Here is a 57,671-nt window from a genome sequence, read left to right as displayed (position 1 = left end):
GGCCGGCGCCGTCGCGGTCACCGTTCCGGTCGCCGGCTCGGCCGCCGTCGCCGCCCCGGCCACCGCCTGGTGTACGTCGTCCCGGGTGATCGAACCGAGCGGCCCGGTCCCGGTGACGGTACGCAGGTCCACGCCGAGATCCTTGGCGAGCTTGCGTACCGGCGGTTTCGCCAGCACCAGGGCGTCGCCGACCCCGGCCGGAGCCGGGGCGGTGGCCGCCGGCGTCGCCAGCGGGGCGGGCCGGGCCGGCGCCGACGGCTGGGCCGGCACCGGCGCGGGGGCCGGGGTGGCGGCGGCGGGCCGGCTGACCACCGGCGCGCCGTTCGCCACCGGGGCGCCCTTGCGCGGCCGGCGCTTGGCGGCGCCGGTCTTCGGGCCGTAGCCGACCAGCACCGCCGTCCGGCCGCCCGGCGCCGGGCCACCGATCAGGCCGGGCTCGACCGCGCCCTCCTCCGGCGCGATCTCGACCGCGGCCAGCGAGGCCGCCGACGGCTCCGGCAGGTCACCGGCGCCCGGGTCGGTGTCCACCGCGAAGATCGGGGTACCGACGTCGACCACCGTGCCCTCCTCGTGGAAGAGGGCGGTGATCCGGCCGGCCCACTTCGCCGGGATCTCCACCGCCGCCTTGGCGGTCTCCACCTCGACGACCGGCTGGTTCAGCTCGACGATGTCGCCGACCTGGACCAGCCACTTGATGATCTCGCCCTCGGTCAGCCCTTCGGCCAGGTCCGGCAGGGGGAACTCGCGTACCCGGGACATCGGCGTCACCACCCGAAACTGCGGTCGACGGCCTCGAGTACCCGGTCGAGGTTGGGCAGGTACTCCTCCTCCAGCCGGGCGGCCGGATAGGGGGTGTCGAAGCCGGTGACCCGCAGGACCGGCGACTCCAGGGAGTAGAAGCAGTCCTCGGTGATCCGGGCGGCGATCTCGGAACCGAGACCCAGGTTGCCGGGCGCCTCGTGGATCACCACGCACCGCCCGGTACGCCGCACCGACTCGTACGCCGAGCTCAGGTCCAGCGGGGAGAGGGTACGCAGGTCGATCACCTCGAGGTCGCGCCCGTCCTCCTCGGCGGCGGTGGCCGCCTCCAGGGCGACCCGCACCATCGGCCCGTACGCCAGCAGCGTGGCGTCCCGGCCGGGCCGGACCACCCGGGCGGAGTGCAGCGGGTACGCCTCGGACAGCGGTGCGTCGAGGTCGACCTGGCCCTTCTCGTGGTAGCGGCGCTTCGGCTCCAGGAAGACGATCGGGTCGTCGGAGGCGACCGCCTGCTGGATCATGGTGTACGCGTCCTGCGGCGACGAGCAGGCGACCACCTTCAGGCCGGCGGTGTGCGCGAAGTACGCCTCCGGCGACTCCGAGTGGTGCTCGACCGCGCCGATGCCGCCCCCGAACGGGATCCGGATGACCATCGGCACCTTGACCTTGCCCTGCGAGCGGAAGTGCATCTTCGCCACCTGGGACACGATCTGGTCGTACGCCGGGTAGACGAAGCCGTCGAACTGGATTTCGCAGATCGGCCGGTAACCACGGATGGAGAGGCCGACGGCGGTGCCGATGATGCCGGACTCGGCGAGCGGGGTGTCCATCACCCGGTTCTCGCCGAAGTCCTTCTGCAGGCCGTCGGTGATCCGGAAGACGCCGCCGAGCTTGCCGACGTCCTCGCCCATGATGATGACCTTGGAGTCGTGCTCCAGGGCGCGCCGCAGTCCGCGGTTGATCGCCTTGCCGATGGTGAGGGTCTCGGTGGCCATCAGTGCACGCTCCCCTCGAACGAGTCCAGGTACCGGCTCATGAACTCCCGCTGGGCGTCCACCTCGGGAGAGCCGTGCGGATAGACGTTGTCGAACAGGGTCAGCGGTTGCGGGTCGGGCATCTCCAGCACCCGCTCACGCAGTCGCAGCGCCTCCTGCTTCGCCTGCTCCTCGACCTCGGCGAGGAAGCTGTCGTCGGCGATGCCCTGCTTGCTGAGGAACGCCTTGACCCGGGCGATCGGGTCCTTGGCCTGCCACGCCTCCACCTCGCTGGCGATCCGGTAACGGGTCGGGTCGTCGGTGGTGGTGTGCGCGCCCATCCGGTAGGTGTACGCCTCGATCAGGGTGGGGCCCTGACCGTGCCGGGCGCTGTCCAGCGCGGCCCGGGTCACCGCGTACGTGGCGAGCACGTCGTTGCCGTCGACCCGTACGCCGGGGAAGCCGAAGCCGGCGGCCCGCTGGTAGAGCGGGATCCGGGTCTGCCGCTCCAGGGGTTCGGAGATGGCGTACTGGTTGTTCTGACAGAAGAAGACGATCGGGGAGTTGAAGACGGCGGACCAGATGAACGCCTCGTTCACGTCGCCCTGCGCGGAGGCGCCGTCGCCGAAGTACGCGATCACCGCCTCGCCGTCGTCGGTGCCGGTCTTGCCGTCCATGGTCACGCCCATCGCGTAGCCGGTGGCGTGCAGCGTCTGGGCGCCGATGACGATCGTGTACATGTTGAACTTGAACTCGTTGGGGTCCCAGCCGCCGAGGTCGACGCCACGGAACAGCCCCAGCGGCATGATCGGGTCGATGCCCCGGCAGTAGAGCACGCCATGCTCCCGGTACGTCGGGAAGGCCATGTCCTGCGGCCGCAGGGCCCGGCCGGAGCCGACCTGGGCCGCCTCCTGGCCGAGCAGACTCGCCCAGATGCCGAGTTCGCCCTGTCGCTGGAGTGCGGTCGCCTCGGCGTCGAGCCGTCGGACCAGGACCAGGTCCCGGTAGAGGTCGCGGTACTCGGCGTCGGTGAAGTCGACGCTGTACTCCGTACCGTCGATCCAGGTGACCTTGTCGATCCGGTCGCCGTCCGGGGTGAGCAGCTGCACGAGGTCCCCATTGGCTGGGGTTTTCCCGGCAGGCTTCGCAGCCCGGGATGTGGCCCGTCTGCCGCGGGCCGTGCCCGGAGGATCGCTCTTCGCCATCCCTATCTCCCTGTCGTTCGTGCGTCGGCACCGGGGGTGTCCCGACCGCGCAGCTCGTGCGCCCGTCCGGCTGTTGCCGGACCGGGGGTGGCTGCCGCGCCTGACCCCGGTAGGGGCTGCCACGCGGCGTGGACCAGATTCTGGCCGAGCCTGGTCCACCGAGCGTCGGCGCCGCGTCCTGCCGATCACAGGGTGCGCGAAGGTCGAGGCCGCGTTGCCGTCGGGTCCATATTCGCAGAGCAGGTCAGGATAGTTACAGGTCGGCCTCTGGCGGATCTTGAATGGCTGCCGGCTTCGCCGTACATGCGGTGATTTGCTCCGGTACGGCGATCGATTTTGTCGAAACCCAAGCCCTGACACGCTCCGTGACGCTGGCCAACGCTCCGTTACTGCGTTTAGCTGGGATCGGCGGACACCGCCGGAAGCAGGGCAAGTTTTCCCTGCTCAATGGTGGTTGGACGACCCGGCCTCGTACTGGCCGGACAGCGACGACGAGGAGTGCCCCGGTGCCCAAGCACGGCCACGACGATCCAACTCCGATGCTGCTGGCCCGGCATCGCCGGTCCGGTGGCGCGCACGTGGGCTACCGCCGGGTGACCGGCGTGCACCGGGCCGAGGGGCTCGCCGGCCCGACCCGGCGTTACCTGTTCACGGTCGCGTTGCTGGCCGGGACCTCGTCACTGCCGATTCTCGCGGCCATCGGCAGCGGTTCGGCGACGGTCAACGACGGCCTGCCGCCGTCCGGCAGCGTTCCGTTCATTCCGCCGCCTGCCGGTGGGCAGGTCGTACCGCTGCCGACTCCGCCCGGCCACGGCCCGGGATCGACCGGTACGGGCAACGGCGTCGGCCCGTCGGGCTGGCGACGGCTGCTCGATCCCACCGGATCGCCGGCCGGCCGCCCTGGTCCGGTCGCCGGAAATCCGCCCGGTCCGGTCCCCGGCCTTCCGTCGGTTCCCGGTGCTCCGCATCCCGCCCCACAGACCGGTGCCCCCTCGCCGGGAGGCCCGCCCCCGCCCACTCCGGCATCGCCGTCACCGACCCCCGGCCCGACCGACCCGTCGCAGGGGCCGGATCCGTCACCGTCGCCGGGTCCCTCGCCGTCGTCCGGGCCGCCGCCGACCACCTCGCCCCGGCCCAGCGGCCCGGTCGACCCCTCTCCCGACCCGACCACCGACCCGTCGTCGGAGCCGACCGCCGAGCCGTCCCCGAGCCTGTCGGCGACGCCGTCCCCGTCGGCCGATCCGGAGCCGTCCTCGTCGCCGGAGCCGGAGCCGGTCGGGTCGACCCACCGGCCGTCGCCGGGACCGGGCGCGTCCCGGCCCTGAGTCGGTCCGGGGACCGTCATCCGGTCACGGTCGCCGGCTCGGCCACCGGCCGTCGCCGGCGCTGGGCGGCAGCGCAACGGCCGGCCCTGAGTCGGTCCGGGAGAGCGTCGTTGGATCGTCGCCACCGGTTTCGTCGACCGCTGTCCGGTACGTCGACGTGGACGGTCAGCCGTCGGTGGTGGACGGGCGGAGCATCGGCGGGTGCAGCAGTTCCGCGGTGCCGCGTCGGTAGAGCTGGGCCGGTCGTCCCCGGTCGCCCTCGGTGACCCGGCCGACCGACTCCACGAAGCCCGGCGTGCTGGTGACCTTGCGGTGGAAGTTGCGGGGGTCCAGCCGGGTCCCCCAGACCGTCTCGTAGACGGCGCGCAGCCGGGCGATGGTGAACTCCGGCGGGCAGAAGGCGGTGGCCAACGGGGTGTACTCGAGTTTGGCGCGGGCCCGTTCCAGCCCGTCGTCAAGGATCACGCCGTGGTCGAAGGCGAGCCCGACGTCGGCGACCCGGGACACCGGGAACCAGTCCGCGGCCGCCGCGTCGGTCCCGGCCACCGGCACCGGCAGGTCGGGGAGCAGGGCCAGGTACGCCACCGCCACCACCCGGCCACGTGGGTCACGCTTCGGTTCGCCGTACGTGCCGAGCTGTTCGAGGTGGCCGACCGGCTCGGGAACGCCGGTCTCCTCGGTCAGTTCCCGGGCGGCGGCGTCCGGCAGATCCTCGTCGAAGCCGACGAACCCGCCCGGTAGCGCCCAGCGGTCCTGGTACGGCGGCACACCCCGGCGTACCAGCAGCACGGACAACTCGTCCTCCCGCACGGTGAGGACCACCAGGTCGACGGCGACCGCAAACGGCGGGTACTTGGTCATCGCATTTATCACCACCTTGACGAGAAGCTACCACGACGGTTATCGTCAAGGGGACGAGAAACGGACCGTATCGGCTCCGCCACTCGGATCGGGTCGTCGACCGGCAACGACGGCCTTCGGCGGCGCCGGCCGGTACGGTCGGCGCCGCCGCCATGACCGGCCCACCCGAGTCCGACCGCACCGGAAATCCCGTCCTACCGTCCAGTAAGCACACTCCTGCGGTCTATTCACCGTCCAGTGACGCGTGGCTATGCTGACCTCCCTCGATAGGACCGGGTACCCCGGCGATCTGGCAGGAGGCAGCGTGGGTCGAACCAGCGGTAGGTGGAGTCGGGGCCTGTTGGCCACCGGCCTCGTGACAGCACTCGTGGTGGTGGCGGCACCCGCGCCCGCCCAGGCCGGCGGCCTGGGAAGCCTCGGCTCCTGGGCGTTGCGCAAGGCGGTCACGGCCAAGGGCGTGATGAAACACGTCAAGGAGTTGCAGAAGATCGCGGACCGCAACGGGGGCAACCGCGCCTCGGGCGCGCCGGGTTACGACAGGTCGGTCGACTACGCGGAGAAGGTCTTCCGGAAGGCCGGCTACCGGGTGACCCGGCAGCAGTTCGACTTCCAGACCTTCCTGATCAACACCCCGTCCGAGTTGCAGCGCGTCTCGGCCCCGGCCGGCGACCTGCCACACCGGATCATGAGCTACACCGGCAGCGCGGACGTCACCGCACCGGCGAGCGTGCCGACCGGCGACGCCCAGGGCTGCGCCGCCAGTGACTTCGGCCCGGCGAATGCCGGCACGATCGTCCTGCTGAGCCGGGGCACCTGCCCCTTCGGACAGAAGGCGACCAACGCGGCGCAGGCCGGGGCGGCCGCCGCCGTCATCTACAACAACGTCAGCGGGGACCTCTCCGGGACACTGGGCAACACGTACACCCTGGACTTCGCGGCCGTGGGCGTCAGCCAGGCGCTGGGCCAGGAACTCGTCGGCCAGGTCGCCGGTGGCCTCACCCTGCGGGTCTTCACCGACACCTACCGGGGCATGGCCAGCACCGAGAACATCTTCGCCGAGTCGCGCTGGGGCAACCCGAACAACGTGGTGATGGCCGGTGCGCACCTCGACTCGGTGCCCGAGGGGCCGGGGATCAACGACAACGGCAGCGGCAGCGCCGCCCTGTTGGAGATCGCCGAGAAGATGAGCTGGATACCGACGAAGAACCGGGTCCGGTTCGCGCTCTGGGGCGCCGAGGAGGCGAACCTCGTCGGCTCGACGCACTACGTGGCCAACCTCTCCGAGGCGGAGCAGGACCGGATCGCGCTGTACCTGAACTTCGACATGGTCGGTTCGCCGAACTACGTACGCTTCGTCTACGACGGTGACAACTCGGCGTTCCCGCCCGGCACCGGCTCCGCGGCCGGACCGCCCGGCTCCGGTGCGATCGAGGAGTTGTTCCACGACTACTTCGCGTCGCAGCGGCTCGACTCGGCCGAGACGCCGTTCTCCGGCCGCAGCGACTACGGACCGTTCATCGCGGCCGGCGTCGACATCCCGTCGGGCGGGCTCTTCACCGGAGCGGAGCTGATCAAGACGGCCGAGGAGGCCGCCGTCTACGGCGGTACGGCGGGGCAGCCGTACGACCCCTGCTACCACCAGCGCTGCGACGACATCAACAACGTCAGCGTCAAGGCGATCGACGAGATGTCGGACGCGATCGCGCACGCCATCATCACGTACGCCTTCGACACCCGTGGCCTGACCGCCCCGACCACCGGGCCGGCCGAGGGCACCACCGCGCCGGCCGGCGGCGGTGGTGGCCTGCACGACGACCACGACGTGGCGATCTGACCCGGCGGAGATCCGACGGGGGCGGCGCGACTCTCGCGCCGCCCCCCGTTCCCGTTCAGGTGTCCCGTCGCTGCCGGACAGGGCCGACCCGCACCGCATGCTGCTCCTGCGGCGGGTCGCACCGCCAGCGGCAGTGCCGCCGTGGACTTCCCGCTACGCGGGGTTGTCGTCGTCGAGCCGCTGCCGGTTCGCCTCGATCCAGGCGTCCAGCGCCTCCGGGTCGTTCGGGTCCACCCCGTCGGCGATGAGCTGCGCCACCGCCGCCGTCGCCGGGCTCCGCCGCTCACCGGTGGTGTAGAGCCGGACGAACTCCGGCACCATCTCCTCGATCGCCTCGTCGGTCTGGCTGACCGCCTCCGCCGGCAGGCCCCGGAGTCGGGCCGCGTACCCGGCCCAGCCCCGGACCACCCGGGGCAGCAGCGCCGCGTCGTCCATGTCCAGCACGGCCCGGCGGTGCACCCAGTCGAGCAGGAAGAGACCGGCCACCGCCGGACTCCAGCGCATCGGATCCGGGTCCGGGAAGGACTCCGAATGGTCCAGCACCAGGCTGAGGCAGAAGTGCAGGGAGGCGAGGTCCGCCTCGGGCAGCCGGTCCAGTCCGAGCCGGACCGCCTCCGGGGAGTCGAGGAAGGCGCGGACCAGCCGGTCGCGGTCGGCGGCGGAGAGCGGGTCGGGTTCGATGGTCCCGTCGAACGGGGCGGGGGTCGGCAGCAGGGCCAGCCGGGCACTGACCAGTGCCCGGTCGGTGGCGAGCGAGCCCTCCTGGGGCAGGGCCTCCAACTCGTCGGTGATGTCCAGGTGCCGGGCGACCTCGCGGCGCAGCCGGGACGGGTCCTCCTCGCGGAACCAGGTCAGCGCGTCGTCGGCGCACATCTGCCGGACCTGCTCCAGGATCCGCTCGGCCGGCCCGCCGACAAAAACGTCCTTGGTGATCCCGATGTTGTGGTCGACCAGGGCCACCACCGCGTGCTCCGGCCCGCCCGAGGTGCTGTCGTCGTAGGCGAAGGTGGCGAGGTAGGAGGTCTGGTCGCCGTACACGTCGCCGTAGGCGTAGCTGCCGGTCAGTCGTACCTTGCCGAGCTGGCCGGACCAGGACGGCGCCTGGGTGCCGGGCTTGACCCCGGCGGCGCCGTCGGCGTCCGGCACCAGGGAGGCGAAGACGGTCCGGATGGTGGTCGCGGCGGCGGTACGGCGTCGGGCGGTCGCGGAGAGGAAATCGCCGACGAAGGTACGCACCACGCTGCTGCGGTCCTCGTCCGCGATGGCGTAGACACTGCCCAAAAGTGCCGCACCGAGCATCTCCGCGTCGAGGGCGCAGTCGAGCTTCGCCACGTCACGCGCGGCGTGCAGTACGGCGTCAAAGGGGTTCTGAGGCGAAGCCATGGTTCGACCCTACGCCCGACGACGGCCCGCCAGCACCAGCAGCGCGCCGGGAAGGAACACCCCGGGCAGCGGGGCGGCCGGTCGGTCAGCGGATCGGCGCTGGTCAGATCGCCGGGCCGGGTGGAAGGAGGCGTACCGGTCGGTCAGCGGGGGCCGGCGGCGACCGCCAGCGCGGACCGGGCCTCGGAGTACGCCCGGAGCACCGCGCGGACCGGCACGATGACGTACCCCTGGGCGGTCTCGGCCACCGCGTCGTGCATCCGCCCCTCCGCCCGCCACCGCGCCCGCCGGGCGGCCCAGCGGACCACGGGCCTGGTCAGCAGCGTCAGCGCCACTCCGAGCAGCAGTCCGCCGAGCAGCAGCAGACTCGGGAGCGGGGCCACGCCGACCGTCGGGTATTCCAGTGGCGGGAAGCCGAGGGCACGTACCGCGTAGCCGAGGAGCAGCCAACCGAGTCCGACCGCGGCGGTGACGGTGACCAGCCACTGGATCGCGTTGACCACCCGCCACCAGACGGGTTCGCGGGGCAGCCCGAGGTCGGTGGTGGCGACCGCCCGGTCCAGCGCGTCCGGCAGGTCCGCGAGCCGGGACCGGGCCGCCGCGGTCACCGCCGTCGACCAGGGGGTCGGCAGCGCCGCGCCGGCGCGTTCGGCGACCGTCCGGACGGCCAGCCCGACCGCCGCGAGCTGTGCCGCGGTCGGCTCCGGCACCGATGTCGCCGGCACCGGGGCCGGGTCGTCCCGGTCGCCGTCCGGCGACCGGTCGTCGCCGCCGACCCCGGCGAGGTGCAGCCGACGCAGCGGGTCCGGCCGCAGTCGGCGCCAGCCACGGGCCAGCGGCCAGCCGGTCGCCGCGACCGCCCGGTGCCGGTACGCCTGCTCGGTCGCCTCGGCCACCGCCGGCACCCCGGCCGCGCCGGCGAGCGCGTCGATCAGCCGGCGCATCGTCGGCCGGTCGACGTCCTCCTCGGCGGGCGCCGCGCCGATTAGTCCGGTGAGTCCCTCGACCACGGCGTCCACGTCGCCGGAGAGCCGGCGCAGCGCCGCTTGTCGTTCGGCGACCGTCTGCTCCAGGGTGCCGCGCAGCGGTGCCGTACCGGCGTCGGTGAGCGCCGAGGTGGCGAGTACCGGGACGCCGGCGAGATCATCGGCGTCGAGCAGTCGGCGCAGGTCGGCCACGACCCGGGGCACCTCGGCCGACGGCAGCCGGTCCGCCTGGTTGAGCGCCACCACGGTGACGTCCCGGTGCCGGTGGAACTCCCGCAGGTAGCTGCGGTGCAGCACCCGGTCGGCGTACTTCTGCGGGTCGACCACCCAGACGACCAGGTCGACCAGGCCGAGCAGCCGGTCGACCTCCGTCCGGTGGGAGCGGTCGACCGAGTCGAAGTCGGGCAGGTCGAGCAGGATCAGTCCGTGCAGGGCCGCCTCGTCGGCGCCGTCCAGCGCGCTTTCCCGGACGAACCGGTGCCGGGGCAGTACGCCGACCCAGTCGAGCAGTTGGGTCGCGCCCTCCAACTGACCCCACACGCAGGCGTGGGTGACCCCGGTCGTCGGGCGTCGGACGCCGACCGGCGACATCTCGAACCGGGCCAGCGAGTTGAACAGGCTGGACTTGCCGCTGCCGGTGGCACCGGCGAGCGCGACCACGGTGTGGTTCGGGGAGAGGGCGAGTCGGGCGCCGGCACGTTCGATCAGGGTGTGCGCCGGTACCAGTCGGTCGTCGGGAAGGTGGCCGTCGACGGCCCGGACGAACCGGTGCACCGCGTCCAGTCGTTCGAACAGCCGGTCCGGGTCGGCCCGCTGGTCGGGCCGGAGCGTGTCGCGGACCCTGCCGAGGATGTCGGTCATCGGTCCGCCTCCGCGCCGTGCCGGTCGGTCGGCGGGACGCCGTCGGTGGTCAACGCGGTCCGGGTACGGGCGGCGTCGACGGACGCGGCCGCCACGCGGAGCCGCTCACCCGGCCCGGCGTCGACCCCGACCGCCGCGGTCCGGGCGAGGTACCGTGCCGCCTCCTCCTGCAGGAGCTGGTCGACCAGGTCCAGCAGTCGGGCCCGGGCACGGGTGGCGAGGCTGCGGATCGCCTGGTCGCCGAAGATCGCCTCGAGGACCTTCTGGGCGGCCACGGTGGTGCCCCCGGCGGCCGCCACCTCCAGCCCGGTCGGGATGAACGCCGTGGAGGCGAACACCGCGATCATGACGGCGAGCCCGGTGGCATTGACCGCGTACGCCGCACTGCGGGCCACGAACCGCTTGTCGCCGCCCTGGGCGCGGACCAGTTCCAGTACGCCGCGCTGCCAGTCGCGGACCAGGCGTTCCGCCCGTTCGGGCAGGTCGGCACCGGGTCTGGCCAGGTCGGAGGTGAGCAGGGCGTCGCCGGCCGGATGCGCCTGCCAGGCGGTGTGGCTCTGTTCGGCGGCGGCGGCCGCCGCCTCCCGGAGCAGGGTGACGAGTTGGGATTCGATCGCGGTCTGCAGTTGGGCGTTCGGCGCGGGCCGCCCGGTCGCCGCCGCGACGAGCCGGTCCCGGAGTCGACCGATCCGCGCCTCCAGGCTGCGGAACAACTCGCCGGTGCCGACGAACTCCTGCCAGCGGGCCAGGACCTCGCCACGGAGCAGCCGGCCGTCCCGCAGGCTCTGTTCCACGGACCGCCGGGCGCTCCGGTACGCCGCCCGGACCCGTTCGTCCAGCGCCTCGGCGGCCTGGACCTGCTGGTCGGCGGCGGTCGCCAGGCCACCGACCGCGGGTGTGAGCGCGGCGATGGCGCCGTCGAGGGTCTGCCGGATCACCGCCGACCGGGCGTCCGCGTCGGCGGCGAGTCGGCTGAACCAGGCGCGCAGCGGCTCGGTGAGCCGGCCGGGGAGCAGCCCCTGCCCGTCGACCACGGCCTCCGGCAGGACGAACAGTGGTGCGTTGGACAGGTCGTTGGCGGCCAGCATCTCGGTCAGGTGTTCGCTCACCTCGGTGGTGGCCGCCGGCGGCACCCGGTCGAGGACCAGTGCGATCACCGTGCCACGCAACCGGGCCGTACGCAGCAGCTCCCAGGGGACGGCGTCGGCGTACCGGGCGGCGGTCGTGACGAAGAGCCACAGGTCGGCGGCGGCGAGCAGCTGCGTGGCGAGGGCGCGGTTGGCGTCGACGACCGAGTCGATGTCGGGCGCGTCGAGGAAGGCCAGCCCGGCCGGGAGGGCGGGCGCGGCGACCAGTTGCAGGGCGTCCGGCCGGTCGGTGGGTTCGCTGGTCCGGGTCAGCCCGGGCAGCAGTTCGCCCCGCCGGAACCAGGTCGAGTCGAGCGGGCTGCAGACCAGGACCGGTGACCGGGTGGTCGGCCGGAGCACGCCGACCGCGCTGACCCGGGCCTGGACCAGGCTGTTGACCAGTGTCGACTTGCCGGCACCGGTGGAGCCGCCGACCACGACCAGCAGCGGCGCGTCGAGCCGGGCGAGTCGGGGCAGGAGATAGTCGTCGAGTTGACCGACGAGCGCGGTGCCGACCCGTCGGGCCTCGTCCACCCCGGGCAGGGTCAACGGGTACGCGGTCGCGCTGATCGCGGCCCGCAGGTCGACCAGGGCCCGGCGCAGATCGGGTGCGTGCCCTGGACCGCTGCCGGCGGTGTCAGCGGTGGCGGCCGCTCGCGGCTCGGCGGCACCGGGCGGCGGTTGCCAGGGTGCCGGGGCGGCGTCGGCCGGTGGCGGTGCCGGGGCGGCGTCGGGCGGCGGCTGCCAGGGTGCCGGGACGGTGTCAGCCGCGGCTGGTGGGGTGTTTCCGACCGGGCCGGGGCCGCCGTCACGGTCGGATGGTTCTGTTCCGACCGTGGGCATGCCGAGGCCGGTGGCCGGATCGCCATGGGTCGTCACGGGTAAAGACTGCCCGATCCCTGCAACACAGACAACAGGCACGGTTGCTTACGGATCAGCGCCGAGGCCCCGGTCGCCGGGTACGACGTACCGGGCCCCTGCGGTGACCCCGGTCGATGCCCGGTCGGGCCGGGTCGTCCCGTCTCGTACGGTCCGACGGGCGGTTGCGTCGATGTGACTCAAGTCTGACTTTGATGTTGCCGACGATCGTGGCACTATTGAGTCCGGTCCACTCAACTTGTGGTGGGTGCGTCGCGGGCGGTGCCCGTCACCTGCCGAGTAACGAAGCGAGGAAGCGAAGATGGCACGTGCGGTCGGGATCGACCTCGGCACGACGAACTCCTGCGTCAGCGTTCTCGAGGGCGGTGAGCCCACCGTCATCGCCAACGCCGAGGGCTCGCGGACGACTCCTTCGATCGTCGCGTTCGCCCGAAACGGCGAGGTGCTCGTCGGCGAGGTCGCCAAGCGTCAGGCGGTGACCAACCCGGACCGGACCATCCGGTCGGTCAAGCGGGAGGTCGGCACCAACTGGTCCGTCGACATCGACGGCAAGAAGTACACCCCCCAGGAGATCTCCGCCCGGACCCTGATGAAGCTCAAGCGGGACGCCGAGGCGTACCTGGGTGAGCGGATCACCGACGCGGTGATCACGGTGCCGGCGTACTTCAACGACGCCCAGCGGCAGGCCACCAAGGAGGCCGGGGAGATCGCCGGCTTCAACGTGCTGCGGATCGTGAACGAGCCGACCGCGGCGGCGCTGGCGTACGGCCTGGACAAGGGCTCCAAGGAGCAGACCGTCCTGGTCTTCGACCTCGGTGGCGGCACCTTCGACGTGTCGCTGCTGGAGCTGGCCGAGGGCGTCATCGAGGTGAAGTCGACCAGCGGTGACAACCACCTCGGCGGTGACGACTGGGACCAGCGGATCATGGACCACCTGGTCAAGACCTTCCGCGGCCAGCACGGCGTCGACCTGGCGCAGGACAAGATGGCGATGCAGCGGCTCCGGGAGGCGGCCGAGAAGGCGAAGATCGAACTTTCCGCCGCCACCACCACGAGCATCAACCTGCCGTACATCACGGCCGGGCCGGCGGGCGCCGACGGCACCCCCTCCGCGCCGCTGCACCTCGACGTGACCCTGACCCGGGCCGAGTTCCAGCGGATGACCCAGGACCTGCTGGACCGCTGCAAGGGCCCGTTCGAGCAGGCGATCAAGGACGCCGGGATCAAGGTCTCCGACGTCGACCACGTGATCCTGGTCGGCGGCTCGACCCGGATGCCGGCCGTCTCCGACCTGGTCAAGCAGCTCACCGGCCGGGAGCCCAACAAGGGCGTGAACCCGGACGAGGTCGTCGCGGTCGGCGCCGCGCTGCAGGCCGGTGTGCTCAAGGGCGAGGTCAAGGACGTCCTGCTGCTCGACGTGACCCCGCTGAGCCTGGGCATCGAGACCAAGGGCGGCATCTTCACCAAGCTGATCGAGCGCAACACCACCATCCCGACGAAGCGCTCCGAGGTCTTCACCACGGCCGACGACAACCAGCCGTCGGTGCTGATCCAGGTCTTCCAGGGTGAGCGCGACATCGCCGCGTACAACAAGAAGCTCGGCACGTTCGAGCTGACCGGGCTGCCGCCGGCGCCGCGCGGGGTGCCGCAGATCGAGGTCACCTTCGACATCGACGCGAACGGCATCGTGCACGTCAACGCGAAGGACCTCGGCACCGGCAAGGAGCAGTCGATGACGATCACCGGCGGCTCGGCGCTGCCGAAGGACGACATCGAGCGGATGATGCGGGACGCCCAGGACCACGCCGACGAGGACAAGCGGCGGCGCGAGGAGGCGGAGACCCGCAACCAGGCCGAGCAGTTGCAGTGGCAGACCGAGAAGTTCCTCGCGGAGAGCGGCGACAAGCTGCCGGGCGAGTCCCGGGACCAGATCAACGAGGCCCTGGGTGAGCTGCGGGCGGCGCTCGGCGGCACCGACCTGGAGAAGGTCAAGTCGGCCCACGAGAAGCTGGCCCAGGTCTCGCAGCAGGCCGGTTCGCTGCTCTACGCGCAGCAGGCCGAGCAGGGGCAGCAGGCGCCGGGTGCGGGTGCCGGGGACACCGGGCCGACCGGGGCGACCGGTGGCCCGAAGGGCGGTGCCGACGACGTGGTGGACGCGGAGATCGTCGACGAGGACGACAAGAAGTGACCCGTCAGCTCCCCACCCGCGTTGGCCGTACGCAAGACGGATCGAGGTAGTCGCATGACGGAAAAGCCACGAGCCGCCGGTCCGGAGACCACCGGATCGGCGCCGGGTGGCTCCGCGCCCGCCGGTACCGCCGACGAGCGCATCGTCATCCGGGACAAGCGGAAGATCAGTGTCGCCGAGGGGGCCGGGACGGGCTCGACCGGCGCCGACCCGACCAACGGCGCCAAGCCGGCCGGGAAGGACCCGAATCCCGACCCGGAACCGTCGGCCGTGGACGCGGAACCGGTCATCGCCACTGGTGAGGTCGACGACACCGGTTCGACGGACGCCGCCGTGGCGGTGGACGACGCGACGGCACCGGACGGCGGCCCGGAGGTGCCGGACTCGGTGGACACCGGGACCCGGACGGGTTCCGGAGAGACCGACCGGGCCGAGGCGGCCACGGACCCGGCCGAGCCGGACACCGACGGCGAGCCGGTCACCGCGGTGGTCGACGACGCCGAGATCGCCGAGGTGCTGGAGGCGGAGCAGCCGTCCGGCACCGAGGGGCCGGTGGTGGACGCTCCGGCCGCGCCGGTCAGCGGTGCCACCGGGCCGGGCGACGGGCAGCCCGCTCCGCTCGGCGCCGAACTGGGGGCGCTCCGGGCCGAACTCGACGAGCGGACCCGGGACCTGCAGCGGGTGACGGCGGAGTACGCCAACTACCGCAAGCGGGTGGAACGGGACCGGGGTGCGGCGGCGAAGGAGACCACCGGCAAGGTGCTGACCGCGCTGTTGCCCGTACTCGACGACCTGGACCGGGCTCGCGAGCACGGGGACCTGGTCGGCCCGTTCGGCACGGTGGCCGAGCAGCTGATCGGCACGTTGACGAAACTCGGCCTCACCCCGTTCGGCGAGAAGGGCGATCCGTTCGACCCGAACCGGCACGAGGCGGTCGCGCACCTCACCTCGGCCGAGGTGACCGAGCCGACCTGCGTCGACGTGATGCGTCGCGGCTACGAGTTCGGCGACAAGGTGCTCCGGGCGGCACTGGTCGCGGTGGCCGACCCGGAGTAGCCGGCGCGCGCCCAGGTTGAATGACCGTGGTGGGGGGGGGGCCCCCCCGCCGGGGGGGGGGGCCCCGCCGGGGGGGGCCCCCCACCCCACTACGGCGCGGGGGGGGGCGGCCCCCCCGCGGCGGGGGCGGGGGGGCGGGGGGGGGGCCCCCCCTCGACCATGAGACGGACGAGGAGGGAGGGGGTGGACGACCGATGAGTTCGAAGGACTGGCTGGAGAAGGACTTCTACGCCGTACTGGGGGTGGACAAGTCCGCCTCCGCTGACGAGGTCAAGAAGTCCTACCGCAAACTGGCCCGGGAGTTGCACCCCGACCGGAATCCGGGTGACGCCCCGGCCGAGGAACGGTTCAAGGCCGTCTCCGAGGCGTACGACGTGCTCTCCGACCCGCGCAAGCGCAAGGAGTACGACGAGATGCGCTCGCTGTTCGGCTCGGGCGCGTTCCGGCGCAACGCCCGGGCGGGCGGGCAGCCGGGCGGTTATCCGTTCGACGTCTCGGACCTGTTCGGCGGCATGGGCCAGCCCGGGGCCGGCGACCGTCGGTTCGGTGGGGCCGGCTTCTCCGACCTGTTCAGTTCGATCTTCTCGGGTGGCGGCGGGCCGGCCCGGTCGCGTGGCCCGGCCCGGGGTCGGGACGTCGAGGCCGAGGTGGTGCTCGGCTTCGACGAGGCGATCCGGGGCGTGACCATGCCGCTGGCGGTGCGTTCACCCGGTGTCTGCGACACCTGTTCCGGCAACGGCGCCAAACCGGGCACCCTGCCCCGAGCCTGTCCGCAGTGTCACGGCTCCGGCCTGGTGACCCGCAACCAGGGCTCGTTCAGTTTCTCGGAGCCGTGCCGGGAGTGTCAGGGTGTCGGCACGATCGTGGACGAGAAGTGCCCGGAGTGCCGGGGTACCGGCGGGGTGACCAAGTCGCGCACCATCAACGTCCGGTTCCCGGCCGGCGTCTCGGACGGGCAGCGGATCCGGCTCTCCGGTCGCGGTGAGCCGGGCGAGCGGGGCGGTCCGGCAGGTGACCTGTTCGTGCTGGTCAAGGTCCGCGACGACGACCTGTTCGGCCGCAGCGGCGACGACCTGACGCTGACCGTGCCGATCACCATCGCCGAGGCGGTTCTCGGTACGGACCTGCGGGTGCCCACCATGGACGGTGCGGTGACGCTCCGGGTGCCACCGGGTACGCCGAGCGGCCGTACCCTGCGGGCCCGGGGTCGGGGTGTGGTCCGCCGGGACGGCCAGGCGGGTGACCTGCTGGTCACCGTCGAGATCGTGGTTCCGGAGAAGTTGTCGGCCGAGGCCCGCGAGGCGCTGGAGGCGTTCGCCGCCCAGACCCCGCAGGCGGGACGGGAACATCTCGACGCGCGGTTGCGTCGTTCTAACTGACCGGTTTTCCGGCGAGGAGCGCGGAGGTGGGCAGAGGTGGCTGAGGAGTTTGTCGTCTCCATCGAGCAGGCGTCCGATGCCAAGGTGCTGATGATCTCGGTGGCGGCGCGGATGGCCGGCATGCACCCGCAGACGCTCCGCCAGTACGACCGGCTGGGGCTGGTCCAGCCCGGCCGGGCGCCCGGTGGCGGGCGCCGCTACAGCGTCCGGGACGTGGTGCTGCTCCGCGAGGTGCAGCGGCTCAGCCAGGAGGACGGCGTCAACCTGGCCGGCATCAAACGGATCATCGCCTTGGAGCAGTTCGTCGACGAGCTGCAGCAGCGGATGGCCCAGATGCAGGCGGAGCTGGAGGCCGCGTACCGGCGGATGGCGGAGCTGGAGTCGCTCGGCTTCGCCCGGCGTGACCTGGTGCCGACCAACCGGACCTCCACCGCGCTGGTCGTCTGGCGCCCGCGCCGCAACGCCGACCCGTCGGCCTGACCGGCGCGGACGCCGGCCCGCCGGTGAACTGTGGCCGATCGACCCGTCGATGTTTCGAGGCCATTACGTCGACCAACGGCGAAACCATTACGTCGATCGTTTACGAACCATTACCCCGTAATCGTCGCGAGGGTGCATCGTATTAGGCGTCCCTGCCGGTCACGGTGGTCGGAGCCGACGCGCGCCCGTACCCGGAAGCGGCCGTCACGCCGCCTCCGGATGTCGGTCTTGCCGCCCGGCGGCGTCGATTGCGACGGATAGATCAAACGGACCGTCGTACGACTCGCCGGTAACAATCTTCCCGGCAAAGTGATTGATTGACGTCAATCAATGTGTTAGCTATGGTTGGCGGCGGACGCGACCGCATCGTGACGATCGGAAGGAACAAGCATGTTCAACGTGACGGCTGTCAGCGGCGTCCTCGCGGCACTGCTCGCCTCGACGGTGGCCACCGGGCCCTCGGCACTTCTCGACGAAAAGATCGCCATAAGTGTGGAGACCGTCAATGGATCGGGTTGTCCGGCGGGCACCGCCAATGTGAGCACTGCGGCCGACAACACGGCCTTCACCATCACCTACAGCGACTATCTCGCCCAGGCGGGCGGTGGGGCCAGGCCGACCGACGCCCGGAAGAACTGCCAGTTGAATCTGCGGGTGCAGGTTCCCCAGGGCCTCACCTACGCGATCTCGCAGGTGGATCTGCAGGGGTTCGCACACCTGCGGCGGGGCGCCACGGGCCTGCAGGTGTCGCACTACTACTTCACCGGGATGTCGGCCACCGCGCAGACGAGCCACGAGTTCACCGGTCCCTACAGCGATGACTGGCGTGCGACGGACCGGGCGGCGACGCTGGTGTACGCCCCCTGCGACCAGCAGCGTCTGTTGAACATCAACACGGAGTTGCGGGTCGACGCCGGCAGTGCCGACGCCGAGAGCACGAGTTTCATGACGATGGACTCGACCCGGGGCAGTGTGCGCAGCGTCTACCACCTCAGTTGGCGGCAGTGCTGACCGCCGTGACATGACCGGCGGATAAAGGCGCCGACGGGCCCCTCGGGCCGGCCGATGGAAATTCCATCATTCCATTCGGCCGATCCGGGGGGCCTTCTGTCTGAAAGGGCCACGCGGCACCAGGTGTCGCCGTCCCGGTGATTGTGGTCGGCCGGCCGTTCCCGAATGTGGGACGGTCGGTTCTGTCTATGAGTTTCCCGCGCGAAAACGATTACCTCGGCAAGGTGGAAACCTGAACGTAACACATTGACTTCTATCTATTTATAAACGTAGGGTGAGCCTGCGCGCGCAACTCTATCGGCACGATCGGGAGGAAACCCATGATCAGTGTGCTGGCCATCGGCAGTCTTGTCGCGTCGTTGTTCTCCGGCCCGATAATCATCGTCCCGACGGAACCACCGCCGGCCGAGAAGATCGTCATCGACGTCGTGACCGTCAACGGATCGGGCTGCCCCGCCGGTACCGCGGCCGTCGCCGTGGCACCGGACAACACGGCCTTCACGGTGACCTACAGCGACTATCTCGCCCAGGTCGGTGTCGGCGCGCGGCCGACGGACTTCCGGAAGAACTGTCAGCTGGCCCTGCAGGTGCACGTGCCCTCGGGCTTCACCTACGCCATTCTCCAGGCCGACTACCGCGGTTACGCCTACCTGGAGGACGGGGCGACGGCGACGCAGCGGGCCAACTACTACTTCCAGGGGACGTCGCCGACGACGTACAAGAGTCACCCGTTCAGCGGGCCGCACGACGACAACTGGCAGACGACCGACACGTCCGACGTCACGTCGCTGAGCTACGCGCCCTGTGGCGAACTGCGGTTCCTGAACATCAACACGGAGCTCCGGGTCAACGCCGGTACCTCCGACCCGAGGACCACGACCAGCTTCATGTCGATGGACTCCACGGACGCCAGCATCAACACCACCTACCACTTCGCCTGGAAGAAGTGCGAGCAGTAACCCGAATTTCCACTCCGGGCTGGGGTGCCGGACGACGCCCTTCCGACAGCCCAGCCCGGAGCACGGGTACCCGGGCCGGTCCGGACCCCTCCGAACCGGCCCACGTGGAGCAGAGACAGCGGCCGACGGCCGCGTGACGACGATCGGAAGGAGCACGTCATGATCAACGCGCTTGCCATCGGCGGCCTCATGGTGTCGCTGTTGGCAGCACCGGTGCCGACCGAGCCGGAGACTCCCCCGCCAGCGGAGCGGATCACCATCGAACTGAAGACGGTCAACGGCTCGGGTTGCCGGGCCGGCACCGCCGCCGTCGCCCCCTCACCCGACAACACGTCCTTCACGGTGACCTACAGCGACTATCTCGCCCAGACCGGCGACGGTGCACGGCCCACCGACTTTCGGAAGAACTGCCAGCTCGTGCTGCAGGTCAACGTCCCGGCCGGGTTCACCTACGCGATCGCCCAGGCGGACTACCGGGGGTTCGCCCACCTGCAGCGCGGGGCCAGCGGTCTGCAGCGGGCCAACTACTACTTCCAGGGAACGTCGCCGACGACGTCGCGGAGCCACACCTGGCCCGGGCCGTTCAGTGACAACTGGCAGGCGACCGACACCACCGACGTCGCCTCGCTGGTCTACGCGCCCTGCGGTGAGGTGCGCTACCTCAACGTCAACACCGAGTTGCGGGTGAGCGCCGGAAGCTCGGCTCCGTCGACAAGCAGCTTCATGGCGATGGACTCGACGGACGGCAGCGTGAACACGACGTACCACTTCTCCTGGATGCGATGCGAGTAGCCGCCGGTCCGTCGCCTCCCGGGTTCGGCCCCGGCGGTTCGGAGGGCTGGGTAATCTGCCTGGTAGTGCGGCTCGCCGCGCTACCAGGCCACCGCGCTGTCCGGTGGCCTGTCGGTCCCGGCGACCGGTGCGGCGGCACGACCGGCGGGCCGGGATCCACGGGGGGTCCCGGCCCACTGTGCTGCACCCGTCCGGTGCCGGCGTCGCGGTGAGTCCCACGGTCGGCGTGGTCGCCGCCGGAGCTGTCCGCGCGGAACCTTCCCCCTACAGGCGGCGGCCCTGCCGGACCAGGCCGCCCTCGCACCAGTCGGGGTAGTGGAACAGCTCCGGGCGCGCCTGCAACATCCGGGTGTTGTACGCCCAGATCGCCATCGGCTCGTCGCCCTGCTGTTCGGCCTGTTCGACGAGTTTGCGCAGCCGCCGGCGTGGATGGGCGCGGAACTTCGTCCGGATCCCGTCGGCCGCGTAGATGTAGAGGCAGTGCAGGGCGAACCGGCGGGCCGGACAAGACGGGTCCATGGCCAGGTCGAAGAGGGTCGTGATCAGGTGATCGCCGGAGACCAGCAGATCCCAGTCCTGGGGCATCGCGTGCAGGGGCACCGAGTCCGGCTCGTACGCCCAGGCGCGCAACTCGGCCGGGGAGGGATCCACGGGATTGGCGAAGCCCCGAAACGTCGAGTCGTGCACGCTCAACGGGCCGCCCTTCCGCTCGCGCAATCGCTGGCCACCCGGGCCGGCCGGCCGGGCCGAGCAGCTGTCGCGGCGACACGGTAACGCGCTGTGGCCGGACAGCAAAAGGGCAGCCACGAGCTATTTCATCAACCCGTTACCTGCCTGGTCACCCGGCCCGTCCGCCGTCCCGCCAGGTGGTCGGGGCACCGGCCCGTCCGGCGTCCCGGCCCGCGCCGGACCGCCGGGTCGGAACGCTGAGGGTCGGGTCGGGTTGCTGAGGGTCGGGTCGGGACCACCGGACCGTCGGCGGAAGACCGGAGCGTCTCCCGCCGACGACCGGCCCGATCACTCGGTGGCCGCTACCGGCGGCCGGGGACCGGCAGCCGCCGCCTGCTTGCGCAGCCAGCGCTTGAACCAGCCGAAGTCCGGCAATCGGGCCAACATCGGGCCGGTCACCACAGTGACCAGCACGTACGCCGTGGCGAGCGGGCCGAGTTGCGGATTGACCACGCTGGCGCTGACGGCCAGTCCGGCGATGACGATCGAGAACTCGCCGCGTGGCATCAGCGCCAGTCCGGTACGCCACCGACCGGGCAGTGCGATCCCGACCCGCTTCGCGGCGAAGTACCCGGTGATCACCTTGGTGGCCATGGTGACCACGGCCAACGCGATCGCCGGCAGCAGCACCGGCGGGATGTCCCGGGGGTCGGTGTTCAGCCCGAAGAAGACGAAGAAGACCGCGGCGAACAGGTCCCGCAGCGGCGAGAGCAGTTCCGTCGCGTTGTGCGCCACCGGCCCGGACAGCGCGATGCCCACCAGGAAGGCGCCGACCGCGGCGGACACCTGCAGGCCGGCGGCGAGGCCGGCGACCAGCAGGGTGAGCCCGAGGACGCCGAGCAGCAGCGCCTCGGGGTCCTGCGGGGAGAACATCCGGGAGATGCCGTTGCCGTACCGGATCGCCACCACCAGCACGATGACCACGGTGGCGACCGCGATGACGAGCGCGATACCGCCGCCGAGCAGGCCCTGGCCGCCGAGGATCGCGGTCACCAGCGGCAGGTAGAGGGCCATCGCGAGGTCCTCGATGACCAGGATCGACAGGATCACCGGCGTTTCCCGGTTACCGAGCCGGCCCAGGTCGGCCAGCACCTTGGCGATGACGCCGGACGACGAGACCCAGGTGACGCCGCCGAGGACGATCGCCCCCACCCAGCCCCAGCCGAGCAGGAAGCCGAAGGCGACGCCGGGCAGCGCGTTGAGCAGACCGTCGAGCAGGCCGGCCGGGGCGGCGGCGCGGAGGTTGCCGACCAGTTCGTTGGCCGAGTACTCGAGGCCGAGCATGACCAGCAGCAGGATCACGCCGATCTCGGCGCCGACCGCGAAGAACTCCTCGCTGGCGGACAGCGGGATCAGTCCGCCGTGCCCGAAGGCGAGCCCGGCGAGCAGGTAGAGCGGGATGGGCGAGAGCCCGATCCGTCGGCTGAGCCGACCGAGCATGCCGAGGGCGAGCAGCAGCGCGCCGACTTCGATGAGCAGAATCGTGGTGTGGTGCATACGCGTCAGCCGTCCGGGTCGGTCTCGGCGAGGATCGCGGTGACGCCGTCGAGGCCCTGACGGGTCCCGACCACGACCACCACGTCGCCGGTCTCGAACCGGAAGGTCGGTTCCGGGGAGGGGATCACCTCACGTTCCCGGAGTACCGCGACGATGGACGCCCCGGTACGGGTGCGGGTCTGTGTGTCGCCCAGCCGACGGCCGACGTACCGCGAGCCGGCCGGGATCGAGATCTGCTCGGTGAGCAGCCCGGCGGCCTGCTGGCGCAGCCCGGAGAGCTGACCCAGCATCAGCGACGCGCCGAGGATGTCGGCCAGCGCCTCCGCCTCGTCGTCGGTGAGCGGGATGTCGGCGGTGCACGAATCCGGGTCGTCCGGGTCGTAGAGCACCAGATCCCGCCGGCCGTTGCGGTGCGTGACCACGCCGAGCCGGCGGCCGGAGGCGGTCACCACGTCGTGGCGTACACCGATCCCGGGGAGCGCCGTCTGTTCCACACGTACTCGCACCCGGGCAACGGTACCGTGCGCGGTCGGGGCGTCGAACACGATGTCCGGCGGCCTGCCCGCCGACGGTGGGAACCTCGGGGCCGTCACCGGGCTCGATCCCGGTGGGAGGTGGGCTGATGCGGGTTCACCGCGTCCGACGGGACGCTGTTCGGGTCGCCGCCGTGACCGCCGTACTGGCGGTGGTGGTGGCTCCGGTCGCCGGATGTTCGATCGGGGACGTACGCCGGGATCCACCCGCCCCGACCCGGTCGACGGCCGCCGCCGACGGCCCGGTGCCGGTGCCGGAGCGGGCGGTGCGGTTGGCGCTGCCGGCGTCCGCCCGGTTGCAGCAGGTCGAGTTCGTGGACGCCGAACGTGGCTACGCCCTGTTCGTGGTCGGCGGCACCGACATCCCGGCCGCCCCGGTCTCCTCCGGCCTGCTGTTCGGCACCACCGACGGCGGGCGGTCCTGGCAGCCGGTACACCATCCCCGCCTCGACGGCCATCCGCAGCTCCACGCCGGGCACGGGCTGCTGGTGCTCGTCGTGGAGGGGACCGTCTGGTACGTCTCCGCCGACCAGGGCCGGACGTTCCGCCGCCTCGAGGGCGAACGCCCGCCGGACGCGTACCACCAGCTCGACGGCCGGTTCCAGCTCTGCTGCGACGGCGACGCCCGGCCGAAGGTGGTGGAGTGGGCCGGGGATCGGTTCCGCCCGCTGCCGGCACAGCCGTCGCTGTCCCGGCCGGAGTTGCTGGGGTACGGGGGCGGCCGGCTGGTCGTCGCCAGGCTGTCCGCCGGCCGTGCGTACGTCTCGGTCTCGGACGACGACGGACGGAGCTGGTTGCCGCCGGTGCCGCTCGGCGACGGGACCTGGTCGGGGCTGCGCGCGGCGGTGGCACCTGACGGCGACGCCTGGCTGATCGGGTACGCCGACGACCGCACGCTCTTCCCGACGCTGTGGCGGCGGGACGGACCCGGCGGAGGGTGGAGCCTGACCCGCCCGGTGGACCCGCCGGAGCGGTTCACCTCGGCCGTGCCGCTTGGCGGCGGACTGCTCGCGGTGACCGGCCCGGACGGTGCCGGTCTGGTCGGACGCGGCAGCTACCTGGCGCTGGGCTGGCCGGTCGGCGGGGCGCACCTGCGGATGCTGCCGGACGGCACGCTGTTCGCCGCGGATCCGTCGACCGGACAGGCCTGGCTGGGCCCGGGACACGGCACCGAGCGGCGCTGGGTGACGTTGCGGCTGGGACCGGCGTGATCGACATCACCGTCGAGAAGTTGAGTGGAATACACTCAACTCTGGTTGTGTCGTCACCAGTGGAGGTCGCCCCGCCGTCGGCGGCGGCGGTCGTCACGCTGTCGGTGCCGGTCCGTGCCCACGACCGGCGGGACCGTATGGGGAGCTCATGAACGCCGAACGTCTCACCACGAAGAGCCGCGAAGTCATCACCGGCGCGGTCGCGACGGCGAACCAGCGCGGCCACGCCACCGTCGAGCCGTGGCACCTGCTGCTGTCCCTGCTGGACACCGGCGGCTCGACCGCGGCCGGACTGCTGCGCGCCGTCGGCGCCAACCCGGCCGACATCCGACGGGCCGCCGCCCGGGCCGTGGAGACCCAACCGGCCGCCCGCGGATCCAGCGTCGCCGAGCCGAGCCTGTCCCGCGAGTTCGTCAACGCGATCGGGTCGGCCGAGCAGATCGCCCGCCCGCTCGGCGACGAGTACACCTCCACCGAGCACCTGCTGGCCGGGCTGGCCCGGGTCGGCGGCGCGGTGGCGAAACTGCTCCAGGAGGCCGGTGCCACCGAGGAGAACCTGGTCGCCGCCTTCCCGGCGGTACGCGGCGGGGACCGGCGGGTCACCACCGCCGACCCGGAGCAGACCTACCAGGCCCTGGAGAAGTACGGCGTCGACCTCACCGAACAGGCCCGGGAGGGCAGGATCGACCCGGTGATCGGCCGGGACGCCGAGATCCGCCGGGTGGTCCAGGTGCTGTCCCGGCGTACCAAGAACAACCCGGTGCTGATCGGCGAGCCCGGCGTCGGCAAGACCGCGATCGTCGAGGGACTGGCCCAGCGGATCGTCGCCGGGGACGTACCCGAGTCGCTGCGGGACAAGAAGCTGGTCTCGCTCGACCTCGGCGCGATGGTCGCCGGTGCGCAGTACCGGGGCCAGTTCGAGGAGCGGCTCAAGTCGGTGCTGGAGGAGATCAAGAACTCCGACGGCCAGGTGATCACGTTCCTCGACGAACTGCACACCGTGGTCGGCGCGGGCAAGGGCGAGGGCTCGATGGACGCCGGCAACATGCTCAAGCCGATGCTGGCCCGGGGTGAACTGCGGATGGTCGGCGCGACCACCCTCGACGAGTACCGCGAGCACATCGAGAAGGACCCGGCGTTGGAGCGCCGCTTCCAGCCGGTGCTGGTCGGCGAGCCGACCATCGAGGACACCATCGGCATCCTGCGTGGCCTCAAGGAGCGGTACGAGGTGCACCACGGCGTACGGATCACCGATGCCGCGCTGGTCGCCGCCGCCAGCCTCTCCGACCGGTACATCACCGACCGGTTCCTGCCGGACAAGGCGATCGACCTGGTCGACGAGTCGGCGTCCCGGCTCCGGATGGAGATCGACTCGCGGCCGGTCGAGGTCGACGAGATCGAGCGGGCGGTACGCCGGCTGGAGATCGAGGAGATGGCGCTGGCCAAGGAGCCCGACCCGGCCTCGGCCGAACGCCTCGAACGACTCCGCCGGGAGCTGGCGGACAAGCGCGAGCAGCTCACCGCGCTCAGCGACCGGTGGAAGCTGGAGAAGGACCACATCACCCGGATCTCCACCGCCAAGGAGGAGCTGGAACGGCTCGGCGGCGAGGCGGAACGGGCCGAACGGGACGGCGAGCTGGAACGCGCCGCCGAGCTGCGCTACGGCCGGATCCCGGAGTTGAAGGCCGAGCTGACCCGGGCCGAGCAGGAACTCGCCGGGCTGCAGGCGGACGGCGCGATGCTCAAGGAGGAGGTCGGCGCCGACGACATCGCGGCCGTCGTCGCCTCCTGGACCGGCATCCCGGCGGGTCGGCTGATGGAGGGCGAGACGGCGAAGCTGCTGCGGATGGAGGACTCGCTCGGCACCCGGGTGGTCGGCCAGGCCGAGGCGGTCGCCGCGGTCTCCGACGCGGTCCGGCGGGCCCGTGCCGGCGTCGCCGACCCGGACCGGCCCACCGGCAGCTTCCTCTTCCTCGGCCCGACCGGCGTCGGCAAGACCGAGTTGGCCAAGGCGCTCGCCGAGTTCCTCTTCGACGACGAGCGGGCCATGGTCCGGATCGACATGAGCGAGTACGGCGAGAAGCACTCGGTGGCCCGGCTCGTCGGTGCCCCGCCCGGCTACGTCGGGTACGAGGAGGGCGGCCAGCTCACCGAGTCGGTGCGTCGGCGACCGTACTCGGTGATCCTGCTGGACGAGGTGGAGAAGGCCCACCCGGACGTCTTCGACGTGCTGCTCCAGGTACTCGACGACGGACGGCTCACCGACGGGCAGGGTCGTACCGTCGACTTCCGCAACGCGATCCTGATCCTCACCTCGAACCTGGGTTCGGCGGTCGTCTCCGACCTGACGCTCGGGGACGAGGAGCGGCGCGAGGCGGTACTGGCGGTGGTCCGGTCGCACTTCAAGCCGGAGTTCCTGAACCGCCTGGACGACATCGTGGTCTTCGCCTCGCTCACCGGCCTGGAACTGCGCGGCATCGTGGACATCCAGCTCGACCGGCTGCGCCGCCGGCTCGCTGACCGCCGGCTCAGCCTGGAGGTCACCGACACGGCCCGGAACTGGCTGGCCGAGCACGGGTACGACCCGATCTACGGTGCCCGGCCGCTGCGCCGCCTGGTCCAGTCGGCGATCGGCGACCGGCTGGCCAAGGCGCTGCTCGCCGGTGAGGTGCGGGACGGCGACACGGTCCGGGTCGACCTGGCCGACGGCAAGGAGAGCCTGACCGTCGTCCGGGCCTGATCCGGCGCCACACCCCGAACCCGGGTACGGCCGGGTGTCCGTTCCGACGGGCACCCGGCCGTACCGGTTCCGGGTCGGCCGTGGTTCGGTTCGGCACCGTTCGTTCAGTACCGATACGGTGGTTCCCTGATCCATCCGTTCCTGACCATTGAAGCCCGGTCAGTGGACCGGATCAACGGAACCTGATCCACGAGCCTCGATCCCACACCGCGATCCACGGACCTCGACCCAGGAGAGGAGAGCCGTGTCGGTACCAGCGAATCCGACGACGCCGGCTCCGCAGGCGCGCCCGGTCACCGTGACCATCTCCACCTACCTCCTCTATCTGACCGCGCTCATGTTCGTCGTGATCGCGGTCGCCGGGCTGGCCACCATCGGCCCCACCACCGACATCCTCGACGAGTTGTACGCCGGCACCGAACTCGAGGGCGCGAGCGGACTCACCACCGGGATCCTCGTGGGGAGCGGGGTGGTGAACATCCTGGTCGGCATCGGTCTGGTGGTCCTGGCCGTGCTCAACAACGGTGGCCGGAACGTCTCCCGGATCATCACCTGGGTGATCGGCGGGCTCGGCATCCTGTGCTGCCTCGTGCCGGGGCTCGGCGGCGCCGCGCTGGGCGGCACGCTCAGCGGCATCGGGGGCAGCTCGGGAGACGTGAACGTGCCGGATCCGCAGGAGGTCCAGCGTCGGCTCGAGGACGCGGTGCCGGGCTGGACCACCCCGGTCAGCCTGGCCGCCACCGTCATCGGCCTGCTGGCACTGCTGGCGGCGGTGATCCTGCTCGCGCTGCCCGCGTCGAACGCGTACTTCCGGCGGCCGGCGGCGGCCGGCTGGGAGCCGCCGCTGCCGGGTACGCCGTACCCCGGTCAGCAGCCGCCGTACCCGGGCCAGCCGTACCCCGGACAGCCGTATCCGGGCCAGCAGCCGCCGTACCCGGGTCAGGAGCCGCCGTACCCGGGTCAGTCCCACCCCGGCCAGCAGCCGCCGCAGCCGGGTGGCCAACAGCCGGGGCAGCAGCCACCGAACAACCCGCCGTCCAGCTGACCGGTCGACACCACGGCCTCCGGGGAACGGATCCGTTCCCCGGAGGCCGTCGCGTCGGTGCCGGCCACCGCGCCGTCGGGCCCGCTGTGGGGTTCCGCTACCGGAGCCGTTCGGTTACCTTGGCTCAGCGGTACCGGCGGCGGGACGCGGAACCGTCGTCGCGCCGGACGCGCCGGCATGTGTCGAGCCCGCCGGCCCGGCTGCCGCTCCTGTCGTACGTCGGAGCAGCCGTCGATCGGGGGACCGTCCGTGGTGCCAGCCTTCACCCGACGTGGCCGGGTCCCCCGTCCCGCCACCGCCCCGGATGACCCGGCTCCGGGCCGGAGCCGTCGCCCCCGCGCCCTGGTCACCGGAGCCACCGCCGGCATCGGTGCCGCCTTCGCCCGCCGACTCGCCGCCGACGGCCACGACCTCGTCCTGGTGGCCCGGGACGGCCAGCGGCTCGCCGACCTCGCCGCCGAGCTGACCGGCCGACACGGCGGCACGGTCCGGGTACTGGCCGTCGACCTCTCCACCGACGAGGGATGCGGCGCCGTCGAGGACCGGCTCCGCGACCCGGCCGAGCCGGTCGACCTGCTGGTCAACAACGCCGGGATCAGTCTCAACCGGCCGTTCCTGCACTCGACCGCCGCCGAGGAGGTCCGACTGCTCCGGCTGAACGTGCACGCGGTACTGCGGTTGACCCTCGCCGCCCTGCCAGGGATGACCGAACGTGGACACGGGGCAGTGATAAATGTCTCTTCCGTTGCCGGATTTGGCCCGGTGATGCCGGGGTCGACGTACTCGGCGAGCAAGGCGTGGGTGACGAACTTCAGTGAGTCGATCGCCCAGTCGGTCCGCCGGTACGGCGTACGGGTCATGGTGCTCTGCCCCGGCTACACCCGTACCGAGTTCCACGACCGGGCCGGGATCGACATGTCGAAGACTCCGGAGTGGATGTGGCTGCGCGCCGACGACGTCGTCCGGGACGCCCTTCGTGACCTGCGACGGAACCGGATGGTCAGCGTGCCGGACTGGCGCTACAAGGCGGTGGTCTTCGGGCTGCGGCATGCGCCGGGTCGGCTGTGGCGGGCGGTGGCCCGGGACACCCGGGGGCGGATCGGCCGCGAGGAGAGCTGACCCGGCACCGGTCCGTACCGGTGCCGGCCGGGTTCGCGACGTCGACCGGAATCTGGTCGGTCCGACCGGATGCGAACCGGAAGCAGGCAAGATTCAGTGCGGAGAGTAGCCGATTTTGTGGCTGCTCGGCCACCGTCGAACCCGTCCGCACGGCCGCCGCGCCGGGTCGGCCGTTCGGCTTTCATCTCGGCGCAGTACCCTTACCGGCCATGGGGGACCACGACGACCTGCGTAAATTCATCACTGACCTCGCCGTCGTCCACGGACGGGTGGTGCTGTCCTCAGGCCGTGAGGCGGACTGGTACGTCGATCTGCGGCGCGTGACCCTGCATCACGCGGCGGCACCGTTGGTCGGTCGGATCATGCTCGATCTCATGGCCGACTGGGACTACGACGCGGTTGGCGGTCTGACGTTGGGTGCGGACCCGATTGCCGTCTCGATGCTGCACGCCGCTTCGGCGCGGCAGCGTCGGTTGGACGCTTTCGTGGTGCGCAAGACCGGGAAGACGCATGGTCTGCAGCGCCGGATCGAAGGTCCGGACGTGAGTGGTCGCCGGGTAGTGGCCGTAGAGGACACCTCCACGACGGGCGGCAGTGTGCTGACCGCAGTGGAGGCGTTGCAGGAGGCCGGGGCCGTGGTCGTGGGCGTGGCGGTTATTGTTGATCGAGGTGCGGGCGACGCCGTGCGAGCCGCCGGACTGCCATACCGGGCAGCCTATACGTTGGCTGACCTCGGCCTAGTGGCCTAAAAGTTTGCCGATTCGGATCTGCTGATATGCAGGCGGGTCGATGCTGCTGGTGGAAGGATGGAATACGTGGGAACTGCGTTGGCCGAAATGACTATGCCTCAGATCTCGCCGCTTGCCGGCGAGCCGATCGAGCGCGCCGATGCCGAGCGGCTTGCGGGGGTCCTCAAGGCCCTTGCTGACCCCGCCCGGCTGCGGCTGCTCAGCCTCATCCAGTCGGCGCCCGAGGGCGAAGCGTGCGTGTGTGACCTCACCGCGCCGCTCGGCCTCTCGCAGCCGACGGTGAGCCACCACCTCCGAATCCTCACCGAAGCCGGCTTGCTGGAGCGGGAGAAGCGGGGCGTGTGGGCTTACTACCGTCTGGTGCCGACGGCGATCGCGACGATCGCTGATCTGCTGACCCCGCCGCGGAAGCGGGCCACCAAAAAGGCTCGCTGAGTCAGTGTCCGGTCCGTCTGGTGTCCGCCCTCTCCGGGACGGCGCCAGGCGGCCCGACCGCTGACGAAGCGACGGGTCCGCCCCGACCGACGACGTGCACCGTCCCCCGCAAAGTGGCAGCGGGATCGGTTCGGGTACGTCGGGTGGGACGTGGTGCGCGTCGAACCGGTGCGTCCGGGCGGCCGTCCGGCGGTCTCCACCGACGGGCGACCGACGGTGACCTCCGGCTGGACGGTCCGACCACGTTCCTCGGACGGGTACGGAATCCGGACGGTGTGATGTGTTCTCGGACGGGGTGAACACCCCGCCCGATGTCCTGCTGCCCGTGGCACGTGTCGTGCCGCCCGGGACAGCGGGTCGGTCGCCGGTGTCGAGCCGCGACATCGGTGACCGTGCAAGACGTGATGACAGCGGTGACCGTGCAGGACGCGGTGACCGTGTGGGACGGGGACCGGCCGGTGGGCCGGCCGCCGCCCTGCTCGCGCTGACCGGTCCGGCGCCCGCTCCTTGGTGACCTCGGCGCCTCAGTGCTGGTGCCGGCGCTGCTGGGCCTCCTGAGCCGCGTGCTCCAGCTCGGCGGCCTGCTGCGGGGTCGTGCCCCGCTTGGCGGCGAGCCGGGCCCGGAGCAGCTCCACGGCGATCGGGATCACCGAGATCACCACGATCGCGATCAGGATCAGTTCGATGTTGGTCTTGACGAACGGGATCTGGCCGAGGAAGTAGCCGAGCACGGTGACCCCGGTTCCCCACAGGACGCCACCGATCACGTTGTAGACCACGAAGGTCCGGTAGCGCATCCCGCTGACCCCGGCGACGATCGGCGTGAAGGTACGCACGATCGGTACGAACCGGGCCAGGACCACCGAGCGCGGACCGTACTTGTCGAAGAACTCGTTGGCCTTGATCAGGTTTTCCTGTTTGAACAGCCGGGAGTTGGGCCGGCGGAACAGGGCCGGGCCGACCTTCTTGCCGAACGCGTACCCGACCTGGTCACCGACGATCGCCGCGATGGTGATGAGCAGGCAGACCAGCCACAGCGGGTAGGTGATGTACTCGCCGTTGGCGGTGAGCAGGCCGGCGGTGAACAGCAGCGAGTCGCCCGGCAGGAAGAACCCGATCAGCAGGCCCGATTCGGCGAAGACGATGGCGAGGATGCCGAGCAGCCCAAAGGCGGAGATCAACCGCTCCGGGTCCAGGAAATCCGGCCCCAGGGCCAGCGTGGTGGTGGGCGTCGGCACGGGTGGACCTCCGGGAACGGGGCGGCGGGCGTGACGAACGGACCGCCGGTCGGTGGCGGCCACCACAGCAGTCTAGGCGGCGTCCAGCTCCCGCCGCCCACGCGGTTTGCGGCGGGGCCGGGTGTACCCGCTCCGAACGGTCAGGCACGGCCGATGATCTTCTTCACGATCTCGGTGGTGCCGCCGCCGGTCCCGTCGCGGGTCACCCGGTCCCCACCGGCGCCGGTCGGGCCCGGCCCGACCGGCACCGGCGCCGGCTACAGCCGCGGGTCGACCGGCTCGGACTCGCTGGCCAGAATGGCGAAGACCAGTTCGTGCCGACGCCACAGCGGAGCCCGTTCGGCCAGCAGGTCGAGCGCGGCCAGGCCGAGCCCGTGCTCGCGTAGCGCCAGCCCGCGCTTGCGCCCCAGCGACCGGTGCCGGAGCTGGGCGAGCTGCTCCGGCTCGGCGTACTCCGGGCCGTAGATGATCCGCAGGTAGTCCCGGCCGCGACACTTGATACCCGGCTGCAGCAGCCGGCCCCGGTCGTCCCGGGCGGCCGGTCCGGCGTACGGCTTCACCACCATGCCCTCACCACCGGCGGCGGTCAGTTCCAGCCACCAGTCGGTCGCCTCCGCCACCGCCGCCTCGTCGCCGAGGTCCACCACCAGACGTCGGGTCGGGGTGAAGAACTCCGGGTCGGCGGCGTGCAGCCGGTCGGCAAGGGCCAGGTGCCAGCCGTGGTCCCGGCCGGCGTGCGACGCGCCCTCGCTGGCGAGGACCGCGAACGGCGCCAGGGTCACCCCGGTGAGACCGTCGGTCGGGCGTACGTATGCCCGGTAGGCGTCGGTGTAGCGGGCCAGGTCCGCCGAGCGACGGGTCATCCGGTCCCGGAGTTCGGCCACCGGCAGGCCACGTGCGCCCGCCCGGTCCAGGGTGTCCAGCACGGCCGGCAGGGCGGCCCGACCGGCCGCGCCGACCGCCGCGTACTGCTCCCGGATCAGGCCACCGGCCTTCGCCGACCAGGGCAGCAGCTCGCAGTCGAGCAGCAGCCAGTCGGTCTCCAGTTCCGCCCACAGTCCGGCCGAGGTGACGGCGGCGCGTACCCGGTCCAGCAGTGCCCGGTTCAACGTGGCGTCGAAGAAGGGCCGGCCGGTCCGGGTGTAGACCACGCCGTCACCCGGGCCGAACCCGGTGCCGCCGACCGGACCCGACCCGGTGTCCCGGCGGACCAGCACCACCGCGCGGGAGCCCATGTGCTTCTCCTCGCAGACGACCCGGTTGACGCCCGCGGACCGGTAGTCGGCGAACGCCTGTGCCGGATGCTCCAGGAAGTCGTCGAGGGTCGCGGTCGAGCAGGGCGCCATCGTCGGCGGCAGCCACGGCAGCCAGCGTGGGTCGACGGAGAACCGGCTCATCACCTCCAGCGCCGCCGCCGCGTTCTCGGCCGGCACGGTCACCGTGCCGTAGCCGTAGTCGATGTGCCGCCGGCCGGTGACGTCGCGCAGGTCGAGCCCGTGGTCGTCGCGGTCCGCGGCGGACCCGCCAACGTCGGCCGGTCCGGCGGGTACGGCGTGCAGCGGGCGGGCCGGCGCGTAGTACTCCTTGGCGGCCGGCACCGAGACGAGTTCCCGGGTCGGGTAGCGCAGCGCGGTCAGCGCCCCGCCGAAGACGCAGCCGGTGTCGATGCAGATGGTGTTGTTGACCCATTCGGGGGTCGGCGTCGGGGTGTGCCCGTAGACGACCATCGCCGAACCCCGGTAGTCGCGGGCCCACGGGTAGCGCACCGGCAGCCCGTACTCGTCGGTCTCGCCGGTGGTCTCGCCGAACAGGGCGAAGGCGCGGACCCGCCCGGAGGCGCGGCCGTGGTACTCCTCCTTCAGGCCGGCGTGCGCGACCACCAGCCGGCCGCCGTCGAGGACGTAGTGGCTGACCAGGCCGTCGATGAACGCCGACAGCTCGGTGACGAAGGCCGGGTCCTCGGTCTCCAGCTGGGCCAGCGTCTCGGCCAGGCCGTGCGAGACCGTCACCTTGCGTCCACGCAGCTTGCGGAGCAGCTTCTGCTCGTGGTTGCCCGGCACGCAGAGCGCGGTGCCGGCGGCGACCATCCCCATCACCAACCGGAGTACGCCGGGCGAGTCCGGCCCCCGGTCGACCAGGTCACCGACGAACAGGGCGGTACGGCCCTCCGGGTGGGTGGCGCCCGTCGCCCGGCCGTCGGCGTCCCGGTGCAGAATCCAGCCGAGCCGGTCCAACAGCAGTTCCAGCTCGGCCCGGCAGCCGTGTACGTCACCGATGATGTCGAACGGCCCGGTCAGCTCCTTCCGGTCGTTGAACAGCTTCTCGTAGCGGATCTCGGCGGCGTCGATCTCCTCGACGCCGCGCAGTACGTGCACCTTGCGGAAACCCTCGCGCTCCAGCCGTCCGATGCTGCGGCGCAGGTCACGCTGCATCCGGGTGAGCACCTGGCGGCCGAAGGTCCGGTCCGACCGGGCCTGCGTCCGCTCCCAGCAGAGCGACTCGGGCACGTCCAGTACCACCGCCACCGGCAGTACGTCGTGTTCCCGGGCCACCGCCACCAGGCCCGCCCGGGCGTGCTGCTGCAGGTTGGTGGCGTCCACCACGGTCAGCCGTCCCGCCCGCAGCCGCTTGCCGGCGACGTGGTGCAGCACCTCGAAGGCGTCCGAGGAGGCGGACTGGTCGTTCTCGTCGTCGGCGACCAGCGCCCGGAACGCGTCGGAGGAGAGGACCTGGGTCGGCGCGAAGTGCCGACGGGCGAAGGTCGACTTGCCGGACCCGGAGACGCCGACCAGGGCCACCAGGGCCAGCTCGGGAATGTCCAGGGTGGTCATCGGGTCTCCTCGGGGTGTGCCGGCAGGGGCTCGGCGGCGTTCGTGGGCGGGGTGGGGGTGGTGGGCGTCCGGGTGAAGACGGCGAGCTGGGTGGGCGCGCCCACCTCGGGGTCCTCGTCGCCGACGCCACTGATGGCGACCGTGTATCCGTAGGTCGTGCCGACGGTCTCCGCCCATCGGGCGAACTCCGCCCGGCTCCACTCGAACCGGTGGTCGGTGTGCCGCATCGTGCCGGCGGCCAGCCCCGGGTAACGCACGTTGTACTCGACGTTCGGGGTGGTGACGACAACCGTGCCGGGTCGGGCGTGCCCGAACACCGACGCCTCCAGCGCCGGCAGTCGCGGCGGGTCGAGATGCTCGACCACCTCCATCAGCACGGCCGCGTCGAAGCCGCGCAGCCGGTCGTCCCGGTAGGTCAGCGCCGACTGCCACAGCTTGATCCGGTGCTGCTGCCGGGCCGGCAGCCGGTCCAGACGCAGCCGTCGCTCCGCCATCGTCAGCGCCCGGGACGAGACGTCGGTGCCGACGATCTCGGTGTAGCGGCTGTTCCGGATCAGGTCGGTGAGCAGCGCGCCGCCGCCGCAGCCGAGGTCCAGCACCCGGGTCGCGCCGGACGCGTCCAACGCCGCCAGTACGGCCGCCCGGCGTCGGGCGGCGAGTGGCTGCCGGTTGACCGCGGCGGGCAGGCCGGCCTCCTCGTCGGTACCGACGTCAACGGTCTCGACCACGGTGTCCGGGTCGCCGGGGTCGTCGGCCAACCGCAGTTCGGCCAGCCGGGCCAGGGCGGTGCCGGCCAGTGCCCGCCGGTGCGCCAGGTAGCGCCGGGTGATCAGCCCCCGTTCCGGGTGCCCGGCCAGCCAGCCGGCACCGGCCCGGAGCAGCTTGTCGATCTCGTCCGGCGCCACCCAGTAGTGCTTGGCGTCGTCCAGCACCGGCAGCAGGACGTAGAGGTGGTTCAACGCGTCGGCGAGCCGGAGCGTGCCGGTGAGGGTGAGGTCGACGTACCGGCTGTCGCCCCAGTCGGGAAACCGCGGGTCGAGCGGCACCGGCGGCGCCGACACCGTCCAGCCGAGCGGAGTGAAGAGCCGGTCGGCCAGCTCCGTGCCGCCCCGGCAGCGCAGCGCCGGCACCCGCAACTCCAACGGGATCGGGGTCGCCGCCAGCTCCGGACGGTCCTTGGAGTCGCCGCGCAGCGCCGACCGGAACACCGTGGAGAGCGCGGAGGAGAGCAGGCTGGAGGCGGCGTACGGGCGGTCGTTGACGTACTGGCCGAGGGTGAAGCCCTCCGGCGTGCTGGTCGTACCCCGACCGGACCGCCCCCGACCCCGGCCGCCGGACAGCGCCAGCGGATCCGTGTCGAGCAGCAGCGCGGCAGTGCAACGCTCCACAGTGGCCTCCGGGAACAGCACGTGCGCCGTACCGGTGGGCACCCGGAACGAGTGCGTCCGGTCCGGATGCTTGACCAGGAGGTAGCCCAGGTCGGTGGCGGGCTGGTGGGTGGTGGTCATGGTGATCAGCACGGCGACCATGCTGACAGGAGGGCGGCCCCGGCGTCGCCTCGATTTGCCGTCGGCCGCGCCGGAACCGGGCCCGGGCGACCGGGGAAGCCGGAAACGGCGACACCCCGCCGACCCGGAGCGGGTCGGGCGGGGTGTCCCGGAACTACGGCTCGGCTCGACGTGTGGTCAGGCCACGAACCGGGTCCGACGGCGCCGGGCGAGGACGAAGCCGACCACGCCGGCCGCGAGCAGCGCGGCGCCACCGGCGGCGATCAGCCCGGTCGCGGTACCGGTGACCGGCAGGCCCTCGCCGGCACCACCGCCACCCTCGGTCGCGTTCACCAGGATCTTCGCGGTGTCGTTGGACTTGTCGGCGTCGCTGTCCCGACCCTCGCACTCGCACGGGTAGTTGATTTCGACCTTGCCGGTGGCGTTCGCGACGACCTCGTCGATCCGCAGGGTGAACTCGAACGTCTGCCGCTCACCGGACTTCAGCAACTCCACGGTGTCGCACCGGTACAGCGAGCCATGGGGCTTGCCGTGCTGGCCCCAGTCGTCGCCCTTCCGCCCCACGCAGTCGTTCGGTACGGCGACCGCGCTGGTGCCGGTCGGGAGTGTGAACCGCAGGTTGGTCACCCCGATCCCGCTGCGGGACGCGTCGGCCGTGGCCGGGCCGGGGTTGTCCACGCCGACCGTCACCTTCACCTCGTCGCCCTGCGCACCGGTGACGCTGTCGCCGATCGCGGCCAGGTCGACCGCGTTCTTGCCGGTGACCGTGATCTGCACGCCGTTGCTGTTGTTCAACGGGTTGGTGTCGATCTGGGGGGCGCGGGCGGTGGCCCGCGACATCTGGCGCAGCTCCAGTTCCTTGCCGCCGCCCGTCGCACCCTTCGTCCGGGCCTCGGCGCGGAACTCCTCGAACTCGTCCCTGGTCAGCCACGTCATGGAGCTGTACGCGTTGCCCGGCGCCTCGGTGTCGGCCCGCAGCATGAGCGGTACCTCCACGCCGTAGCTGAGACCCGCCTCGATCTCGTTGTCGAATACGCAGGCGAGCAGGGTGTCGTCGTCGTAGTAGCAGTTGGAGAACCTGTCCGCCGCGCTGACCGCGTAGTCGCTCTGGAAGACCAGGGCGGTTCCCTTGACCGTGTTCCCGCTCGCGTTGGTGACCAACGCCTGCGGGGCGAACCTGGCTCCGGGCTCCGCCATCACCGTCACGTCGTCGCCGGCGACCAGGTCGACGCCCTCGCCGACGGTGATGGTCGCCTCGTGGCTGACGGGCGTGCTCCCCTGCGCCTCGAAGGTGACCTTCAGCGTGCCTTCGTCACCGAGCGCGGCACCGTCGGCCGCGTGGAACAGCAGCTGGTGGCCGTAGTAGCTGCCCCACGGGTCGACCGTGATCGAGCCTGGCGGGGTGCAGACGAGCTTGGTCCCCTCGGCCTCGCACCAGTCGGCGACACCGGTTTCGGTGACGGTCACCTTGCCGGTCAGGTCGGAGAGGTCGTACGTGAGCCTGGCCCCGTACACCACGTCTTCCTCCGAGGCGAACAGGATCGGCGCCGCGACCGTACCCGGGGGGTGGTCGAGGGCGACGACGGTGTCCGGGAAGTAGACGTCGAGTTCCAGGTCGGCGGCCTGAGCCGGGGACGGAGCGGCGGCGACGAGAGCGCCGGCCACGCCGAGTCCGGCCAGTACCCGCCGGGTGTTAATGATTGGCATCGAAGAGGTGCCTCCCGTAAAGATCGGATGCGGCCCACGGAGCGTACAAACCGGTGTCCAGACGGGCTGTCCCGAAATCGAGGTCGGTCCGTTCGGTGGATGGGCGCTGATCTTTCAGCCTGATGTCTTTCGTGCGTCCCGCAATCTTTCGGCCCGTTCGACCCGTCGGGATAGCAGAAGACGCCCGGAGGTGTGCGTGACGTACGAGGAGTTCGCCGACTCCCGGCTCACCGCGTTGCTGCGCTACGCGGTGATGCTGACCGGTGACCCCCATCTCGCCCAGGATCTCGTGCAGGAGACCATGGTGCGGGTTCAGCTCAACTGGCGCCGGGTGGTCCGGGCCGACGTGCCCGAGCGGTACGTGCGCCGGATGCTGACCAACCAGTACGTCGACTGGCAGCGCGGCTCGTGGATGCGGCGGGTGTGGCTGCGCGCGGATCCCGACGAGGGGTTGCCCGCGCCGGCGGACCATGCCGAGGCGGCCGCCGACCGGGACCAGATCTGGAGCTGGCTGGCCCGGCTGCCGCGCCGACAGCGGGCCGCCCTGGTGCTGCGTTACTACGAGGATCTTCCCGACGCGGAGATCGCCGAGGTGCTCGGCTGTGCGGTCGGGACGGTGCGCTCGGCCATCTCCCGGGCCCTCGCCACCATTCGTGCCGAGTTCGTGGAGGCCTGACGATGAGCGACGACATGCGGCCGGTCGAGGATGAGCTGCGGGCGGCGTTCGCCCGGTACGAGGAGTTGACGCCGGAGGTCGGGCCGGTGCGCGAGGCGATCGCCGTCACGGCGACCCGACGTCGGCGCCGCCGCCGGGCGGTCCGGGCCACCGGGGCGGCGTTCGCCCTGTTCGCCGTCCTCGCGGTGCCGTTCCTGGGCCGGGGTGGTGGTCTGCCGCAGGTTCCGGAGGTCGCCGCGCCGCCGTTCGTGCTCGCCCCGACCGGGCCGGCGGAGCCGTTGGACTTCCTGCTCCTCGGGCTCGACGGCGGCGACGGCCGGAGCAACGGGCACCGGGCGGACACCGTGCTGCTGGTGCACGTACCGGCCGATCGGAGCCGGCTCTATCTGATCTCGATCCCCCGTGACCTCGGGGTCGAGATCCCCGACCACGGTTTCGGCAAGCTCGGTTCGGCCTTCTACCTCGGCAGCCACCGGCCGGGTGCCCGTCCCGACCTGGTCGCGGGCGCGGAGCTGACCGAGCGGGCGGTCGGCGAACTGACCGGGGTACGGTTCGACGCCACCGCCACCCTCACCTACCGGGGGTTGCGGGAGGTGACCGACGCGGTCGGCGGAGTACGGGTCTGCCTGCCGGAGCAGGTTTCGTCCCGGCACACCGACCGGGTCTTCCGAGCCGGCTGCCAGCAGTTGGACGGGGCGGCCGCGCAGGATCTGCTCCGCCAGCGGTTCGCGATGCCCGAGGGGGCGCACGACCGGGACCGCAACGGGCAGCGGTTCGTGGAGGCACTGCTGCACAAGGTGACCGACCCGGCGACCGCGCTGAATCCGGTCCGGGCCGCGCAGATCGTCGACGCGGCCGGCGGGAACCTTGTACTCGATCTCGGCGGGTTGACCGTGCCGGAGCTGTACGGCGCCCTGCGCGGGGTGGCGGCGGCGGACGCGGTGGGCATCGGCTGGACCGTCCACCCGCGACAGAGCGCCGACGGCCTGGTGGAGACGTTGGACGCGGCGGAGGCTCAGGGTCTGTTCGAGGCGCTGCGCCGGGACACGGTGGCCGAGTGGGCGGCGGGGCACCCGCAGCGGGTGACCAGGTGAGTCCGGGGCCGCGCCTGCGGGGTCCGCACCCCCGGCCGGCGTCGGCGTCGCCGGTCAGCCGGCGGTGACCGGGGTACGGCTGTCGCCGGTCGCGGCGGCGGCCGGGGTACGCGCGTCGGCCGTGCCGGTCGGCGTACCGGTGACCGCCGCGCGTCGACCGGTCCGGACCAGGTGCCGTACGCCGGAGGCGGTGTGGTGGGCCTGCCGCAGCAGCCGGTACGCCGGGTAGGCGTCCCGTCGGACCAGCCGGTGCTTGACCCCGGCCAATCCCTCGGGCTCCGGATATCCGCCGGCTGGCGCCCAGCGACGGTAGTCGGCGGCGATCCGCCGGAAGAAGTCCCGGCGCATCCGGGCCGGCAGCCGACGGTCGTTGCCGACGATCACCAGATAGTGGTTGATCATGAGCCGGAACAGCTCCGGCCGGAACACCTCGTACGCGCCGTCCGCCTGGTCGACCAGGGTGAAGAGGCGTTCGTACTGGTCGAAGACGTCGAAGTGCCGGGGGCTGACGGTCCGGGTGATGCCTCCGGAGGTGCGCTGCCGGTAGTGGTAGCAGACCTGGTCCAGCAGGTCGATGCTGCCGGCGGCCATCAGCAGCGGGTGGGTGTACGAGCAGTCCTCGTACCAGCCCGGCAGGAACCGGAGGTTGATCTCGTCGAGGAAGGCCCGACGGGTGACCTTGGTGCAGGCGGACTGGGCCAGCCGGAGCAGTGTCGGATGGTCGGCGAGTCGCAGCGGCGTCGGCAGTCCGGTCAGCGCGCCGGCCGAGGCCGGTGGCCGGGCGGACCCGCCCTCCGGCACCTCCGCGTGGTCCACGACCAGTACGTCGGGCCGGCTCACGGCCAGTCGGGCCCGAACCGCCGCCACCGCACCCGGCGGCAGCCAGTCGTCGCCGTCCACGAACCACACGTAGTCGCCGGTGGCCTGGGCGAGTCCGGCGTTACGGGCCCGGCCCAGCCCGACGTTGGCGGCCAGGTGCACGACCCGGACCCGGGGATCCCGCCGGGCGTACTCGTCGAGGATCGCGGCGCAGCCGTCCGGCGAGGCGTCGTCGACCGCGATGACCTCGAGGTCGGGTCGCCGGCCGGCCCCGGCCGGTACGGCGGACCCGTCCAGCGGGCGACCGGTGGTCCCGCCCTCGTCCGGCGTACCGGTGAGGATCGAGTCCAGGCACTGCCGGAGGTAGGCCTCGACCCCGTGGACCGGTACGACGACGGAGAGCGTGGGCGCCGCTGAGCTGGCCGGATCGATGTCCATGGAACGCGAGACTGCCGGACGGCCGGCAGCCCGGAGCCACGTTCAGTTGAACCCCCGGCGCACGGTCGGCGAACTTCTCGGAGCATCCGGACAGGTCAGCGGTGGTCGTCATCCGTGGGTGGTCCGGTGGCCGACGACCCGGGACTGTGCGGGTCAGCGGTGGTCGTCATCCGTGGGTGGTCCGGTGGCCGACGACCCGGGACTGTGCGGGTCAGCGGTGGTCGTCATCCGTGGGTGGTCCGGTGGCCGACGACCCGGGACTGTGCGGGTCAGCGGTAGTCGTCATCCTGGGGGCCGACGACCCGGGACTGTTCGAGGGCGTCGTACTCGTCGACCTCCAGGCCCCGCTGGACCTCCGGCTGGTCCTCGGTCGCCGGGTCCGCGACGGTTGCCTGCTCGACCGCGTCGGCGTCCGGCGCCTCCGGATCGCGTTCGTCGGGGGCGAGGTGGTCGCCGGGGGCGAAGTCCTCGTCGGGCTGGGCCATATCGCTCTCCTGCGGATTCGTCGCTTTCCTCACCGTACGGCGTGTTCCGTCGCTCGTCTGCCAAGCACCGTGCCCGGTGTGGAACCCGGGTAAACCGCCACCACCGGGCTCGGTCCGCCGAATGCCACCCGACGGGGCGTCCGGTCGGCGGAATCGCCTCCGGGCCGCGGGTCACGTGCCAGGATGGGGCCGTGGGCTTCCTGATCAGGTTGGTGATCAGCGCGGTGGCGCTGTGGATCACCAGCCTGGTGGTGCCCGGCATCGAGCTGACCGGCCGGTCCGGCTGGGAGAACGCGCTGACGGTGCTGGTGGTCGCGCTCATCTTCGGCGTCGTCAACGCGGTCCTGAAGCCGATCATCCACGTGGTCGGCTGCGTCTTCTACGTACTGACCCTCGGACTGTTCGCGTTGGTGGTCAACGCGCTGCTGTTCCTCCTCACCGACTGGATCGCCCACCTGTTCGACCTGCCGTTCGAGATCGACGGATTCTGGCCGGCCTTCTACGGGGCCATCGTGATGGCCGTGGTGGGCTGGCTGCTCGGCGTGGTCGTACCGGACCGGTCCGACCGCTGAGCCGCGGGAAGGGTGGGTTGCGGTGGCGAGAGCGGCCTGCGGGATACTTCCGGCGGAGGACAGCGCGGTCCGGCGCACCCAATCAGACAACGGCCGACGAGGCCGGGAACGTTTTCGAAGGAGCGGCTGACATGCCCATCGCTTCCCCCGAGGTCTACGCCGAGATGCTCGACCGGGCCAAGGCGGGCCGGTTCGCGTACCCCGCGATCAACGTCACGTCCTCACAGACCCTGAACGCCGCGCTGCGCGGCTTCGCCGACGCGGAGAGCGACGGGATCATCCAGGTCTCCACCGGTGGCGCCGAGTACCTCTCCGGGCCGACGGTGAAGGACATGGTGACCGGTGCGGTCGCCTTCGCCGCGTACGCCCGTGAGGTGGCCAAGAACTACCCGGTCAACGTCGCGCTGCACACCGACCACTGCCCCAAGGACAAGCTCGACAAGTTCGTCCGTCCGCTGCTGGCCGTCTCCAAGGAGCGGGTCGCCCGGGGCGAGGAGCCGCTCTTCCAGTCCCACATGTGGGACGGCTCGGCGGTCCCGGTGGCGGAGAACCTGGAGATCGCCGCCCAGCTGCTCGACGAGGCGGCGGCCGGTCACATCGTGCTGGAGATCGAGGTCGGGGTCGTCGGCGGCGAGGAGGACGGCGTCGAGAACGCGATCAACGACAAGCTCTACACGACCGTCGAGGACGGCATCGCCATGGTCGAGGCGCTCGGCCTCGGTGAGAAGGGCCGCTACATGGCGGCGTTGACCTTCGGCAACGTGCACGGCGTCTACAAGCCGGGCAACGTCAAGCTCCGTCCGGAGATCCTCAACGAGATCCAGCAGGCGGTCGGCGCCAAGTTCGGCAAGGGCGACAAGCCGCTCAGCCTGGTCTTCCACGGCGGCTCCGGATCGCTGCTCTCGGAGATCCGGGAGGCGCTCGACTACGGCGTGGTGAAGATGAACATCGACACCGACACCCAGTACGCCTTCACCCGCCCGGTCGCGGACCACATGTTCCGCAACTACGACGGGGTGCTGAAGGTCGACGGCGAGGTCGGCAACAAGAAGATGTACGACCCGCGGGTCTGGGGCAAGCAGGCCGAGGCGGGGCTGGCGCAGCGGGTCGTCGAGGCCTGCGAGCACCTCCGCTCCACCGGCACCACGCTCGCCAAGTAACCAGCGGCAGCGGTTCCACGGCGGCCGGTGCCCCGAACCCCGTGTTCGGGACACCGGCCGCCGGCGTGTCCGGGTTCAGCCGACGGCGGTGAGCAGTCGTACCGCCTCGTGCACGTCGTCGGTGACGTGGATCAGCGGGGACAGGTCACCGGCCGGGGAGAGCGTCAGCAGCGGGCGCAACAGCGCCTCCACCGGCAGGGTCTGGGTCCAGAACGCGCGGTCCAGGAAGACGTACGGGCCGCTGATCCCGTCGGTGCCGTAGAACGTCTTCGTCGCCGCCTGGAACACCTCCTGGACCGTGCCGGCCCGACCGGCGGCGAAGACGATTCCGCCCCGGGCCAGGCGCAGGATGGTGTCCTCGCGGATCGCGTTCGAGAAGTACTTCGCGATCCGGCCGGCGAACAGGTTCGCCGGCTCGTGCCCGTACAGCCAGGTGGGGATCGCCAGGCCGCCCCGCCGCGCCCAGTCGCCCGGCTCGGCCCCACCGGTGGCCGTACCGTCGCCGCCGCGAGGCCGGGGCAGTGGCGTACCGAACCGGGCCCGGACCTGCAACGCGGCCGCCGTGTACGGCTCGTGGTCGGCGAAGTCCGGCGCGGTCGCCAACACGTCGATCGCCGTGGTCAGCTCCTCCGCCGAGCGGTCGGCGAGGTAGGCGCCGAGGTTCGCCGCCTCCATCACCCCCGGCCCGCCGCCGGTCACCACCAGCCGGTCGGCCCGGGCCAGCTCCCAGCCCAGCGTGGCGGCGAGCCGGTACGCCGAGGTGCCTCGGGGCACCGCGTGCCCGCCCATCACCCCGACCACCGACCCGGGACCGTGGGTGGACAGCCAGGACCGGGTGGCGTCGGCCAGCGCGTTGTCGACGGCGTGGTCGTGCAGCCGCTGGGTCAGCGCCTCGCGTACCTCCGGCAGAGCGCCGCCGTGCGTCCGGAAGTGCTGGTAGACCACCGTGTCGTACATCCCGGCGAAGCCGTGGGTGTCGAATCCGGCGGCCAGGTCGTCCGGGGTGTAGAGCCGGGGCGGGTGGATCGGGTACGGCAGCGCCGGAAAGGCCGGTACGACGTCCGCGCCCCGGCGCACCACCTCGGCCTCGACCTCCCGCGAGGCGAAGCGGCAGCCGACGAAGAGGGTGTCGGTCAGGTCGACGGCGGTCAGGTCCGGAACCGGGTCGAGGTCGAGCCGGAGCCCCTGGACGGTCAGCCCGGCGAGGCTGCCGCCACGCAGGTGCGTTTCGAGTTCGGCGCGGGACTCGATCTCGTCGGCCGTGTTGTCGTGGGGTTCGAGCACGTCAGCGGGGGGTGGAGTGGGCACCCTGACCATCCTGCCCCCGGTCGGCAACCGACCCGGGCGCAGGGGCCGGTACGGCGAGAGCCCGACGACACCAGGGTCGCCGGGCTCTCTGTTACCGGGTCCTGGGGAGGCTCCGGACCTTCATTTGTAGTCCAGTCCGCCGCCACGCGCACCGTCCGCACGCGTGACAGATCCCTCAGCCGTTCAGCCAGCATGCGTGACAGGGGTCCCTGGTCAGCGCCGAACGCCGCCGGGTTGAATGGTCCGATGCAGAACCTCTTGCCCGAACCGCCGGCCACCCGGCTGCCCAGCGACGACGAGGCCGAGGCGGCGCTCGCCGCCGCGCGGCAGGCGGACACCGACGAGGCGTACGCGTCGGCCGCCGCGCACCATCCGACGTTCAGCGCGGCCTGGGCGACGCTGGCGGCGCGTGCCCTCGACGCCGACCAGGTGGTCACCGCGTACGCGTACGCCCGGACCGGCTACCACCGGGGGCTGGACCAGCTCCGCCGCAGCGGCTGGAAGGGGCACGGGCCGGTGCCCTGGTCCCACGAGCCGAACCGGGGCTTCCTGCGCTGCCTGTACGTGCTCTCCCGGGCCGCCGACGAGATCGGCGAGGCGGACGAGGCGGCCCGGTGCGCCCAGTTCCTCCGGGACTGCGACCCGGCGGCCGGAGACGCCCTGGCCAGCAGCTGATCCGCGCGGCGGGAGCCGCCCGGGGTGTGAGTGAGCCGTCGGTCCCGGCCCGGTGTGGGTCGGACCGGGACGGACGGCGGTTCAGGAACCTGTCGGCGGGGGGTCAGAGCCCTTCGGCGACGGCGGCGGCGATCTTCAGCCAGGCGTCCCGGGTCGCGGACGACAGCTGGGCGTACCGGATCGGTTCACCGGTGTCGATCAACCGCTCGTACGGGGCGGTCAGCACCGCCCGGGTCCGGGCCGCGAAGTGCCGCTGGATCGGCGGCAGGTCGATCTCCTTGCGGGACGGCGGCATGGAGACCACGGTCACCGCCTGCCGGACGAGCCGCTGCCGACCACTCTGCTCCAGGTGGTCGAGCATCCGGGCGGCCGTCTCCGCCGAGTCGTTACGGGCGGACATCGTCACCACCAGCTGGTCGGTCGCGTCGATCGCCGCCTGCCAGTTCTGCGCCCGGACGTTGTTGCCGGTGTCCACGAAGATCAGCTTGTAGAACCGGCTGACCACCTCACGAAGCTCGGCGAACGCGGCGGCGGTGAGCATCTCACCGCCGGTCGCCGACTCGTCCGAGGCGAGGACGTCGAACATGCCCTCGCTCTGCGAGCGGACGTACTGGGACAGGTCACCGACCCGGCCGTGCGCCCCCTTGAACTGGTACAGGTCACGCAGCAGGTCCCGGACGGTACGGGAGTGGAAGTCCTGCTGGGCCCGCATGCCGAGGGTGCCCTGGGTCTCGTTGTTGTCCCAGGCGAGCACGTAGCCGCCGCGCTTCTGGCCGAACGTCATCGCGAGCAGCAGGATCGCCACCGTCTTACCGGCGCCGCCCTTCGGGTTGACCACGGTCACCTGACGCAGTCCACCGAAGTTGCGGCGGATCATCTCGATGTCCTGCTTGATCTCCTGCTCGTGCCGGCCGGGAGCGAGCCTGACCAGCCCCAGCGTCGACTTGTTCACCACGGCCCGGACCCCGGTCTGGGCGACCGGGTCGGCCGGCCGGACGGCCCGGCGCTGGGCGAACTCGTCGGCGGTCGGGGTGCCGCTGTCCGGTGTCCAGAGCGGGTCCGGGTAACTCTGCGCCGGAGGCGTGGGCATGTGCTGCACGCCGGCCGCCTCGGCGTACGGCTGGGTCGGTACCTCGGTCACACCGGGGTGGTGCGGCGGAACGGGGCCCGGTCCGGGTACCTGCTGCGGGGCCGGCGCCCAGGGGGACTGGGCGGCGGTGGCCGGCGGCCCGGGTACCGGCGGTGCGGGCGGCGGATACGCCGGATAGCCCGGCGGGGTCGGGTACGCCGGGGTGGGCGGGTACGTCGGGCCCGGCGGCGGATATGTCGGACCCGGCGGTGGGTACGCCGGCTGCTGCGGCACTGGAGGGGGCGGGACCTGCGGCGGCACCGGTGGCGGGTACGCCGACACCGGTCGGGCCGTCGCCGAGTAGTGCACGCCTCCCATGGTCGGCGGGTACGGCCCGATCGGCGGCGTCGGTGCCGGCCCGGACTCCGCCCCGCCGGCCTGCTGCGCCGCCTGCTGCGGTGGACCGGCCTGCTGCACCGCCTGCTGCGGTGGCCCGGCCTGCTGCGGAGGGTCGGCGGGTGGTGGTGGCGTCGTCGGCCGCTGGGGCGGTTGGGCCCAGGGCGACTCCGCCGGACGGGCGATCGCACCGGTGTCCGGCGCGGTGGCCCGGCTGGCCCCCGGCAGGGTGGCCCGGCCACGGATCGGCGCTGCCGGTCGGCCGGTGTCGGCCTGCGGCGTACCGCTCTCCGGCCGGTTGGCCGGGTCGCCCGGCCCGGTGGCGCTGTCGGGCTGGCCACCGGTGCCTCCGGTCGCCCCGACCTCGCCCGACTGGTCGCGGGCGGGGGCGGCCGCCGGGCCGGTGGTCGGCGCGGCCGGTGCCGGAACCGCGCTGATCGGGCCGGTGCCGGAACCGGTGTCGAGTGAGCCGGTGCCCGGGTTGACGCTGGCCTTGCCCGCGTTCGGGCTGACCGTGGCCTTGCCGGCGTTCGGGTTGACGGTGGCCTTGCCCGCGTTCGGGTTGACGGTGGCCTTGCCGGCCGTGGGGCTGACGCTGGCCGTGCCGGCGGGCCGGGGGTCGGACGGGCCGGAGAGCGAGCCGTCGGGGTTCGCCGGCCGGTCGGTCGACTCCGGCCGGGCCTGGCCGCCGGTCTCCGGTGAACCGGTCTGCGCCGGTCCCGGCGTCTCCGGTTGCCGCACGTCGCCGGTGTTGACGGTGGCGCGGCCCTGGCTGGCGGGGCGCACGGTCGGCCAGACCCGGGTCGGTGAGTTGACCGGCGAGGCGTTGGTCGGGTCGGCGGCCGGCGCGGGCCCGGGGGACGCCACCGGCGGAACCGGCGGCGGGGTCTGCGGAACGACCGGCGGCGGGGGCACGACCGGGGCCGGCGGCATCGCGACCCGTGCCGCGGCGGCGTGCGCCGCCGCGGGTGGGACGGACGGCGGTGGCGTCGGCGGGACCGGTACCGCCTGCACCGGCATCGCCTGCACCGGCGGGGTGGGTACCGGCTGCGGAATACCGGGGATCGGCGTCACCCCCGGTGGGGTGGCCGACACCGGCGGCACGGCCGGGATCGGTGGCACGGGGGTCGGCGGCACGGCCGGTGGGAACTGCTGGTTCGGGAACGGCTGGGGAACGCCGGCCAGCGGACCCGGTGACGTGGTGTCCGGCAGCGGGGGCGGGGACCAGCTCGAAATCGGGTTGGAGTCGTCGCGCGGCTCGGCGACGATCTCGTCCGGCGGCCACAGCGGCTCGTCCGCCCGCGGCGCCACCGGCACCTGGCCGGGCGAGTATCCCCGGTCCGCGTGATTGTCCACCACGGCCTACCTACCTCCCCCCTGCCGAGAGCATGTCCAGCTGCCCGAGGGTGTACGCGTGCCTACCCGAGGGGTCCTCCGCCCGAGCGTATGTGCCCGAGGGTATGCGCCCGAGGGTACGTCTGCCTGATCACGCCGACCGGAACAGGTCGTACCGACCGGACAGGCACCCCGACTGGACACGTCACCCCGACCGGGAACATCACCCGGACCGGACACGGAGGTCCCACCTACAGCCTTCCACAGGGGATCAGTGGTCGTACACCGCCCATGCCCCGGGTTCGATCCACCATGATCTCTTGCGGGTCAGCGTGGCGGACACCCCGTCGTCGAGGAACGGGATCTCCGGATCCCGGGGGTTGACCGCGGCGGCGCGTCCCCTGGCCCGACGCACCTCCAGGCGTACCGTCCGGCGTCCCCACCGCGACCGGGTCACCACCGGCACCGCGACCGCGACCTCGATCCGGCCGTCCGCCGGGTCCGGGGTGGACAGCAGACGTACGCCGGCCAGTTCGGCGTACCCGCCCGCGTTGCCGACGGCACAGGCGAAGATCGGTTCGTGGCCGGTGGAGAGCACCGTGTCGTCGACCTCCACCCGACCACGCCAGGCCAGCGGTTGGCCGGCCTCGTTGGCGGCACCGAGCAGGGCGCCGTCCAGGGTGACCGAGCCGCCGTCGTTGCGGAGCAGGTCGAGCCGACGTACCCGGCCGCCGAGCACCGCCGCGGCGACCGCCTCCGGCTGGCGGGGCAGGCCGAGCTGCCCGGCGAGGTCGTGCGGGAGATCCGTCGACGTCGATCGGGCCGGTTCGAGCGGAAGCACGCCGATCGGCGGCAGGTCCGGCAGGGTCCGGTCGCCGGCGAGGTCGGCCGGACGCCGGCTCGGCGGCGGGGAGTACCGGCGGACCATCCGGCGGATCACTGCGCGCAACTGGCTGTCACTCGCCGTAGCGACGACGAGTCGGGTCTTGCTGTCCGAATCCGGCCAGGCCAGACCGTCCGGCCGGGCCGGCCCGTCGAGCCGGGACAGCACCTGGTCGATCTCCGCGTCCGACCGGGCGGTCACCGTCTCGACCCGGGCACCTGCTGCGGTGAGCGCGTCGGCACAGTTCAACACCGGTACGCGTGGGGTGTCGGCGCAGTCGGCCGGGCCCGACGTCGTGTCCGCCCCGCCGGCCGAGCAGCAGGCGCCACCCGCACCGCAGCCCGCCGTGCCGTCCTCACCCGAGGCCAGGGTGAGCAGTACCACGTCGTACACCGGAGGTCGCCTCCCGAAGTCAGCCCCGGCCTCTGCTGGCCGGGTCGTCACTTTTTGTTAGCCTGACACCTCGGGCTCGCCACGCGGTCGCCACCTGGCACCCGAGCCCCCTGGAGGCGGGTTTAGAGATGCCGGCGATCGTGCTCATCGGGGCGCAGTGGGGCGACGAGGGCAAGGGCAAGGTTACCGACCTGCTGGGTGACCGGGTCGACTACGTCGTCCGCTATTCCGGCGGCAACAACGCCGGGCACACCGTGGTCACCCCGGACGGCCAGAAGTACGCGCTGCACCTGATGCCGTCCGGCGCGCTCTCGCCGAACGCGGTGATCGTGATCGGCAACGGCGTGGTGGTCGACCCGAAGGTGCTGCTGACCGAGATCGACGGGCTCGCCGAGCGCGGCGTCGACGTCTCCCGGTTGCGGATCTCCGGCGACGCCCACCTGATCATGCCGCACCACCGGGCGCTCGACCGGGTGGTCGAGCGCTACCTCGGCTCCGCCCGGATCGGCACCACCGGCCGGGGCATCGGCCCGACCTACGGCGACAAGGTCGCCCGGACCGGTATCCGGGTGCAGGACCTGCTCGACCCGGGCATTCTGCGCAAGAAGCTGGAGCTGGTGCTCCGGGAGAAGAACCAGATCCTGGTCAAGGTCTACAACCGCAAGGCGCTCGACGTCGACGCGGTGCACGAGGAGTACCTGGCGTACGCGGAGCGGCTGCGGCCGTACATCGCGGAGACCCGGGCGATCCTCTGGGACGCCCTGGACCGGGGCGACACCGTTCTGCTGGAGGGCGCCCAGGCGACCATGCTGGACATGGACCACGGCACCTACCCGTTCGTCACCTCGTCGAACCCGACGGTCGGCGGTGCCTGTGTCGGCTCCGGTATCCCGCCGACCGCGATCAGCCAGGTGATCGGGGTCACCAAGGCGTACACGACCCGGGTCGGCTCCGGTCCGTTCCCCACCGAACTCTTCGACGACAACGGCGCCCACCTGCGCAAGATCGGCGCCGAGTACGGCACCACCACCGGCCGGGAACGCCGCTGCGGCTGGTTCGACGCGGTCGTCGCCCGGTACGCGGTCCGGCTCAACGGCATCACCGACCTGGTGGTGACCAAGCTCGACGTGCTCTCCGGCATGGACAAGGTGCGGATCTGCGTCGGCTACGAGATCGACGGCGAGCGGCACGACGACATGCCGATGACCCAGACCGCGATCCACCACGCCAAGCCGATCTACGAGGAACTCGACGGCTGGTGGGAGGACATCTCCAAGGCGCGGTCCGAGGCGGAACTGCCGGAGAACGCCCGCCGTTACCTGGCCCGGCTGGAGGAACTCTGCCGCGCCAAGGTCAGCGTGGTCGGCGTCGGCCCGGGGCGCGAGGAGAACATCGTCCGGCACGAACTCCTGCCCGCCCGCTCGTCGGCCACCCCGTAGGATCGCTCGTCGTGCGCGTACTTCTCATCGGTGGCGGCGGGCGGGAGCATGCTCTCGCGCTCGGCCTCGCCGCCGACCCCGCCGTCGACCACCTGATCGCCGCACCGGGCAACCCGGGCATCGCGGCCGTCGCCGAGCTGCGTCCCGTGGCGGTCACCGATCCTGCGGCGGTCGCCGCGCTCGCCGTGGAGACCGGGGCTGACCTGGTGGTGGTCGGCCCGGAGGCACCGCTGGTCGCCGGCGTCGCCGATGCGGTACGTGCCAAGGGCATCGCCTGCTTCGGGCCGTCCGGCGCGGCGGCCGTCCTCGAGGGTTCGAAGGCGTTCGCCAAGGACGTGATGAACGCGGCCGGGGTGCCGACCGCCCGTTCCCGGACGATCGAGAAGGCCGACACCCCGATCGGCACCGCCCTGGTCGCCCAGGCGCTCGACGAGTTCGGTGCGCCGTACGTGGTCAAGAACGACGGGCTGGCCGCCGGCAAGGGTGTGGTGGTCACCGACGACCGGGACGCCGCGCTGGCGCATGCCGTGGCGTGCGGCCGGGTTGTCGTCGAGGAGTACCTCGCCGGTCCGGAGGTCTCGCTGTTCGTCGTCACCGACGGTGAGACTGCGGTGCCGCTGCTGCCGGCGCAGGACTTCAAGCGGGTCGGCGACGGGGACGCCGGACCGAACACCGGCGGCATGGGGGCGTACGCGCCGCTGCCGTGGCTGCCCGAGGGAATGGTCGACGAGGTGATGGCCAGCGTCGTCGAGCCGACCCTGGCGCAGATGCGGGAACGCGGCACCCCGTTCAGCGGGTTGCTCTACGTCGGGCTCGCCATCACCCGACACGGCCCCCGGGTGATCGAGTTCAACGTCCGGTTCGGTGATCCGGAGACCCAGGTCGTACTCGCGCTGTTGGAGACGCCGCTGGCCGGCCTGCTGCACGCGGCCGCGACCGGAACGCTGGCCGGGCATCCGCCGCTGCGCTGGCGGCCGGGCGCGGCGGTCACCGTGGTCGTCGCCGCCGCCGGTTACCCGGGTGCGGTCCGCGGCGATGACGTGATCACCGGGGCCGAGCGGCCCGGAGTGATCCACGCCGGCACGGCGCGCCGGGCAAGCGACGACGCACTGGTCTCCGCGGGTGGCCGGGTGCTGTCGGCCACCGGGCTCGGTGCGGACCTCGGCGCGGCCCGCGAGGCCGCGTACGCCCTGGTCGACGGGATCGGGTTGGCCGGCGCGCACCACCGGCGGGACATCGCCGAGGCAGCCGCCGCCGGCCGGATCTCGCCCCCGCCCCGCTGACCCGTCAGGAAGGGGCCCTTCCTGACGTTTTCTGTATAGGAAGGGGCCCGTCCTCACACACCTCGGGGCCGGCTCGGGCCGGTTCGCCCGTCCACCGGCTGGCACGAAACCGTGATTCGCGACCGTGTGCGTGTTCCTACCGTGAGTATCCAGTCCCGGCGGCCGGCCGGGCGATCCCCGCGGTGGAGGAACGAGCATGCACAGGTATTTGACCCGCGCCGCCCTGGTCGTACTCGGCGGCGCGGTGGTGCTGGCCGGGACCGGTTGCGCGACGACCGGCGTACCGGTGGCCGGCCCGACCACGTCCGCGCCGGCCACCGGTGAGGACGGACTCGGCAGTGCGCCACCCGGGTCCGGCGGCCCGGACGACCCGGTGAGCGCTCCGAGCCCGACGTCCGGCGGCGGCAGCGGCGACGGGTCGACCGGGGGTGGCCCGACGGGTCAGCAGGGTGGGCACGGGCAGTCCGGCGGGAACACACCGAAGAAGTCCGCGCCGGCCGGCCCGACCATCCTCGTCTTCAAGATTGCTCAGCAGCCGCAGTGTCCGCAGGGCACCAACGTGAACCCGATTCCCGGCGTACCGGTCGTCCTGTCGTGGAAGGTGAAAGGTACGGACGCGGTGACCCTCTCCGTCGACGGGCCGGGGGTGTACGACACGTTCCCGGCCGAGGGCAGCGCGACGTTCGACTTTCCGTGCTTCGGAGCGCCCGGCGACGAGGTGACGCACACCTACCAACTGCGTACCGTCGGCGGCGGCGAGGTGCGGTCGAAGACGTTGACGGCCGCTGCGACCGTCCGTGGGATCGCCGACGTGAAGACGCCGTAGCCGAGTCGCCACCCGCCGGAGGACCGACCGGGACCCACCCGTCGGTCGACGCTTGAGCGCCCGGCGGTTCGGGCCGCGACAGATACACGGCGGATACACAGCGGGCCCCGGTATGTCGGCTTTGCCGCCGGCGAAGGCAGACTGTCTTGGTAGCGTCGCCGGGTCCGAAGTCGAACTACCGGAGGTGGGCGATGACGCTTCGACGCAAGATGGGGATCGTGGCGGCGCTGGTCACGGCGGTGATGGCGGTCGTGGCGGTGTCGGCTCCGGCCCAGGCGGTCGGGGGCGCGGGTGTGGTGACGACCCAGGACATCCTCTGCTGCTGAGCAACCGAGCCCTGTCCGATCCGCCGACCCTGGTCACGCTGGCCGTCGGGACGGCGGGCCGAGCGAGGTGGAGGGGTCCGCCCGCCGACCGGCGCGGACCCCTCCCTCTTTGGCGGCGCTCTCGGTCAGCGGATCTGTCGGCCGGAGATGGCGCGGGCGATGACCAGCCGCTGGATCTCCGAGGTGCCCTCGAAGATGGTGTAGATCTTGGCATCCCGGTACCAGCGTTCCACCGGATGTTCGCGCAGGTAGCCGGCACCGCCGAGGATCTGCACCGCCTTCTCGGTCACCGACACGGCGACCTCGCCGGCCTTCAGTTTGGACATCGACCCCTCGCCCGCGGCGAACGGCCGGTTGTTCCGGCCCATCCAGGCGGCCCGCCAGACCAGCAGCCGGGCGGCGTCGATCTCCATCCGCATGTCGGCGAGGGCGAAGGCGATCCCCTGGTTCTCGATGATCGGGCGGCCGAACTGGACCCGCTCCTGGGCGTACGCCAGCGCGTACTCGTACGCGGCCCGGGCCACCCCGATCGCCTGGGCGCCCACGGTCGGGCGGGTCAGCTCGAAGGTACGCATCGCCGCCTGGCTCTTGCCGCGTTGCCCCGACCGGGCCCGGTCGAGCCGTTCCAGCAACGCCTCCCGCCCGCCGAGCAGGCAGCGCCCCGGTACGCGTACCTCGTCGAGGAAGACGTCGGCGGTGTGCGAGGCACGCAGCCCGAGTTTGCGCAGCTTTTTTGCCCCGGTCAGTCCGGGGGTGCCCGGCGGAACCACGAACACGGCCTGCCCGCGTGCGCCGAGCGACGGGTCGACCGAGGCGGTCACCACGTGGACGGCGGCGATCCCGCCGTTGGTGGCGTACGCCTTCTGTCCGGTGAGGATCCACTCGTCGGTGGCCTCGTCGTAGCGGGCCCGGGTACGCATCGCGGCGACGTCGGAGCCGGCCTCCGGCTCGGTGCTGCAGAACGCCCCGACCGCCGGTTCGTCGACGGTGCCGAAGCACTGTGGCACCCACTCGACGAGCTGCTCCGGGGTGCCGGAGCCGTAGATCGCGGCGACCGCCAGCGAGGTGCCGAAGATGGACAGCCCGATGCCGGCGTCACCCCAGAAGAGTTCCTCGCTGGCGATCGGCAGGGAGAGACCGGTCGGATCGGCCCAGCAGGTGGCGAGGAACTCGAACCCGTACAGTCCGATCTTCGCCGCCTCCTGGACCACCGGCCACGGGGTCTCCTCCCGGGTGTCCCACTCGGCGGCGGCCGGGCGTACGACGTCGCTGGCGAAGCCGTGCACCCAGTCGCGCAGGTCCCGTTGGTCATCGTTGAGGTCGAGCGAGAATTCGACCATCGCCAGCTCCTCGGAGACTCGGCCGTGCTGGGGATCAGGCCTTGGGGATGTCGAAGAGGTTGGCGATGTTGGCCGCCAGCCCGAGGTCGCCCTTTGCCTTCAGCTTTCCGGTCATGAACATCATCACCGGGTTGGCGCCGCCCGACACGACCTTGAGGAACTCGACCGGACCCATGGTGAGCGAGAGCTTCGGCTCGCGGCTCGGGGTCTCCGAGACCTGGCAGGTCCCGTTCTCGATGACCACCTCGTAGGTGTCCGAGTCGCCGTCCGGGCCACCGGTGATGGTCCAGTGGATGACCGCGTTGGTCGAGCCGGCCCGGTCGGCCCGGAACAGCGCCGGCATCCGGGAGAAGACGGCGTCGAGGATGGTGACGCGCCGGTCGCTCTGCATCACCTCGGCGAGCTTGGCGTCCGGGGTGGACTTGACGAGCTTGGCGAACTGCTGGGGATCGACCGAGGCGAAGCTCGCCGGATCGAAGTCAGTCATGGGGTCGACCTTCCGGGCGGGACTTTGGTTACTGCTGCGTAACCTTACGCAGGAGTAGGTAGGCTGGCAAGGTGTCCTCCACGCCCGCCTTCAAGCGGCTGCCCCGGGCTGTGCGCGAGCAGCAGATGCTCGACGCGGCGGTCAAGGTCTTCTCCCGGCGCGGCTTCCATGCGGCGAGCATGGACGAGATCGCCGACGAGGCCGGGATCTCCAAACCCATGGTGTACGCCTACCTGGGTCCCAAGGAGGAGCTGTTCACGGCGTGTCTGCACCGGGAGGGGACCCGGCTGATGGAGGCGATCATCACTGCCGTACGCCCGCTGCCCGTCGGACCGACCGCTGACGCCGCCGTCGGGTCGGCTCCGGGCGATGTCGCCGGTGTCTCCGACGAGGGTGGGGCCGGTGGTGGCCGTACCTTCGACGCGCGGTTGTGGTGCGGGCTCCGGGCCTTCTTCCGGTTCGTCGGGGCGAACCGGGACGCCTGGTCCGTGCTCTACCGGCAGGCGCGGGGTGAACAGCCGTTCGCCGGGGAGCTGACCACGATGCGGGCCCGAATCATCGAGGTGGTCGCCGGCATGCTCGACCGGGGTCTGGTCGCGGAGGGCCGCGAGGTCGCCGGGCCCGAGCTGGAGGTCATGGCGTACGCGTTGGTCGGGGCCTCGGAGTCGGTGGCGGACTGGCTGGCCGACCACCCGGAGGCCGATCCCGACGAGCTGGCGACCCGGATCATGAACTTCGTCTGGACCGGCGCGGGAAGCCTGCTGGCCGGTCACCGCTGGCGCCCGCCGCTGAACCACTGACCCTCGCCGCTCCACGCTGCCCGTCTGCCGCTGGGCGGGCTGCTTCCGGCTGGTCTGCGCTGCCGGTGGTCGTGGCCGGGCCGTGGTGACCGTCCGGGGGTTGACGAGTCGGCGCGGGGGTGTCAGTCTCATCTGACAGGGGGGTGTCAGTTGAAACTGACACCCAGAAGGGACATCGGCGGCATGAAAGAGGCACCGTCCTCGGGCGAGGAGTTGTTGCAGGTGCTCACCGCGCTGGCCAGCCCGCATCGGCTGCGGATCCTCGCGGCCCTCGCCGAGGGTCGGACGTACGTCAGCCAGTTGGCCCGCCAGCTGCGGATGAACCGGCCGCTGCTCTACATGCACCTGCAGCGGCTGGAGGCCGCCGGGCTGGTCGTCGGGACGTTGGAGACCGCCCGGGACGGCAGTTCGGTGAAGTACTTCGAGGTCGTGCCGTTCACCCTCGGGCTCACCCCGGAGGCGATCCGCGTGGCGGCCCGAACCCTGGACCTGGACGGATCGGGAAAGGACGAGAGCAAGTGAGCAGAGCATCGGGCAGTGCCCTCAACCTCGTACAGGCCACACCGGTCCTGGGGGCGGACATCGCGCAGACCGCCACCATCACCTCGATGGTGCTGGTGGTGGTGCTGGCCGCCGTCGTCGCGTTCGTCGCGCTCGGTTTCTACCGGACCCGACGTTCCTCCGACGGCGAGGAGCGCTACCAGGCGCTGGTCGAGCGGTCCGCCGACACCGAGGCGCGGTTCGCCCAGGGCGCCGAGGCGACCGTCACCGAACTGCGAGGGCTGCGTACCGAACTGCACGAGGCCCGCGAGGAACTGGCGGAGGTCAAGCAGCGCCTCGCCGGCCTGGAACGGCTGCTCAGCCAGATCGGCTGACGAAGCGGCACCGGATGCGATGACGACCGAGGGACAGGTCGATCGGAGACCTGCCTCCACCACGGCAGAACGGGGAGACACGTGCCAGGTATTCGAAGGTCACAAGGAGCTCCGGCATCGTCGAGCAGGGCGGGCCCGGCTGCCCGGGCCGTCCTGCTGGCCCTGGTCCTGGCGCTCGCCGTCAGCCTGCCGGCGGTGTTACCGGCCGCCGTGCCAGCGCGCGGCAACCCGACACCCACCGAACCGCCCGGGGACAGCTCGGTCCCCGACCGGCTCGGCGAGGTGGCGGCGTACCTGCGCCGACACATGACCGACACCCGTACGCCCGGATTCGCGTACGCGATCGTGCAGGGTGACCGGGTCGTCGGCCAGGGCGCCTGGGGGGTGGACGGCGACGGTCGGAGGATCACCGTCGACACGCCGTTTGTGCTCGGCTCGGTGACCAAGTCGTTCACCGGGCTGGCGGTGATGCAGCTCGTCGAGGCCGGTCGGGTCGAACTCGACCAGCCGGTTCGACGGTACGTCCCGTGGCTCCGGCTCGCCGACGAGTCGGTCGCGGCCCGGATCACCGTACGGCAGCTGCTCACCCACACCACCGGGCTGCCCCAGGTCGCGGCGATGGGCCTCACCGACCGGTACGACAACACCCCGGACGGGCTGGCCCGCTCGGTCCGGGACCTGGCGGCGGTACGCGTCACCGCCGAACCGGGTGGGCTCCACCAGTACAGCGACGCCAACTACCAGATTCTCGGCGTGCTTGTCGAGGAGGTGACCGGCCAGCCGTACGGGGAACACCTCCGGCGGAGCGTGCTCGACCCGCTCGGCATGAGCCGTTCCGCCGCCACCGAGGCGGAGGCGCGGTCGCTCGGCGGGATTCCGGCCGGACACCGCTACTACGTCGGCCACCCGCGACGGTTCGCCCCGCCCTTCGACGGCTCCGGAGTGTCGTACGGCTTCCTGGCGGCGAGCCTGACCGACGTGACGCACTACGTGATGGCGCAGCTCAACGACGGGCGCTACGCCGACCGGAGCGTGCTCTCCGCGCCGGGTGTGGCCCAGTTGCACACCGGACTGGCCGGCACCAGCGGGACCGGCCGGTACGCGATGGGCTGGCGGGACGACACCCTCTCCGGGACCGGCGAGCGCATCGTCTGGCATGCCGGGGCGACCGCGAACTTCTTCGGCCACATCGTGCTGGTCCCCGGCTCGGACCTGGCCGTGGTGGTGCTCGGCAACAGCTACAGCCTGGCGATGGACCCGCCGCTGACCTCGGCGGCGTTCAACGCGGTCCAAATCCTCCGGGGCGGTACGCCGGTCACGGCGGAGGCGGATCCGATCTTCGGGTGGATCCTCGCCGGGCTCGTCACCGTGGGCGTACTGCTGTTGGCGCTGCTGGTCTGGTCGCTGGTCCGCTGGCGGCGCCTGGTCCGGCTCGTCCGACAGTCGGCTCCGGCCCGGCCGACCCCGACCCCGGCATCGCCCGTCGCCCCGGGCCCGGGCCTGACGTCGGGCCCGGCTTCGAGCCTGACGTCGGCCTCGGCATCGACCCTTGCGTCGGCCTCGGCATCGACCCTGACGTCGGCATCGGCCC

The 57,671-nt window shown here is 72.0% G+C and carries 49 protein-coding genes (2 of these 49 running past the window's edge); 28 read left to right on the top strand and 21 right to left on the bottom strand.

Translation table 11 applies throughout. From position 1 onward, the window contains the following. The 3 genes in view from V1633_RS07445 to pdhA are tightly spaced (at most 5 nt apart) and all read right to left on the bottom strand, a layout consistent with a single transcriptional unit that may run on beyond the window. A protein-coding gene (locus tag V1633_RS07445; protein ID WP_331213447.1) for a dihydrolipoamide acetyltransferase family protein crosses the window boundary here: on the bottom strand, positions 1-759 show its 5' portion. The gene continues 708 nt to the left of window position 1, outside the view; only the first 759 of its 1,467 coding nucleotides appear in the window; its start codon is at positions 757-759; its stop codon lies off the left edge, out of view. A gap of 5 nt (positions 760-764) precedes the next feature. Next, a complete protein-coding gene (locus V1633_RS07440; RefSeq protein WP_331213445.1) occupies positions 765-1,754 on the bottom strand; it encodes an alpha-ketoacid dehydrogenase subunit beta in 990 nt (329 codons plus the stop codon). Next, a complete protein-coding gene (gene pdhA / locus V1633_RS07435) occupies positions 1,754-2,938 on the bottom strand; it encodes a pyruvate dehydrogenase (acetyl-transferring) E1 component subunit alpha (protein WP_331213444.1) in 1,185 nt (394 codons plus the stop codon). Before pdhA ends, V1633_RS07440 begins: the two co-directional genes overlap by 1 nt. Before the next feature lie 506 nt (positions 2,939-3,444). On the opposite strand from pdhA, the gene V1633_RS07430 reads away from it, so the two are divergent. Beyond that, positions 3,445-4,263: a hypothetical protein gene (locus V1633_RS07430; RefSeq protein WP_331213443.1), complete on the top strand. Its 819-nt coding sequence runs from the start codon at positions 3,445-3,447 to the stop codon at positions 4,261-4,263. Positions 4,264-4,428: 165 nt separating this feature from the next. On the opposite strand, the gene V1633_RS07425 is transcribed toward V1633_RS07430, so the two are convergent. Then, positions 4,429-5,124: an NUDIX hydrolase gene (locus V1633_RS07425; protein WP_331213442.1), complete on the bottom strand. Its 696-nt coding sequence runs from the start codon at positions 5,122-5,124 to the stop codon at positions 4,429-4,431. Between the two features lie 304 nt (positions 5,125-5,428). On the opposite strand from V1633_RS07425, the gene V1633_RS07420 reads away from it, so the two are divergent. Continuing rightward, positions 5,429-6,958 carry a M28 family metallopeptidase gene (locus V1633_RS07420; protein WP_331213441.1) on the top strand — a complete coding sequence of 510 codons (1,530 nt, stop codon included), beginning with the start codon at positions 5,429-5,431 and terminating at the stop codon, positions 6,956-6,958. Between the two features lie 153 nt (positions 6,959-7,111). Here V1633_RS07420 and V1633_RS07415 read toward each other — a convergent pair whose 3' ends face one another. The 3 genes from V1633_RS07415 to V1633_RS07405 form a co-directional block, all read right to left on the bottom strand. After that, entirely contained in the window at positions 7,112-8,341 is a 1,230-nt protein-coding gene (locus V1633_RS07415; RefSeq protein ID WP_331213440.1) for a hypothetical protein, read from the bottom strand. 143 nt (positions 8,342-8,484) lie between these two features. Beyond that, positions 8,485-10,188: a GTPase gene (locus V1633_RS07410; protein ID WP_331213439.1), complete on the bottom strand. Its 1,704-nt coding sequence runs from the start codon at positions 10,186-10,188 to the stop codon at positions 8,485-8,487. Then, positions 10,185-12,194, bottom strand: coding sequence for an ABC transporter (locus V1633_RS07405; RefSeq protein WP_331213438.1), 2,010 nt, complete (start codon positions 12,192-12,194; stop codon positions 10,185-10,187). Before V1633_RS07405 ends, V1633_RS07410 begins: the two co-directional genes overlap by 4 nt. A 301-nt stretch (positions 12,195-12,495) precedes the next feature. Here V1633_RS07405 and dnaK point away from each other — a divergent pair, with 301 nt between their 5' ends. From dnaK to V1633_RS07370, 7 genes are all read left to right on the top strand, one after another. Beyond that, positions 12,496-14,382 carry a molecular chaperone DnaK gene (gene dnaK / locus V1633_RS07400; protein ID WP_331213437.1) on the top strand — a complete coding sequence of 629 codons (1,887 nt, stop codon included), beginning with the start codon at positions 12,496-12,498 and terminating at the stop codon, positions 14,380-14,382. Between the two features lie 54 nt (positions 14,383-14,436). Beyond that, positions 14,437-15,438: a nucleotide exchange factor GrpE gene (gene grpE / locus V1633_RS07395; RefSeq protein ID WP_331213436.1), complete on the top strand. Its 1,002-nt coding sequence runs from the start codon at positions 14,437-14,439 to the stop codon at positions 15,436-15,438. A gap of 194 nt (positions 15,439-15,632) precedes the next feature. Next, positions 15,633-16,817, top strand: a complete 1,185-nt coding sequence (dnaJ, locus tag V1633_RS07390) for a molecular chaperone DnaJ (protein WP_331213435.1) — start codon at positions 15,633-15,635, stop codon at positions 16,815-16,817. A gap of 36 nt (positions 16,818-16,853) precedes the next feature. Continuing rightward, entirely contained in the window at positions 16,854-17,297 is a 444-nt protein-coding gene (locus V1633_RS07385; protein ID WP_331213434.1) for a heat shock protein transcriptional repressor HspR, read from the top strand. Between the two features lie 390 nt (positions 17,298-17,687). Next, positions 17,688-18,308: a DUF4360 domain-containing protein gene (locus V1633_RS07380; RefSeq protein ID WP_331213433.1), complete on the top strand. Its 621-nt coding sequence runs from the start codon at positions 17,688-17,690 to the stop codon at positions 18,306-18,308. Between the two features lie 320 nt (positions 18,309-18,628). Next, positions 18,629-19,267 carry a DUF4360 domain-containing protein gene (locus tag V1633_RS07375; protein WP_331213432.1) on the top strand — a complete coding sequence of 213 codons (639 nt, stop codon included), beginning with the start codon at positions 18,629-18,631 and terminating at the stop codon, positions 19,265-19,267. A gap of 159 nt (positions 19,268-19,426) precedes the next feature. Beyond that, on the top strand, positions 19,427-20,059 hold the full coding sequence (locus V1633_RS07370; RefSeq protein WP_331213431.1) for a DUF4360 domain-containing protein: 633 nt from the start codon (positions 19,427-19,429) through the stop codon (positions 20,057-20,059). 264 nt (positions 20,060-20,323) lie between these two features. On the opposite strand, the gene V1633_RS07365 is transcribed toward V1633_RS07370, so the two are convergent. The 3 genes from V1633_RS07365 to V1633_RS07355 all read right to left on the bottom strand — a co-directional run bounded on the left by V1633_RS07365 (position 20,324) and on the right by V1633_RS07355 (position 22,791). After that, positions 20,324-20,752: a hypothetical protein gene (locus V1633_RS07365; RefSeq protein WP_331213801.1), complete on the bottom strand. Its 429-nt coding sequence runs from the start codon at positions 20,750-20,752 to the stop codon at positions 20,324-20,326. A 324-nt stretch (positions 20,753-21,076) separates the two neighbouring features. Further along, complete coding sequence (locus tag V1633_RS07360; protein ID WP_331213430.1) at positions 21,077-22,285, bottom strand: cation:proton antiporter; 1,209 nt, start codon at positions 22,283-22,285, stop codon at positions 21,077-21,079. Between the two features lie 5 nt (positions 22,286-22,290). Continuing rightward, positions 22,291-22,791 carry a cation:proton antiporter regulatory subunit gene (locus V1633_RS07355; protein WP_331213429.1) on the bottom strand — a complete coding sequence of 167 codons (501 nt, stop codon included), beginning with the start codon at positions 22,789-22,791 and terminating at the stop codon, positions 22,291-22,293. A gap of 116 nt (positions 22,792-22,907) precedes the next feature. On the opposite strand from V1633_RS07355, the gene V1633_RS07350 reads away from it, so the two are divergent. The 6 genes from V1633_RS07350 to V1633_RS07325 all read left to right on the top strand — a co-directional run bounded on the left by V1633_RS07350 (position 22,908) and on the right by V1633_RS07325 (position 30,117). Further along, positions 22,908-24,029, top strand: a complete 1,122-nt coding sequence (locus V1633_RS07350) for a hypothetical protein (protein WP_331213428.1) — start codon at positions 22,908-22,910, stop codon at positions 24,027-24,029. 148 nt (positions 24,030-24,177) lie between these two features. Beyond that, complete coding sequence (gene clpB, locus V1633_RS07345; protein ID WP_331213427.1) at positions 24,178-26,769, top strand: ATP-dependent chaperone ClpB; 2,592 nt, start codon at positions 24,178-24,180, stop codon at positions 26,767-26,769. Between the two features lie 244 nt (positions 26,770-27,013). Continuing rightward, a complete protein-coding gene (locus V1633_RS07340; RefSeq protein WP_331213426.1) occupies positions 27,014-27,814 on the top strand; it encodes a hypothetical protein in 801 nt (266 codons plus the stop codon). 342 nt (positions 27,815-28,156) lie between these two features. Continuing rightward, a complete protein-coding gene (locus V1633_RS07335) occupies positions 28,157-28,933 on the top strand; it encodes an SDR family NAD(P)-dependent oxidoreductase (protein WP_331213800.1) in 777 nt (258 codons plus the stop codon). Between the two features lie 209 nt (positions 28,934-29,142). Next, positions 29,143-29,682: an orotate phosphoribosyltransferase gene (gene pyrE, locus V1633_RS07330; RefSeq protein WP_331213425.1), complete on the top strand. Its 540-nt coding sequence runs from the start codon at positions 29,143-29,145 to the stop codon at positions 29,680-29,682. 57 nt (positions 29,683-29,739) lie between these two features. Beyond that, positions 29,740-30,117, top strand: a complete 378-nt coding sequence (locus V1633_RS07325; protein ID WP_007073957.1) for an ArsR/SmtB family transcription factor — start codon at positions 29,740-29,742, stop codon at positions 30,115-30,117. 524 nt (positions 30,118-30,641) lie between these two features. On the opposite strand, the gene V1633_RS07320 is transcribed toward V1633_RS07325, so the two are convergent. The 4 genes from V1633_RS07320 to V1633_RS07305 form a co-directional block, all read right to left on the bottom strand. After that, positions 30,642-31,355, bottom strand: coding sequence for a DedA family protein (locus V1633_RS07320; protein WP_331213424.1), 714 nt, complete (start codon positions 31,353-31,355; stop codon positions 30,642-30,644). 257 nt (positions 31,356-31,612) lie between these two features. Next, entirely contained in the window at positions 31,613-34,186 is a 2,574-nt protein-coding gene (locus V1633_RS07315; RefSeq protein ID WP_331213423.1) for a polynucleotide kinase-phosphatase, read from the bottom strand. Then, positions 34,183-35,706, bottom strand: coding sequence for a 3' terminal RNA ribose 2'-O-methyltransferase Hen1 (locus V1633_RS07310; RefSeq protein ID WP_331213422.1), 1,524 nt, complete (start codon positions 35,704-35,706; stop codon positions 34,183-34,185). The genes V1633_RS07315 and V1633_RS07310 overlap by 4 nt, the downstream gene beginning before the upstream one ends. A gap of 165 nt (positions 35,707-35,871) precedes the next feature. Next, positions 35,872-37,401, bottom strand: coding sequence for an LPXTG cell wall anchor domain-containing protein (locus tag V1633_RS07305; RefSeq protein ID WP_331213421.1), 1,530 nt, complete (start codon positions 37,399-37,401; stop codon positions 35,872-35,874). 196 nt (positions 37,402-37,597) lie between these two features. On the opposite strand from V1633_RS07305, the gene V1633_RS07300 reads away from it, so the two are divergent. Both V1633_RS07300 and V1633_RS07295 read left to right on the top strand, forming a co-directional pair. Continuing rightward, a complete protein-coding gene (locus tag V1633_RS07300; protein WP_331213420.1) occupies positions 37,598-38,077 on the top strand; it encodes a SigE family RNA polymerase sigma factor in 480 nt (159 codons plus the stop codon). A gap of 2 nt (positions 38,078-38,079) precedes the next feature. Next, positions 38,080-39,171 carry an LCP family protein gene (locus V1633_RS07295; protein ID WP_331213419.1) on the top strand — a complete coding sequence of 364 codons (1,092 nt, stop codon included), beginning with the start codon at positions 38,080-38,082 and terminating at the stop codon, positions 39,169-39,171. Between the two features lie 54 nt (positions 39,172-39,225). Here the strand turns inward: V1633_RS07295 and V1633_RS07290 are convergent, their stop codons facing one another. Then, entirely contained in the window at positions 39,226-40,428 is a 1,203-nt protein-coding gene (locus V1633_RS07290; RefSeq protein WP_331213418.1) for a glycosyltransferase family 2 protein, read from the bottom strand. Between the two features lie 269 nt (positions 40,429-40,697). Then, positions 40,698-40,913, bottom strand: coding sequence for a hypothetical protein (locus V1633_RS07285; RefSeq protein WP_331213417.1), 216 nt, complete (start codon positions 40,911-40,913; stop codon positions 40,698-40,700). A gap of 191 nt (positions 40,914-41,104) precedes the next feature. Here V1633_RS07285 and V1633_RS07280 point away from each other — a divergent pair, with 191 nt between their 5' ends. Continuing rightward, the gene (locus tag V1633_RS07280; RefSeq protein ID WP_331213416.1) at positions 41,105-41,485 is read left to right on the top strand and encodes a phage holin family protein; all 381 of its coding nucleotides are present in this window, start codon (positions 41,105-41,107) and stop codon (positions 41,483-41,485) included. Between the two features lie 131 nt (positions 41,486-41,616). Further along, positions 41,617-42,645 (top strand): class II fructose-bisphosphate aldolase, encoded by a 1,029-nt coding sequence (gene fbaA / locus V1633_RS07275; protein ID WP_331213415.1) that lies wholly within the window; start codon positions 41,617-41,619, stop codon positions 42,643-42,645. A 75-nt stretch (positions 42,646-42,720) separates the two neighbouring features. Here the strand turns inward: fbaA and V1633_RS07270 are convergent, their stop codons facing one another. After that, complete coding sequence (locus V1633_RS07270) at positions 42,721-43,953, bottom strand: LOG family protein (RefSeq protein ID WP_331213413.1); 1,233 nt, start codon at positions 43,951-43,953, stop codon at positions 42,721-42,723. A gap of 246 nt (positions 43,954-44,199) precedes the next feature. On the opposite strand from V1633_RS07270, the gene V1633_RS07265 reads away from it, so the two are divergent. Next, complete coding sequence (locus V1633_RS07265; RefSeq protein WP_331213412.1) at positions 44,200-44,628, top strand: DUF3151 domain-containing protein; 429 nt, start codon at positions 44,200-44,202, stop codon at positions 44,626-44,628. Between the two features lie 103 nt (positions 44,629-44,731). Here the strand turns inward: V1633_RS07265 and V1633_RS07260 are convergent, their stop codons facing one another. Both V1633_RS07260 and V1633_RS07255 read right to left on the bottom strand, forming a co-directional pair. After that, on the bottom strand, positions 44,732-47,449 hold the full coding sequence (locus V1633_RS07260; protein ID WP_407951975.1) for a chromosome partitioning protein: 2,718 nt from the start codon (positions 47,447-47,449) through the stop codon (positions 44,732-44,734). Positions 47,450-47,699: 250 nt separating this feature from the next. Beyond that, positions 47,700-48,704 carry a diacylglycerol kinase family protein gene (locus tag V1633_RS07255; protein ID WP_331213411.1) on the bottom strand — a complete coding sequence of 335 codons (1,005 nt, stop codon included), beginning with the start codon at positions 48,702-48,704 and terminating at the stop codon, positions 47,700-47,702. Between the two features lie 128 nt (positions 48,705-48,832). Here V1633_RS07255 and V1633_RS07250 point away from each other — a divergent pair, with 128 nt between their 5' ends. From V1633_RS07250 to V1633_RS07235, 4 genes are all read left to right on the top strand, one after another. Then, positions 48,833-50,143 carry an adenylosuccinate synthase gene (locus V1633_RS07250; RefSeq protein ID WP_331213410.1) on the top strand — a complete coding sequence of 437 codons (1,311 nt, stop codon included), beginning with the start codon at positions 48,833-48,835 and terminating at the stop codon, positions 50,141-50,143. 11 nt (positions 50,144-50,154) lie between these two features. Further along, positions 50,155-51,426, top strand: coding sequence for a phosphoribosylamine--glycine ligase (gene purD / locus V1633_RS07245; protein WP_331213409.1), 1,272 nt, complete (start codon positions 50,155-50,157; stop codon positions 51,424-51,426). A 196-nt stretch (positions 51,427-51,622) separates the two neighbouring features. Then, positions 51,623-52,252: a hypothetical protein gene (locus V1633_RS07240; protein ID WP_331213408.1), complete on the top strand. Its 630-nt coding sequence runs from the start codon at positions 51,623-51,625 to the stop codon at positions 52,250-52,252. Positions 52,253-52,443: 191 nt separating this feature from the next. Continuing rightward, positions 52,444-52,578, top strand: coding sequence for a hypothetical protein (locus V1633_RS07235; protein WP_331213407.1), 135 nt, complete (start codon positions 52,444-52,446; stop codon positions 52,576-52,578). A gap of 125 nt (positions 52,579-52,703) precedes the next feature. Here V1633_RS07235 and V1633_RS07230 read toward each other — a convergent pair whose 3' ends face one another. Further along, positions 52,704-53,918: an acyl-CoA dehydrogenase family protein gene (locus V1633_RS07230; RefSeq protein WP_331213406.1), complete on the bottom strand. Its 1,215-nt coding sequence runs from the start codon at positions 53,916-53,918 to the stop codon at positions 52,704-52,706. A 34-nt stretch (positions 53,919-53,952) separates the two neighbouring features. Next, entirely contained in the window at positions 53,953-54,405 is a 453-nt protein-coding gene (locus V1633_RS07225; RefSeq protein WP_331213404.1) for an SCP2 sterol-binding domain-containing protein, read from the bottom strand. Positions 54,406-54,476: 71 nt separating this feature from the next. Here V1633_RS07225 and V1633_RS07220 point away from each other — a divergent pair, with 71 nt between their 5' ends. The 4 genes from V1633_RS07220 to V1633_RS07205 form a co-directional block, all read left to right on the top strand. Continuing rightward, the gene (locus V1633_RS07220; RefSeq protein ID WP_331213403.1) at positions 54,477-55,205 is read left to right on the top strand and encodes a TetR/AcrR family transcriptional regulator; all 729 of its coding nucleotides are present in this window, start codon (positions 54,477-54,479) and stop codon (positions 55,203-55,205) included. A gap of 183 nt (positions 55,206-55,388) precedes the next feature. Next, positions 55,389-55,727: an ArsR/SmtB family transcription factor gene (locus V1633_RS07215; RefSeq protein WP_331213402.1), complete on the top strand. Its 339-nt coding sequence runs from the start codon at positions 55,389-55,391 to the stop codon at positions 55,725-55,727. Next, positions 55,724-56,080, top strand: coding sequence for a hypothetical protein (locus tag V1633_RS07210; protein WP_331213401.1), 357 nt, complete (start codon positions 55,724-55,726; stop codon positions 56,078-56,080). Before V1633_RS07215 ends, V1633_RS07210 begins: the two co-directional genes overlap by 4 nt. 195 nt (positions 56,081-56,275) lie before the next feature. Beyond that, positions 56,276-57,671, top strand: the 5' portion of a protein-coding gene (locus V1633_RS07205; RefSeq protein WP_331213400.1) for a serine hydrolase domain-containing protein. It continues 281 nt past the right edge of the window; only the first 1,396 of its 1,677 coding nucleotides appear in the window; the start codon lies at positions 56,276-56,278; its stop codon lies beyond the right edge, outside the window.

The sequence above is a fragment of the Plantactinospora sonchi genome, assembly GCF_036422035.1.
Lineage (GTDB): Bacteria > Actinomycetota > Actinomycetes > Mycobacteriales > Micromonosporaceae > Plantactinospora > Plantactinospora sonchi.
The sequence above is the reverse complement of the archived record's forward strand: the minus strand, read 5'-3'. Positions and strand labels throughout refer to the sequence as shown.

Bases quoted from the DNA above. Each gene is read 5' to 3' on its own strand.
- V1633_RS07240 (WP_331213408.1), top strand. From the start codon at position 51,623: ATGCACAGGTATTTGACCCGCGCCGCCCTGGTCGTACTCGGCGGCGCG.
- V1633_RS07440 (WP_331213445.1), bottom strand. From the start codon at position 1,754: ATGGCCACCGAGACCCTCACCATCGGCAAGGCGATCAACCGCGGACTG.
- grpE (WP_331213436.1), top strand. From the start codon at position 14,437: ATGACGGAAAAGCCACGAGCCGCCGGTCCGGAGACCACCGGATCGGCG.
- V1633_RS07230 (WP_331213406.1), bottom strand. From the start codon at position 53,918: ATGGTCGAATTCTCGCTCGACCTCAACGATGACCAACGGGACCTGCGC.
- clpB (WP_331213427.1), top strand. From the start codon at position 24,178: ATGAACGCCGAACGTCTCACCACGAAGAGCCGCGAAGTCATCACCGGC.
- V1633_RS07350 (WP_331213428.1), top strand. From the start codon at position 22,908: ATGCGGGTTCACCGCGTCCGACGGGACGCTGTTCGGGTCGCCGCCGTG.
- pyrE (WP_331213425.1), top strand. From the start codon at position 29,143: ATGGGGGACCACGACGACCTGCGTAAATTCATCACTGACCTCGCCGTC.
- V1633_RS07410 (WP_331213439.1), bottom strand. From the start codon at position 10,188: ATGACCGACATCCTCGGCAGGGTCCGCGACACGCTCCGGCCCGACCAG.
- V1633_RS07370 (WP_331213431.1), top strand. From the start codon at position 19,427: ATGATCAACGCGCTTGCCATCGGCGGCCTCATGGTGTCGCTGTTGGCA.
- V1633_RS07325 (WP_007073957.1), top strand. From the start codon at position 29,740: ATGGAATACGTGGGAACTGCGTTGGCCGAAATGACTATGCCTCAGATC.
- pdhA (WP_331213444.1), bottom strand. From the start codon at position 2,938: ATGGCGAAGAGCGATCCTCCGGGCACGGCCCGCGGCAGACGGGCCACA.
- V1633_RS07215 (WP_331213402.1), top strand. From the start codon at position 55,389: ATGAAAGAGGCACCGTCCTCGGGCGAGGAGTTGTTGCAGGTGCTCACC.
- V1633_RS07295 (WP_331213419.1), top strand. From the start codon at position 38,080: ATGAGCGACGACATGCGGCCGGTCGAGGATGAGCTGCGGGCGGCGTTC.
- dnaJ (WP_331213435.1), top strand. From the start codon at position 15,633: ATGAGTTCGAAGGACTGGCTGGAGAAGGACTTCTACGCCGTACTGGGG.
- dnaK (WP_331213437.1), top strand. From the start codon at position 12,496: ATGGCACGTGCGGTCGGGATCGACCTCGGCACGACGAACTCCTGCGTC.
- V1633_RS07225 (WP_331213404.1), bottom strand. From the start codon at position 54,405: ATGACTGACTTCGATCCGGCGAGCTTCGCCTCGGTCGATCCCCAGCAG.
- V1633_RS07265 (WP_331213412.1), top strand. From the start codon at position 44,200: ATGCAGAACCTCTTGCCCGAACCGCCGGCCACCCGGCTGCCCAGCGAC.
- V1633_RS07290 (WP_331213418.1), bottom strand. From the start codon at position 40,428: ATGGACATCGATCCGGCCAGCTCAGCGGCGCCCACGCTCTCCGTCGTC.
- V1633_RS07415 (WP_331213440.1), bottom strand. From the start codon at position 8,341: ATGGCTTCGCCTCAGAACCCCTTTGACGCCGTACTGCACGCCGCGCGT.
- V1633_RS07360 (WP_331213430.1), bottom strand. From the start codon at position 22,285: ATGCACCACACCACGATTCTGCTCATCGAAGTCGGCGCGCTGCTGCTC.
- V1633_RS07375 (WP_331213432.1), top strand. From the start codon at position 18,629: ATGATCAGTGTGCTGGCCATCGGCAGTCTTGTCGCGTCGTTGTTCTCC.
- V1633_RS07305 (WP_331213421.1), bottom strand. From the start codon at position 37,401: ATGCCAATCATTAACACCCGGCGGGTACTGGCCGGACTCGGCGTGGCC.
- V1633_RS07250 (WP_331213410.1), top strand. From the start codon at position 48,833: ATGCCGGCGATCGTGCTCATCGGGGCGCAGTGGGGCGACGAGGGCAAG.
- fbaA (WP_331213415.1), top strand. From the start codon at position 41,617: ATGCCCATCGCTTCCCCCGAGGTCTACGCCGAGATGCTCGACCGGGCC.
- V1633_RS07235 (WP_331213407.1), top strand. From the start codon at position 52,444: ATGACGCTTCGACGCAAGATGGGGATCGTGGCGGCGCTGGTCACGGCG.
- V1633_RS07425 (WP_331213442.1), bottom strand. From the start codon at position 5,124: ATGACCAAGTACCCGCCGTTTGCGGTCGCCGTCGACCTGGTGGTCCTC.
- V1633_RS07285 (WP_331213417.1), bottom strand. From the start codon at position 40,913: ATGGCCCAGCCCGACGAGGACTTCGCCCCCGGCGACCACCTCGCCCCC.
- V1633_RS07315 (WP_331213423.1), bottom strand. From the start codon at position 34,186: ATGACCACCCTGGACATTCCCGAGCTGGCCCTGGTGGCCCTGGTCGGC.
- V1633_RS07380 (WP_331213433.1), top strand. From the start codon at position 17,688: ATGTTCAACGTGACGGCTGTCAGCGGCGTCCTCGCGGCACTGCTCGCC.